Origin of the sequence: Desulfurobacterium thermolithotrophum DSM 11699 (genome assembly GCF_000191045.1) — a bacterium.
In the GTDB taxonomy this organism is placed as follows: Bacteria; Aquificota; Aquificia; order Desulfurobacteriales; family Desulfurobacteriaceae; genus Desulfurobacterium; species Desulfurobacterium thermolithotrophum.
Genome location: NC_015185.1, coordinates 1,482,672 through 1,538,848, shown reverse-complemented (window position 1 = coordinate 1,538,848; position 56,177 = coordinate 1,482,672). Strand labels below are relative to the sequence as shown.

The window sequence follows — 56,177 nt, the reverse complement described above, 5'->3', positions numbered from 1 at the left end:
AGCGAAAAGACTAAATTTCCACAAAGTACTCAACCTATCAAAAACATACATGAACCGGAGAGGACAGGCTGTACTGGTATATTTATATCCTTTTAAAACCAAAAGAGGAAGACCCAAGAAATACCCTGACGAGATAATTCTTACCCTTCTTTTCCTCCAAGTAGCCTGGAACCTATCATTCAGAGACCTTGAATATTTGGCAGTTCAGATATTTGGAAGAGAGAATATTCCTGATTTTTCAACCTATTATTACCGACTCAAGCAACTACCTTCCATTCTCCTTGTAGATTTTCTGAACTTTGTCTCTCGAAGACTCTTAGGGAAGTATCATAAAGAACTAAGATTTCTGATAATAGATGGAACTGGCTTCAAATACAATGAGATTTATCCATTGAAAATTCTAAGAGGCAAAGAGATAAAGGAGGTAAAAAGCCACGTTAAAGTTGTTGTATTAAGCGTTCATCTAAAAGATGGAAAAAGGTTCATTCTTACTGCATTACCTGGAGAGAGTTACGCTTCGGAAGTGAAACTTGGAGAGAAAATAGTTAGGTGGTTAAACGAAAGGGGATTTATATGGAGAGCTTTGAAAGGAAAGCCATTTTTAGGAGACAAAGCTTATGACAGCATTAAGTTTATTGAGCTTGTTCTGTTAGTAGGCTTAAAGCCTTACATAAAGGTGAGAGAAACATTAAGGAAGGGAATTAAATCTGAGATTAGGCTTAAATGCAAAGAGCTTTTAGAATCTGATGAAATTTACAGGTTTAGAGGACTGATAGAGAGTATTTTTGGAGAAGTTAAGCAGGATGTTGGAAGTTACGAGAAAACAAAGAGCTTTCATATAGCTCAACTGTTTGTTTTAGCTAAGTTTATCCTCTTTAACATGGGAGTTTTGTTCTTTGTCTGGATGATTTTTCAAACACTCTCAGGTTTTAAAAATTTTTTTTTGAAAAACTATTGACATTAGTCCTGATACTTCCTATATTACCTATCGTCAACTGGGCGGATAGCTCAGCTGGGAGAGCGCCAGCCTTACAAGCTGGAGGTCACAGGTTCGATCCCTGTTCCGCCCACCATTTTAGGGGACGTAGTTCAGCTCTGGTTAGAACGCCGGCCTGTCACGCCGGAGGTCGCGGGTTCGAGTCCCGTCGTCCCCGCCATTTAATCAAATCTTAATCCTTGAAAATTTCTTTCAATCTCCATACTAACTTCATTTCTCATTCTAAAAAACCTCTTTAGTTCCTTCGGAAGTTTCTGCTTTAAACGTTTGTTTCAAAGATTCTTTTTTGTTTTCTTTAAAAAAAAAGAATCTCTACTTTAGGGATTTATTACAATTTCCTTTAACTAAAGATTAAAACCCGGGAGTAGATATGAAACTAACAGGGAAAACTTTTGTTTATGGAATCATTGGATATCCTGTAAAACATTCTCTTTCTCCTCTTATGCAAACTGCTGCTTTTAAGGCTCTTGGAATAGATGCAGTTTACGTTCCTTTTGAGGTAGAGCCAGAAAATTTAGGAGAAGCTGTAAGGGGTCTAAGAGCTCTTAACGTTAAAGGATTTAATGTTACTGTTCCTTTCAAAGAAAATGTTATTGAGTACCTTGATTTTGTGGATGAAGATGCAGAGTTTCTTGGGGCTGTTAATACTGTAAAAATCGAAGACGGTAAGCTTACCGGTTACAACACAGATGCTGATGGTTTTCTTAAATCTCTTATAGAAGAAGGTGTTGAGCTTAAAGGAAAAAAGATAACTATGTTTGGAGCTGGTGGAGCTGCAAGAGCTGTTGGTTATGCAGTTTTAAAAGGTGGAGCTAAGTTTTTGAATATAGTGAATAGAAATTTTTCAAAAGGAAAAATAGTAGGAGAGCTCCTTGGAAAACGAGGAAACGTTTTAGTTTTTCCTCTAAGAGAAGATTCAGTTGCAACTCTTTTAAAGGACACAGACATAATTATCAATACTACTTCTGTTGGAATGAAACCAGACGATCCTTTGCTTTTTGACTATTCTCTAATTCCTGAAGGAATAACTGTTGTTGACATAATTTACAATCCGGCAGAAACGCTCTTATTAAAAGCTGCAAAGGAAAAAGGCTGTAAAATTGTTAATGGATTGGGAATGCTTATTTATCAAGGAGCAATAGCTTTTGAAATCTGGACAGAAAAAAAAGCTCCTGTAGAGGTTATGAGAAGAGTTTTAGAAGAGGAAATTTATGGTTGATTTCTTAAAGGAGCTTATAAATTCTGAAGTCTGGAAGCTTTATGAGCCTTACTTCGTTTCTGCAATTCTTGGTGGACTCGTAGGAATAGAGAGGGAGTTTAAAAAGCAAAAAGAAGGGACTCTTACGTTTGGAGGAATTAGAACTTTTATTTTGATAGCTCTTCTTGGAACTCTTTCATCTCATATTGCTACCTACTTTGGAAGTCCTCTTCTTTACGTAGTTTTTTTTGCTTTTTCAGCACTTTTGGTCATTGCACAGGTATTTGAAAAATTACCAGGTCTTACATCTGAAATTTCTGCTCTTTTGACATTTTTAATAGGAATTCTCTGCTATAAGGAAGAACTCCAATTAGCCTCTGCAATTGCTGTAACCGTTCTTTTTATTCTTACCTTTAAGGAGCAAATGCACGATTTTGTAAAGAATCTTACAGTGGAAGATCTTTTTGCCTTTTTAAAATTTGCAGCTGTTACTGTTATTTTGTATCCGCTTCTTCCTGATAAAAACTTTTATGGTGTTAATCCTCGCGAAGTTTGGACAATGGTTGTAGTAATATCAACTCTTGATTTTTTAGGTTATTTCCTAACAAAAGTTTTTGGAGAGAGAGGGATTCTTTTTGCTGGTTTACTTGGGGGACTTGTTTCAAGCACTGCTGTTGCTGCAACCTTTTCTTCCCTTTCTAAAACGAATAAGCTCTTATTACACGAATATGCTGCTGGTATTATCAGTGCTTCTGCAATTATGTTTCCGAGAATAATTTTTATCGCGGGAATTGTTAATCTAAAGTTTACTGAGTATTTAGTGATACCTTTTTTGACAGCCTTTCTTATAGGCATCTTTTTTGCATACAGAATATCCAGTCTTGAAAGAGAGGAAGTTACAAAAGTCGAGATAAAAAACCCTTATGAACTTTCTAATGCTATAAAGTTTGGTGCTTTTTATGCATTTATACTTTTTATATCTAGGACTACTCTTAAGTATCTTGGAGATTACGGCCTTTATTTAATTGCTGCAATTTCTGGACTTTCTGATGTAGATGCGATAACTCTTTCTGTTTTAAAGCTTTTTAAGGGAGATGAAATTACTCTTTTAACAGGTGTTATTTCTATTATCTTAGCAGCAACCATTAATACTTTGCTTAAATGGCTTTTGACAATTTTTATGGGAAGTAAGGAACTTTTTAAGTTAGTAACTCCGGGGTTTATTGCTTTAATTAGTGGAGAAATATTAGGAATAGGAATTTTACTCTTAATTCTATAAAAATAGACTAAACCCCGCTAAAAAGCGGGGAAATAAATTACTGAAGAGGATATACGCTTACAAACTTCTTGTTTCTTCTTGTTTCGAACTTAACAACTCCATCTTTTAGAGCAAAAAGTGTGTAGTCCTTTCCAACTCCAACGTTGAGTCCTGGATGAATGGAAGTTCCTCTCTGTCTTACGAGAATGTGTCCAGCTTTTACAATTTGACCGTCGTGTCTTTTAACTCCTAACCTTTTACCAATTGAATCTCTTCCGTTTTTTGTAGAACCCATACCTTTTTTATGTGCCATGACAAACCTCCAATTAGCTTACGATTTCATTAATCTGGAGCTCTGTAAAGTGCTGACGATGACCGTACTTTCTTTGGTAGTGTTTCTTGGCCTTGTACTTGAATACAATTATCTTCTTACCTTTACCGTGTCTTACAACTGTGGCCTTAACTTTTACACCTTTTGCTTCTTCACCAACTTTTACTCCGTTGTCATCCCTTACCATGAGTGCTTCGAACTCAACACTAGAGCCCTCAGGTAGGTTGAGTTTTTCAACCTTTAAAACCTGACCAGGCTCAACTACATACTGCTTCCCGCCTGTTTTTATAACAGCATACATTTTACTACCTCCGCACAATGTTAGAGAGTGAGAGGTAAATTTATACCAATAGAACCCAAAAGGTCAAGTTTCTTAAACTTTTTCTATTCTTGCTCCTTCTTTATCAACATCCAAAACAATATATTTAGATTCAATTCCCAAAGCGTCAAATACGTTACACATAGCCTTTCCTATTTCATCAAAGTTTTTATCTGCTAAAGCTCCTATGCAACTTCCAGCTCCAGAAAGGTAAACTGCGTAAGCACCAGCCTTATATCCTTCTGATAGTATTTCCCAAAAAGACGGTATAAGGTCGCAACGATACGGCTGATGAATTCTATCCTTTACGGCCTCTTTAAGAAGTCCAAAATCTTTTTTCTGAAGAGCTCCTAAGAAAAGAGCAACTCTTTGGATGTTAAAGATTACATCTTCTTTAGTATAGCTATTTGGAAGAACTGATCTTGATTCTTCAGTTGATAGGAATAACTCAGGAACGACAATGATAACTTTTAATTCTTCTGGGAAGTCAAGTTTTACATAGGAAAGATCTCCATTCGTTGCTGCTACAACAAATCCTCCAGTATAAGCTGGTAGAACGTTATCTGGGTGGGGTTCAAACTTAAAGGCAACGTCAATAACTTCTGGAAGTGAGAGCTCTTTTCCAGATATTTTTTCAGCTGCAAGAATTCCACCAACTATTGCTGTTGCAGAACTTCCAAGTCCTCTCCCTAAAGGAATTCTATTTATAAGCTTTACCTTTATTGGCTGGTTTAGTCCTAAATATTCCATTGTACTTCTATAAGCTCTTAGAAAGAGGTTTTTCTCATCTTTTGGAAGTTCGTTAGCACCTTCTCCTTCTATTTCCACAGAATAAAAGTCTGAAGGTTCAATGATAAATTCATTGTAAAGAGTTAGTGCTAGTCCAAGAGCATCAAATCCGGGACCAAGGTTACTGGTTGAAGCTGGAACAGAAACTTTGAATTTCATGACTTACTCCTTTCTTTCATCGTATTCAATTTTAACGTCTGGTTCAGGAGCTGGAAGAGTTTCAGCTGGTTTAGATAACTCAAACTCTCCATTCTTTATCCATTCTTTTAGTATGTTTGCTATTTCTCTTGCTTTATAGTAAGAAGAAAGTGGTGAAGAAGGAACTTTCTTTCCGTCTATTTCAATAAAGCCTTTTCGGAGTTCTCCGTAGCTTACATACTTAATCGGTTTTGCATTTCCTGAAGGATAATCAACAGAATAATCTATAACAGGAGCAAATATTTCGTCATCTTTAACAGATGTATAGTAAGCGATTCTCTCATTGAGTATCGGAATAGGAATACCTATTCCAACAAACATTGAAACACCATATCCTAAGATAGAAGCTGCCTTTATAAAATCTGTGGACATTTGCTTCATATCTCCAACAACCATTAAAGTTCCTGAACCGCCAGTTGGTTGTCCTTTTTTATTTCTTTTTACTCCAAAGGGTGCATGTTGTGTCCCGTGAAATGCAACATATCCTACACCACCACCAAGGAATATTCTTGTTCCAATTCCTATTGTTTCAAAAAAAGGATCATTTAAAAGAGGACTTAGCTGACCTGCGCTTGAATAAGTAGCGTTTCCAAAGTTTGGTTTAAGAGTTCCCATATATGTATAGATAGTTCTTGAAGATTTGTTAACTGCAACATTATAGTTTTGGTAGGCATTTCTTGGACTGCAGAGAATTGCTTCATTTATTGTTTTTATGTTTATGAGTTTCTTAATTTCTCTTCTTGGATAACAGTCTGTTCCATAGGCATAAGCTTCAAGCTCGATGTCTTCTCCGGCTATAAGTTCCTCTATTACGTGAGCTCCACCATATTCAAATTTTCCTGGATAAACTTCGTTTCTTGGATCATTTTCAGGAAGTGCTGTAGCTCCAATGTAAAGGTCAACAGCTGCTATTCCTCCGTAAGCAGGAACTCCATTAAGGTAAATTTCTTCCATTTTCATACGAGGCTTTGTGTGTCCAACGTTTAAAAATGCTCCAGAAGAACACATTGCGCCAAAAGTACCTGTTGTAACTACGTCAACTTCTTCTGCTGCTTTTACCACACCGAGCTCTTCAACTATCTCTATCATTTCTTCAGCAGTAACAACTACTGCCTCACCTTTCCTAATTTTTTCGTTTATCTCTTCATAAGTTTTATTTACCTTAAACTGTTGCTTCATTTTTCTTCTCCTCAGTCTATTCCTTTAAATTTGAATTAACTATTGACTATCAAATATTTATTGGTTCCCCAATTAGGTCAACACTACTTGCTAAGGCTGTAATTTCTGCTTTAACAATTTCTCCAGGTTTGAAATTACCTTTTAGGTAAACTATTCCATCTATCTCGTAAGCATTTTTGTAGCTTCTTGCTTCAACAAATCCGGGCATTTCTTCTGAAGGTGAATCAACAATTAAATCAAATTCTTTTCCTAGTAACTGCATTTGCTTCTTTTCATAAATTGAATACTGAACTTCTTCGATTAAGTTAAGTCTTGATTCTTTTACCTCATCAGGAATGTCTCCCAGTTTATAGGCTGCTGTATCTTCTTCTCTTGAATACTTAAAAAAACCTGCCCAGTCAAACTCAATATCCTTAATGAAGGATAAGAGCTCTTCAAATTCCCTTTCTCCTTCGGTGGGAAATCCAATAATAAAGGTGGTTCTTAGCGTAATGTCAGGTATTCTGTTTCTTAACTTATCAATTAAGACTTCTGCATCTTTTCTTGTGTATTTCCTTCCCATAGAAGCCAAAACTTTGTTGTTAATGTGCTGAAAAGGAACGTCAAAGTACTTTAGTACTTTTTCTGAATTTGCCACAAAATCAATGAGAGAATCAGAAATGTGAGAAGGATAAGTGTACATTAATCTTATCCAATCTATTCCTTCAATTTTTTCAAGCTTTTCAAGTAATTTAACAAGTCCTTCTTTTTCTCCCTTATCGTATAGGTAAGCAGTTGTATCCTGAGCTATGACGTAGAGCTCCTTTACTCCCTTATCTGCAAGCCTTTTAGCCTCTTCAACGGCTTCTTCTATCGGTCTGCTTTTAAGTTTTCCTCTAATGAGTGGAATTGCACAGTAGGTGCAAGCATTGGAGCAACCTTCTGAGATTTTCAGATAAGCAATGTGAGGAGGAGTAAGGATTTCCCTTAATAGATAAGGTTTTTGGACCGCAATCTTCTGGTTTAGAATCTTTTCAACGCTTTTCTCTATTTCGTCAACTCCGATGAAGACATCAACTTCAGGGAGCTCCCTTTTTAGTTCCTCTTTGTATCTTTGATATAAACAGCCTGCGACTACAACTTTTTTCTCAGGACTTTCCTTTTTTTCCTCAATTGCATTAAGAATTTCGTCTATTGATTCTTCCTTCGCTGGTTGAATAAAACCACAAGTATTTACGATTATTATGTCAGCGTCTTTTAAATTATCAACAAAAACAACGTTACCAGTTGCCTTAAGAAGTCCAACAATATTTTCCGTATCAACCAAATTTTTAGGACATCCAAGACTAATTACAGCAATCTTTTTCACAGAGCAACCTCTTAAAAAACTTTTATTTTTTCTTCATCAATAATCTTACCAGCTTTTTGGATCCATTTAACTCCTTTTTCTTTAAGTTTATCTATGAGTTCATCTGCCTTTTCTTCTGGAACTGCTATTAAAAGTCCTCCGGAAGTTTGAGGATCGTAAAGGAGCATCTTCTCATCATCATCAACAGATTCAGAAAATTCGACAAAATCACCTACATAGTCAATATTCTCATAAGTAGCTGCTGGAAGAAGTCCCATAGAGGTATACTCTTTTGCACCTTTTAGAAAGAGTAAGTTTTCTGTGTAAATCTCAGCGCCAACTTTACTATACTTTATCATTTCGTATAAGTGTCCCAAGAATCCAAAACCTGTTATATCTGTACAAGCACTTACTCCAACTTCTACCATAGCTTCTGAGGCATACTTGTTAAGAGTTGTCATTACATTTGATACTTCTTCTACCTCTTCTTCTTTTGCTATGTCTGCCTTTATTGCAGTTGTAAGAACACCAATTCCAAGAGGTTTTGTGTAGATAAGGACATCATTAGGTTTTGCAGTTGAATTTTTGATGATTTTTTCTGGATGGACGATTCCTGTAACTGCTAAACCGTACTTTGTCTCAAGATCATCGACTGTATGTCCACCAATTAGGGAAACTTCAGCTTCCTTGAGTTTATCTGCTCCACCTTCAAGGATTTTTGATAAATATCCCATGGGTACCTTACAACTTGCGAACATAACAAGATTTATTGCAGTTACTGGTTTTCCTCCCATTGCGTAAACATCTGAAAGTGCATTGGCAACGGCTATCTGACCGTAAACAAAGGGGTCATCTACCACCGGCGTAATGAAATCTGCAGTTTGAACAAGAGCAATATCTTCTGTTAACTTATAAACACCGGCATCTTCTGCTGTTTCTATTCCAATTAAAACATTTTTATCCCTTGGTACATTGAGATTTTTTAAAACTTTCTCAAGCCCGACCGGGCTCAATTTTGCCCCTCAGCCAGAAGCTCTAACAGTTGTTGTTAGTTTAAACTTTTCCATGTCTAACCTCTGTAAAGTTTTAAGATACCTAGAATTTAAAGGAATTTACCTATATTTTAATCCTTAAAAAATTTAAAGGAGTAGAATTTGGAAAGGACTAAATTTCAAAAGTCTCTTGAAATAACAGCTTCTATAACCGGTATTGTTGCTCTTTTGATTACTGCTGTTGGTTTCCCACAAGTTGGTTTTCCTGTTGCTCTGATAGCTTCTGTTCTTTATGCAACTTACGGATATTTAACAAAGCAGTATGGAATTATGGTGAGTTCTATAATCTATGGAATTGTTGAAATTGTAGGTATAATCAGATGGGTCTTTTTGGGGGAAACTGGATAATGGATAAGAGATTGAAAATTCTTCTTTCAAACGATGATGGTATAAGGTCAGAAGGGTTAAGAATTTTATACGAAAAGCTTTCTGAATTTGCAGATGTTATTGTTGTAGCTCCAGACAGAGAAAAAAGTGCTGTTGGAAGGGCTTTGACTCTACATAGACCTTTAAGATGTGAGAAAGTGGATGAAAACTGGTATGCTGTTGATGGAACTCCTACAAGCTGTGTTTATATAGGTGTTCATGCAATAATGAAAGGTCAAAAGCCTGATATGATTATCGGTGGAATTAATAAAGGACCTAATCTTGGAGAGGATATCACATATTCAGGAACTGTTTCAGTAGCAATGGAAGGAGTTTTGCTTGGAATTCCGTCTATAGCATTTTCGCTTGCTGCTTTTAAAAACTTTCACTGGGATTCTGCTGGAGAGTGGGCAAAGAAAATTGTTTTAAAGGCTTACGAACAAGGAATTCCTGAAAATTGCTGCCTTAACGTTAATATTCCAAATCTTCCATACAAGGAAATAAAGGGAATAAAAATTACAAGACAGGGTAGAAAGGCTTATACCGAAAAACTTGAAGCAAGAAAGGATCCTTGGGGAAGAGTTTATTACTGGATTGGCGGTGAAGAACCTAACTGGAAGACAGAACCTGGTACAGATTACTGGGCTATAAAAAATGGCTACATTTCTATAACACCAATTCATCTTGATCTTACAGATTATAGAGCTCTTTCTTTGCTTCAAAACTATAGTTGGTAGGTGAAATGGAAATTCTTTCTTTACAGTATTGGCAAGATTTTGCTTTAAAGTACGGGATTTATGGACTTGCGTTTAATGCTTTTATTGAAGCTATTTTCTTTCCTATACCTCCTGACGTTCTTTTAATTACGCTCTGCGTAGCAGATCCGCAGAATGCTTTTCTCTACGCTTTCATAGCTACTCTTTTTTCTTCTTTTGGAGGTGTTGGGGGCTATTATCTTGGGTATTTTGGTGGAAAACCTTTAGCTTTTAAGCTGTTTGGTGAGGATAAGGTTAAAAAAGTTCATAGACTCTATGAGTCATACGAAGGTTTAATTGTTCTTCTTGCTGGTTTTACTCCTATTCCTTATAAAGTTTTTACTGTGACTTCTGGAATTCTTTTTGCAAGCTTAAAGAAGTTAATAGTTTTTTCGATTATTGGAAGAGGTTTGAGATTTTTCTCAGAAGCAGCTCTTTTTTACTTTTATGGAGCTCAAGTAAAGCATTTTGTTCTTCACAATCTAAACATTCTTTTTACTGTAGTAGGTGTGTTCTTAATTATTGGATTTCTTGTTTATAGAAGATATAAAAAGGGTAGATTGCCATGAGCAGAAGAAGATTTTTTAAACTACTTGCTGATTCTGTTGCAAGGGCTGCTGCCGAATTTACATATGAGGTATCTAAGCCTAACAAAGAATTTATAAGACCGCCTGGAAGTCTTGATGAGGATACTTTTGTTTCACTCTGTGATAAGTGTGGAAAATGTGTTGAAGCCTGTCAAACAGGAGTTCTTGATAAAGTGAAAGGGATGAATCCAATAGTTCTTGATACTCCTTTTATGAATTTTGAAAATAACTTTTGCGAAATGTGTTATTCCTGTATTAATGTCTGTCCTTCAGGAGCATTGAAGAAAGAAAATCTCCAAAAGTTTAAATATGTAGCACGACTAGATAAGAGTAAGTGTGTTGCATTTCAAAGTGTATTTTGTCAAACTTGTTATTGGTCGTGTCCTCAAATGGATAAAGCTATAACTCTAATAGACTTTACACATCCAGAGTTTCATGAAAAACATTGTCTTGGTTGTGGTAGATGTATTCATGCATGTCCGACAACTCCAAAATCTATAAAACTGGTTAAAGTAAAGGTAGATGAAGGTAGTTAAAGTACAAGATGTTTTAAAACAGTTAAAGACAGGGAAACTTCCTTTTAAAAAAGTTTTAATTCATGGAGAGGAAGCTTACCTTACTGAGCAGTTTTTAAAGAAAGTTTCTGAAGTAATAGATATCGAAAAGTTTTACGTTGATGAAAATATCGATAGTTTTTTCAACTTTACAGGGACTTCTCTTTTTGGAAAATCGCCGGTTCCAGTGGTTTTGAACGTAGAAAGACTAAACGAAGTTTTAAGAAAGAAAGTAGACAAGGAAAGGTTTTTAAATACTATTAAAACTTTTGATGAGTTTATTCTTGTTTCTATGGAAGAACTTGACTATAAGAAGCTTAAAAGTGAGTTATTTTCGGCAATCCAAAAATTTATTGATGCTACTGTTGTTTCTGAAAGGTATTCAGAAAAAGCAATCTATTCACTGCTTAAGAAGAAGTTTGATTCTGCTGGGAAAAAAATAACTCCAGAAGTTTTAAAACTTATAGTTGAGACTGTTGGGACAGATTTAAGGGAACTTCGAAACGAAACAGATAAACTAATTTTGTATCCGGACGAACTTACTCCCGAATCTGTAAAGCTTCTCCTCTTTTCAAGTGGTAAAGTAAATGTCTTTGAACTGATTTTTCCTCTGCTTGAGGGAAATAGGAGAAAATTCTTAGAACAAGTAGAGATTCTTCTTAATTGTGGTGGAGAGCCTTTATCCATTATAGGACTTTTACAAACTCAGCTAAGACAAATCATAAGTTTAGCAAATGGAATTCAGGTAAAACTTCCAAGAGAAGTTTTACAAAAATATAAAGCTATTTTGCAAAAGAAAAAACTTTTAGAGCTCCTTTTCCTTTTAAAAACACTTCACGAAAAAGAATTTGCTGTAAAAAGAGGAGAAGTTTCTGGAGAGGATGCTCTTAAGTCAATTGTATTTTCCTATTAATATGAGTAGATTATAACATTGCATTAACGCTAACAAATTAGAGAAAGGAGGTTATATGCAAACACTTCTTTACTTCATTATAGCTTTGGGAGTTCTTATTTTTGTTCATGAGCTCGGTCATTTTCTTGCAGCAAGATTTTTCAAAGTTAAAGTAGAAACTTTTTCTATTGGTTTTGGACCTAAACTTTTTAAGTTTAACTGCTTGGATACAGAGTTCACAATTAGTCTTATTCCTCTTGGCGGATACGTAAAAATGTCAGGAGAAAATCCAGACGAACCTGCAAAAAATCCTTATGACTTTTATGCTAAACCTCCATGGCAGAGAATAATTATTGCACTTGCTGGACCTATAATGAATCTTGTTCTTGCAATTGCTTTTTTTGCTTTTACGTTTTCTATAGGCCGTTACGTTCCTACATATCAACTTGAAATGGCAAAGGTTGGGACAGTTCTTTCAGAAAAAATTCCTCTAAAACCTGGGGATGTAATAATCTCTGCTGGCGGAGAACCTGTAAAAAACTGGAAAGACTTTACACAGATTGTAGCTCTTAATCCAAATAAAGATTTACTTCTTAAAGTAAAAAGAAATGGAGAAGTTTTGGATTTAAAAGTTCATACAGGAGTTGAGGAGAAAAATGGGATTGGTACTCTTGATGTTGTTCCTGCTATAAAGCCAATAATTGGAAAGGTTGTTTCCGGTTCACCTGCTGAAAAAGCAGGACTTAAGCCGGGAGATATAATTCTTTCAATTAACGGAAAAGACATAGTGAGCTGGGAACAAGTTGTAAAAATAATTGGTAAAAGTGATGGAAAACCTTTGAAAATTTTGGTTCTTAGAAAAGATAAAAGGGTTGTAGTTTCTGTTACTCCTCAGTTTAACGACAAATTTAAACGTTATACCATTGGTATTGTTCCAAAAATGGACATGACATTTGTTAAATATCCTTTTATAGAGGCAATAAAGAAAGGAGTTGAAGAATTTAAAGCAGAAACTTCCCTTTTCTTTGCATTTCTCTATAAGCTAATAACAGGACAGGCTTCTATGAAGAGTCTTGGTGGTCCTATAATGATTGCTGAAGTTGCAGGAAAGGCAGCAGAAGCTGGTATGTCAAATTTCCTCTATTTTATGGGTTTTATAAGTCTTCAGCTTGGTTATTTTAACCTTCTTCCTCTTCCAGTTCTTGATGGTGGACTTATCTTGATGTTTCTTATAGAAATGATAAGGAGAAGACCTCTTTCAATGGAATTTAGGGAAAGATTTCAACAGGTTGGATTTGCAATCCTTGCGTTTCTTATGATTATTGTTTTCTACAACGATATAATGAGATTGTTAAATTAAGAAATTTCAAGAAGGGGAATATGAGCAAGAAGGAACGTTTAGATAAACTTCTTGTAGAAAAGGGACTGGTAAAGAGTAGAGAAAGGGCAAAAGCTCTCATAATGGCTGGAAAGGTTTTGGTAAACGGGCAAGTAGTTGATAAGGCTGGGGCGTCGGTTCTTCCCGACGCTGTTATAGAAATTAAAGGGGATGATATTCCTTACGTTTCAAGAGGTGGTTTAAAACTTGAAACTGCTATAAAAGAGTTTGAACTCAAAGTAGAAGGTTTTACTTGTCTTGACATTGGAGCATCCACCGGTGGATTTACCGATTGTCTCTTGCAGCACGGAGCTAAAAAAGTTTACGCTGTGGATGTTGGAAAAGGCCAGCTTGACTGGAAACTGAGGAACGATCCAAGGGTAATTTCAATTGAACAGTTTAATGCAAGGTATTTAACAGAAAAAGAAATACCTGAAAAGGTTGATCTGATAGTTATTGATGTTTCTTTTATTTCACTTACAAAGATTTTGCCTGTAGTAAAGCAGTTTTTAAAGTCAGAAGGGAAAATTGTTGCTTTAATAAAACCACAGTTTGAGTTAACTAAAAAAGAGGTTGATAGAGGAAAAGGGGTAATAAGAAATTCGGAGCTTCATAAAAAAGCAATAGAAAAAATTTTGAACTTTTCACGGGAAATTGGACTTTATCCTGAGAATCTGACTCTTTCAAAACCAAGAGGTCCGAAAGGTAATAAAGAGTTTTTGGTTCTGCTTTCACAAATCATGGAAGATGATAAAGTGAAAGAAGAGGACATTCTTGGTGTTGTGAGCAAAGAAGATTAATAAACAACCTTTGTAGGTTGTTTTTCTAAGAGAGCTCTAAATTTCCTGTAGAACATTAAAGTATTATGAAAACCTCTTCGTTTGTTTCTATTACTTCCTCTAAATATAACAACATCTATACCCAACTTAGAGCATATTTCACAGCTACACTCCTTCCAGACTCTACTTTCAAGGAGCTCTTTGTAAAGTTTTGAGTATTTTTCCTCTTTAAAGTCATCTCTAAAAAAAAGTTTATCGTAATTCATAATTTCTTCTAAGAGGCAATCAACTTCCTTTAAAGTACCTTTATCGTAATCTCTCAAACCTTTAAGAATTTTCTGTTCCATTTTTTCGATAGCAGGAAAGCTTAATCCAGAGCTCAGTATCTTTTTTCGAAGTCTTATGTTATGGCAGTCAGGGACTCTTATAGAAGCGTACCATTTGCCATCTACTCCTAAGTAATTTTGAGCAGCTCTAAGCCAAGCCTTTCTGTAGTAAGAAGCACTATCAAAACTGTAGATGTTGTACTTTATCATTTTTGTTAAGAGCTCTTCTCTCAAAACTCCAAGCAGATGAATCTTTATTTTCTCTGTATCAAATTCTTTATAGAGTCTATCAAGGAGCTCTGATATAAACTCTGTTTTTCTTGGAACAAGTCCGCCAATTGCTAAGTACTCATATCCATAGTCTATGAGTTTTTTAGCGCTGTCTAAGTAAGTTTCTATTGTATAGCCTTGAACGGCTCCAACGGGAATAAAGTTTTTTCCCTTTGATAACTTCAGGAAATTCCAGGCGTTTTCTATGCTCGTTTGTCTTCTAAGTTCTAATTCTTTTTCAGAAAGAAAAAGTTTTATCTTATCCTTAGATTCCTTAGCTTCTTTGAAAGAAAAGAGTTTTACTTTTTCTTTTTCTACAACAATAGTTTCAGAACAGATGTGATCAACAGAAATTCCGTAGTCAAACTTTAAACTTTCGTAATGATAAATAGCTTCTTCTACAGAAATTTTAGGTTCTTTTTCATTAACGTAAGTAAAAGCTCCACAGTCTCCAATTACTGGAAAGTTTTCCGGAACTCTCAGATACTTTTTGATATTTTGATATCCCCTAATTGAAGGTTTACCATTTCTCTTTATTAGCTTAAGCTTTAATTTAAACATCCCAAGACTAACGAGAATACCGTCGTAAGGAGTAGTCTCTAAAAGTTCATGAGCAAATATAGAGTTTTTAAATCCACCTTTTGAATAGGTATCACTTATAGGGTCAAAATCGGCGTGAACCCAATCTTCCCAGTATGGTAAAAAGTATTTCATTTTATCGACTCGCTTTTGAAAGCTCTAGAAAAATTAGAAGACGATTATATCACTTGCTCTTCTTTAAGTGATAGAAATTTTGGACAGTCCCATCTAAAATCGCACTGTTTACAGGTATTTTTATCTATGTTTTTCGGAAGTCTCCAGTTATTTGTCTTCTGGGATTCTTCTATTTCTTCCACTATTTTTTTGAATTCTTCTATAAAGTTTTCAACTTCATTCTGAATTTCTTCTTTCCGGAAGTCAATAATGAAATGGGCTTTTTCTAAATTTCCTTTAAGGAGCTCGTTCATAAAGTAAAGGACTGCTTTATCTGGAAATGTTCCAGTTTTTTCCTTAGAAAGAAAACCGTAAACGTACATCTGTTTTTTGTACCTATTTAGTTTTTCTCTTCCATAAGGGGTTGTTTCATCGGGTTTTTCCATTCCTTTGTAGTCCCATATCTCTATTTTTTCTCCTTCTGTTCTAAGGACGTCAATTATTCCGTAAAGGATAAAGTTGTCAAGTTCCTTTATGAGACGGAGCTCTGCTTCAATTATAGACTTAAAAAACTCTTCTCCTTCAATGCTACAGAACTTTTGAAGAACTTTTATAGCACTTTCTTTGACCTTTTTGTTTGTAGCTTTTACCCCTTCTGCCTCCATTGATTTTTCTATTAGGTAGAAAATCCTCTCTATCTCTTCATCGTTTACGACCCTTCCTGTTTTTAGAAAGAACAGATGAGCTCTTTTTAAGAATCTATGAATGATACTTCCATACCATTCCTGCGTGGGATTTGAGGGAGCATAGCCGAGAAATTTGTAAAAGCCATACTGTCTTGGGCAGATAGAGTAAGAAATTATATCTCCTGTAATTGTGTATCTATTTTTTATTCTTTTTTCCTTCTGAGTAAGGGGAACTTCCCTTTCTCTTACAAATTCCGAAAGTCCATCAAGAAGTCTTTTTATTTTTGGGTCTTTCGTCATCTTTTATTTTCCTCTGAAATTTTTTAGAGAATGTTTTGTGCCAATTAAGATTAAATCCCGGAAATGCAGCTGTTTTCCATGGTCTTCTATCACTATAAGGTTCAACTTCTTTCTTTTTGAGAATTATGAGGCAGTATTGAGCCCTTGAGTAAGCTACATAAAACTTCCTTACAGCATCTAAGGTGTTTCTTTCCCAGCTAAATCCTTTTGTGTAATTTTTAAGGAACCTTTCAAAGAGTTCTTCCATTTTTCCAAGTTTCCAGTCTCCAGAGATGTTGTCAAGATCTCCAACGATAACGATTGGGAACTCAAGTCCCTTTGACTGATGGATTGTCATTATCGGAAACATATCTTGAGGAACTTCTTTTACTTCCTGAAGGTCTGCACTTTTAGTTGACAGAATAAAAAGAAAAGTTCTGAAGAACTCTGAGATTAAAGAATTTCTTTCTTCCACCATCTGTGAAAATGATGAAATGAGCTGACTCAACCTTGCAAGATTTGCAGAGGTTAAGATGTTCTCTTTAAAACTTTTGAGTGGTTCATAGGATAGAAGCTGGTAAAAGAGTTCCAAAATATTGAGATTTTCCGGGTTGATGGTAGAAGAGAGTTCTTTTACTTTCTTTTTTAACTCTTCTGAGCTTTCTCTTTCAAATGTTTCTTTCCAGAAGGAGATGGTCTCTTTCAAGCTGTTTGGAATATTAGATTCTTCTGGAAGGATATTAAGGAGAGCTCCAAGCATTACGCCAATTTCTTTTTGGTAAATAAGGGATTTTGCTCTTGGGTTGTAAACGGGAATTCCTTTTTTCTCGAAAGTTTGTCTAATTTCTCCTGCAAATTTGTCTTCTCGTGTGCTCGGGAGTAAAAGAACAACATCAGAGTATTTAGAAATAATACCTCTACTTTTTAGTTCCTTTACGAGATAGTAGCACTTTTCTGCCAGTTCTTCTTCATCTCCCTCTATCTCTATTACGGAGTTTTCTGTTGTTTTATAGACCTCAATTCCTGAAGAAAAGAGGATTTTTTTCTCAATAGAGAGTTTCTTCCATGCAGATTTATAATCGCTGTACTCTTTGTGTTTCTTCAGGAAATAGTTTATAAAGGCTACTATCTGTTTGTCCGATCTATAGTTTTTAAGGAGTTCTACTCTAACTGCTTTTTCACCTAAAATATCTTTACATGACTTTTCAAAGTTTATAAAGCAGTCAACGACGGCTCCTCTAAAACGGTAGAGAGACTGATTGTCATCTCCAACAACCGTAAGGTTTTTACTTCTCTTGGCTAAGGTAAAGTAGATTTTTTCGTCTAAGGGATTTGTGTCTTGATATTCATCAACTAAAATATATCTAATTCCTGGAAAGTATTCTGTGCCATCACCTTCAATGAAAAGTTTACTTTCTTCTGAATTTGAATTTAAAAACTGAAGAAAAAGCCATTCTATATGTGTATAGTCTATGTAATTTTCTTTTGCAAGTAAATCAGTATATTTCCTGTAAAGTTTACCAGCGATCAAGCGAACTCTACTATTATTATCATAGCCTTTTTCTTTTACTAACTTTTTTGAGAGAATAAGATTTTGTGGAATAAAGTCAAACAGGAAAGAGAGAAGGGAAAGCCTATCATGTAGAAGTTCCTCCTCACTTTTCTCTTTGGTTTTCTCTTCATCCTCAAAAAAACTAAAAAATGATAAAAGCTTGGGAGATTTTATGATTCTGCAAAAGTTCTTGAATATGAAGATTTCTCTTTCAAAATCTCCAAGGAGTCTGTATTTTTCAAATTTACTGTACTGGAATTCGTCCATTATTCTTATGGCTAAGGAATGGAGAGTTCCGGAGTAGATATCGTAGGGTTCAAAAGAGAGTTCCGGATGTTTTTCTTTTAGAGCTCCTGCATAGTTTACAAATCTTGAAAGGAATTCTTCGGATGCTTTTCTTGTAAAAGTAACTAAAAATATGGATTTTGGATTTACTCCTTTTACAGTTATCAGATACAGAGCTTTAAGGACTAAAACCTCCGTTTTACCAGAACCTGGACCGGCAATAATTTTGAGAGGACCTTTTGTATAAATTATCGCTTCTTTCTGTTTATCATTTAATTTTTTTTCAGAAAATTTCTCAACTGACAAAAAGAACTCTTCCGATGACAACATATTTAAAAATTCCCCCACGGTCTTATCTTTCCCCGTATTCTTCCAAAATATCTGCTAACTTTCCTATATCTCCCATATTTCCGTAACCAAAAACTATTAACTCTTTTCCGAGCTCTTTAGCAACTTCAGAAATACAGTCTAAGTAGGTTTTCCGAGCTCCACCCCTATAGTATATGATAACGTCAAAGTCTTTCAGTTTAGACAGTATCTTTTCTTTCAGTTCTTCGCACTTTTCATCTGTCATAACTGCGTTGTAAGGTTCTATAACCTCATCAGCACTTATAAGACCATACTTTGCACTGATAATAAAAAATGGAAGATTTAGTTCTTTTGAACGTCTATAAAGGTGTCTTACTCTTGCAGACTTATATAGCTTCCACGCTTTTTGTGGAGTTTCTTCTTTTTTATTTCCGCAAGCTGTTACAAGAGCTATTCTTTTTCTTAACAAGCTCTGTAATCCTCCTGAGCTTAAATTTAAGTTTCTCTGGAAGTTCTTTCAAGGAACTTTCTTCCAGTCCCATCGGTATCCACAAAACTGCATCAAGTCTTATTTGAGGTATTCTAGATTTTTCGGAAAGCTTTTTCCAAAAGTTTTTATCAGAACTTATTTTTGAAAGTCTTGAATCTATTGGAATTGCTATTTCTTCCAGTTTCTCTGGATTTTTACCAAATGCTATACGGTAGCCGTACATAAACATCTTTGCAGCAAAGACAACTGTTTTGCTGTCTATTTTCTGATTGAGGCACTTTGAAAGTTCTTTCACTAGAATTGTTAAATCTTTACCCAGATCCGTTAGAGAGTAGTTTGAAAAGAGTTTTTTAACACATTTTATAACCTTATGTAATCTTTTAAGTTTTGCATTTAAGAACCGCTTGTTGTTAGTCTTAATAAACTCTTCAAATCTTTCGATTTCAGGACTTTCTGAGAAAAATTCTGAAAAGGTTTCCCAATACTTTTCTCCCTTCATTTGAAGCTGATAGGACATAAGCGCGTTGATTACGACAAGTTTAAGGAAATCTTGCGGATTCTTTATTTCTTTATGAAGTTTCTCAAGTGCTTTGTACTGTCTATCAAATGATTCAAGCTTTTCTATATCTTCTTTTGAGAATTCTTTTAAGACTTTTAGCAAGTTTTCCATAATTGCTCCTTTTGAAATTCTGGAATATATAATAGTTTAACCTTTAGGAGATTGGAAAATGAAACTACATCCTGTTTTGGTTCTTGACAGAACCTATACTCCTGTTTCCATTTTTTCCCACAAGAAAGCTTTTATTCTTGACCTTCTTAATAAATGTGAAGTCCTGCAGTATTATAAAAGTATAAAACTTTCTTCTCCAACTATGGACTATCCAGCTCCTCTTGTTATCAGAATTCCCGTCCTTTTAAGACACTGGCAGTCGCCTACTCCAACAAGAAGAGCTGTTTTTATAAGAGATAATTTTACTTGTGCTTATTGTGGGAAAATTGTAAAGGATAACAATGCTACTATTGACCATGTTCTTCCAAAAAGTCGTGGTGGAACATGGAGCTGGACAAATCTTGTGACTTGTTGTAATGAATGCAATCAGAAAAAAGGAAATAGACTTCCAGAGGAAGCAGGGATGCCATTACTTTACAAACCTAAGAGACCTTCAAGTTTTCAGATAGCTTTGAACAGGTGGAGAAACAAAATAAACAGAGAATTTTTAGAGGCACTCTCTCTTTATGGAATAATTGTTGATAAAAAAAAGCTCCCCGAAGGGAGCCGTTAATTATCTTTCTATCCAGTAGTTTGGAGCTTCTTTGGTAATTATGACATCGTGAACGTGGGATTCTTTTAGACCTGCTGAAGTAATCTTTACAAACCTTGCTTTCTTTCTCATTTCCTCAATGTTAGCTGCTCCGCAGTAACCCATTCCAGCTCTAAGTCCACCTACAAGTTGGTGAATAGTATCGGCAAGAGGACCTCTATATGGAACCATTCCCTCAATACCTTCTGGAACAAGCTTTTTCTCTTCAACTTCAGATTGGAAATACCTATCCTTACTACCTCTCTTCATTGCTCCAAGTGATCCCATACCTCTGTAAACTTTATAGCTTCTTCCTTGATAAAGTACGAGCTCTCCTGGACTTTCCTTTGTTCCAGCAAAAAGACTTCCAATCATTACAGCTCTTGCGCCAGCTCCAATTGCTTTTGCAATATCACCTGAGAATTTGATTCCACCGTCTGCAATGATTGAGATATCATACTTATCGGCAACTTCAGCGCACTGAGCAACTGCTGTAAGTTGTGGAACTCCTACACCAGCCACAACTCTTGTTGTACAAATAGAACCGGGGCCAATTCCTACTTTTACTGCGTCAGCTCCTGCCTTTATAAGAGCTTCTGTACCTTCAGGAGTAGCAACGTTTCCGGCAATTACGTCAACATCAGAATAAAGACCTTTTATTTTTTCTACCATTTCTATGACGCCTTTTGAATGTCCGTGTGCAGTGTCAATAACAATTACATCAACACCTGCTTCAATAAGAGCTTCTGCTCTTTTAAACCCTTCAGGACCAACACCAATGGCAGCACCTACCATTAAGCGGCCAAGGTCGTCTTTACATGCATTAGGATACTTTTCTTTTTTCTCAATGTCTTTAATTGTTATAAGTCCTTTAAGATAACCGTTTTCATCAACTACAGGCAATTTTTCTATTTTGTACTTATGAAGGATTTCTTTTGCTTCTTCAAGGGTTGTTCCTACAGGTACAGTCTTAAGGTTTTCTTTTGTCATTACTTCTTTGATTTTTTTGGTGTAGTCTTTTACAAATCTGATATCTCTATTTGTAATAATTCCAAGAAGTTTTCCGTTTTCGTCTGTTACAGGTAGACCAGAAATTTTGTACTTTCTCATTAAACCTTCTGCATCAGCTATTGTTTGATCAGGAGAAACTGTAACTGGCTTGACGATCATTCCACTTTCGGATCTTTTAACTCTGTCAACTTCTTCTGCTTGTTCTTCAATAGACAGGTTCTTGTGAATGATTCCTATTCCACCTTCTCTTGCGATAGCAATAGCAAGTTCAGCTTCTGTAACAGTGTCCATTGCAGCGCTCATTATTGGTATGTTTAGTGTGATTTTCTTGGTGAGCTTTGTCCTTACATCAACTTGAGTTGGAAGAACCTCAGAGTAGTTTGGAACTAATAAAACATCATCAAAAGTGAGGGCTTCCTTTATACCTTTTTCGAGCATATTTTCCTCCATGAAAGCTTTTTGAAATTATAGGTTTCAGATAAACTAAAGGCAACTTGTTTGATAGAATTGCGCAAATTAAAGGAGGCAATTGTGGCAGAAGGGAAAAAGCTTTGGGGTGGAAGGTTTAAAGAGTCTACAGATGAGTTAGTTGAGAAATTCACAGAGTCTGTTTCTTACGATAAAAGACTTGCACCTTTTGACATAGCTGGAAGTATTGCTCATGTCAAAATGCTTGAAAAACAAGGAATTTTAAAAAAAGAGGAAGCAGAAAAAATTATTGAGGGTTTAAATGAGATTCTTGAGGAAATTGAAAGGGGAAGTTTTGAGTGGAAGACAGAGCTTGAAGATGTCCACATGAATGTAGAGAAAAGGCTAACGGAGAAAATAGGTTCTGTTGGAGGAAAACTTCATACAGGAAGATCAAGGAATGACCAAGTTGCAACAGATGTAAGGCTTTACGTAAGACATGAAATAGAAGAAATTTTAAAGCTTCTTGAAAAATTAAGGAAAGCCTTTGTAAAACAGGCTGAAGAAAACTTAGACGTTGTTATGCCTGGGTATACTCATCTTCAAATTGCACAGCCAGTTCTTTATGCTCACCACATGCTTGCTTACTACCATATGTTTAAAAGGGATGCTGAAAGGTTCAAAGATACTCTAAAAAGAGTTAACATTTCGCCTTTAGGTTCTGCTGCACTTGCGGGTACAAGTTATCCGTTGGATAGAGAGTTTACTGCTAAACTGCTTGGTTTTACTGATGTAACAAGAAACAGTATGGATGCTGTTAGTGACAGAGACTTTATTGCTGAAACGATTTTTAACTGTGCGATGGTTATGATGCATCTTTCAAGGCTTTCTGAAGAACTTGTTTTGTGGTCAACAGAAGAATTTGGATTTATAGAGCTCCCGGATGCTTTTTGTACAGGTAGTTCAATTATGCCTCAAAAGAAGAATCCTGATGTTTCAGAGCTCACTCGTGGTAAAACAGGAAGAGTATATGGAGATTTGATGGCAATTTTGACAATTCTTAAAGGACTTCCTTTAACCTACAATAGAGATTTGCAAGAAGATAAAGAACCTCTATTTGATGCAATAGATACAGTAAAGCTTGCTCTTAAAGTTAACGCAAAAATTGTAGGAGGAATGAAACCAAGAAAAGAAAGGATGAAAGAGCAAGCTAAAAAAGGTTTTTCTCTTGCAACTGATGTAGCTGACTATCTTGCTAAAAAAGGAGTTCCATTTAGAGAGGCTCATAGAATAGTTGGAGAGCTTGTGGCTTATTGCCTTAACAAAGGAAAGAGTCTTGAAAACTTAACGCTTGAAGAGTTCAAACAGTTTTCGGATAAATTTAATGAAGATGTTCTTTCGCTTATGAGTGTGGAAGGTTCTGTTAACAGCAGGAATATAATAGGTGGGACTGCCAAGGAACAGGTTTTATCCGAGATAAGGAAGATTAAAGAGGAAGAAGGATTTTAAAGGATTTTAGGAGGTCTAAAAATGATTAGATTTGAACCAACGTTTTTCTTAGAAAGAAATAGAGATATTGACGAAGTTACGCTAAGAGCAATTGCTAGAGAAGTTAGAAAGGACATTTTAAAAATGACTTCTGCCGTGAATTCAGGTCATCCTGGTGGTGCAATGTCTGCCACAGATGTAATTGTTACCCTCTACTACTACAAAATGAGACACAATCCCGAAAATCCAAAGTGGGAAAAGAGAGACAGGTTTGTTCTTTCAAAAGGTCATGTTTGTCCTGCACTTTATTCAGTTCTTGCAAGAACTGGATATTTTCCTCTTGAAAAACTAAATGAGTTCAGAAAACTTGACGGAGATCTTCAGGGACATCCGGATATGAATAAGACTCCTGGAGTTGAGATAAACACAGGATCTCTTGGACATGGAATTGGTGCTGCTGTTGGAATGGCGCTTGGATTAAAGCTTAGCAAGCTTGATAGTAAAGTGTACTGCATGATTGGTGATGGAGAAGCACAAGAGGGAAGTGTTTGGGAAGCAACAATGGCAGCATCTCACTATAACCTTGATAATCTCTGTGTAATTCTTGATAACAACAATCTTCAAATTGATGGTCCAGTTGATGAAGTTATGTCAATATATCCTGCAATGGAAAAGTGGAAGGCTTTTGGTTGGCATGTCATAGAAATAAACGGTCACGATTTTGAAGAAATAAAGAGAGCTCTTGACGAAGCAGATACGGTAAAGTACAAACCAACAATGATTGTTGCTAAAACTGTTAAAGGCAAGGGTGTTTCCTTTATGGAAAACAGAGCTGAGTGGCATGGAAAAGCTCTACCACCAGACTTACTCAAGGAAGCTTTAAAAGAACTTGGAGGGATTGTATAACCTTGGAGGAAGGAGTAGTGTTTCTTGTCTATACAGATGAAAGTGGAAAGGAGCTTAAGAAAAATGAAGAAGGTTTTTACCGTGATGGTCCTTGTTTTCTTTATGGAGGACTTGCTGTAGAAGTAGAAAAACACCATTTAATTGAGAATGCTTTTAAATCTATGTGTAAAGAAATTTTGGGGATTAATAATATATATGAGACTGAAATTCATACTGGAGATATTTTTTATGGAAGAAAACAGTTTAAAGATTTAGATTTTGAAAAGAAAAAAGAATTTTTTAAAGAAGTTTTGCAGCTTCTAGCAAAATTTAATGTTCCTTTAATTTTAGGATTGGTCTACAAGGATACTAATCTGTTTAAGTCTGATTTGGAAAAGATAGCTTCTGCTATTTACGCATTTTTTTATGCTCTTGATAGTTTTCTATTGCAGCGAGGTAAATATGGACTTGTAATAGCTGATGAGCTAGAAAAGGATATTAAGAGTATAAAGGAACTTTTAAATAGAAATAACCTTACTGGAAGGAAGGGAGGGATTAAGCTTTCCTTTTTAATAAGAAGGGTTTACTTTGAAAAGCTTAATAGGTTTGGTGAGTATAGTTTTGAACCTATAATATCTCTTAAATATAAGTTTGAAAGTCAAATTTATGCAGTAATTGACAATATTCATTATGTTAATTCAAGCTTTTCTGTATTTAACCAACTTTCTGATATTGTTCTATTTTTGTTTAATATTGCTTTAGAGTTTCAGGAAACTAAAGGTTTTTTTGTTGACAAAGGAAAGTTGTTTAAAGCAATTGCAGAAGATTTTTTGTTCTTCCTTTCCAAGACAAAAAGTATTGTAACTTTTCTGTGTTATAGAGAAAAAGCTTTTGATGTTATGTTTGGAGATTTTTACTTATCTGGCTTTAGAGCTATGATGGAAACATTGAAGAAAGAGCAGGCAAATGGCACATAGGACCTGGGGCGCATGGGGCCCCTTGCCTGCTATTAAATAACTTATAATAGATTACTTTTAATGTCAAGGAGGTAAAATGGAAAAAGTTAGTCTTAGAGATGCATACGGTGATACTTTAGTGGAGCTTGGGAAAAAAGATGAAAGAATAGTTGTTTTGGATGCTGATCTTTCTGGTTCTACGAAAACTTCCAAGTTTGCAAAAGTTTTTCCAGATAGATTTTTCAATATGGGAGTTGCTGAAATCAACATGGTAAACGTTGCTGCAGGACTTGCAACTACTGGAAAGATAGCTTTTGTAAGTACTTTTGCTATGTTTGCAACTGGTAGAGCTTGGGAGGCAATAAGACAGACAGTTTGTTATCCCGAATTAAATGTAAAAGTTGTATGTACTCACGGTGGAATTACAGTTGGTGAAGATGGAGCAAGTCATCAAGCTTTAGAAGATGTTGCAAACATGAGAAACATTCCAAACATGAGAGTAATTGTTCCAGCAGATGATATAGAGACTGAACAGGTAGTAAGAACAATAGCTTACACAGATGGTCCTTTCTATGTTAGACTTAGTAGAGAAAAGTTTCCAAGAATTTTTGATAAGAACTATAATTTTGAATTAGGAAAAGGGGTTGTTTTAAGAGAAGGAGAGGACGTGACTATTGTTTCAAATGGAGTTATGACTTACTTTGCTCTTCTTGCTGCAGAACTATTGGAAAAAGAAGGAATTTCCTCTGAAGTTATTCATATGCCTACAGTTAAACCTATAGATTCCGAGCTTTTAGTTAAATCCGCATCAAAGACAAAGGCAGTTGTTACTGCTGAAGAGCATTCGATAATTGGAGGACTTGGTTCTGCTGTTGCGGAAACTCTTGTTGAAAACTATCCAGTTCCAATGGAAAGAGTTGGTACTCCTGATATTTTTGGACAGTCCGGAAAAGGATGGGAGCTTTTACACTACTATAAGCTTGATGAAAAGGGAATAATTGAAAAGGTTAAAAAAGTTCTTGAGAGGAAAAGATGAAGAAAGCATTTAAGTCAGTACTTTTCTTTTCACTACTTATTACTTTTATTTTTTCCTTAGGGAAAGTTTCTCTTTCTGCGGTTTCAGAGGGAAAAGCGACTGAAGAAAAGGAAGTAAAATACATTCGTCTCTTTACAGAAGTTTACCAGCTTGTTAAAGATAGGTACGTTGAGCCTGTAACTCCTAAGAAACTTTTTGAAGGTGCTATTCAAGGAATGCTTGGAAAGCTCGATCCTCACTCTACTCTTTTTACTCCTGATAAGCTTAAAGAGTTTGAAGTAGAAACTCAAGGAGAGTTTGGAGGATTAGGAATTCAGATAACAAAGACAAAAGATGGAAAGCTCATGATTATTGCTCCTATAGAGGATACTCCGGCTTACAAAGCTGGAATTAAGGCCGGAGATGTTATAGTGAAGATAGAGAAAAAAGAAGTTACTCCTGATATGACTTTAATGGAAGCTGTAAAACTTATGAGAGGGAAACCAGGGACAAAAATAACTATCTGGATATGGAGAAAAGGTTGGTCAGAACCAAAACCTTTTACAATCACAAGAGCAATAATAAAGATTCAAAGTGTTAAGTATAGAATGCTCAAAGGAGACATAGGTTATATAAGATTTACAATGTTCCAGAAAAACTCAGTGGAAGAGTTTAAGAAAGCTCTTCAAGAACTTGTAAAAGATAAAAAGTTAAAAGGTGTTATTGTTGACGTTAGAAATAATCCTGGAGGACTTTTAGATTCTGCTGTTTCAATAAGCGATTATTTCCTTCCGAAAGGAGCTCTTATCGTCTATACGAAGGGAAGAATTCCTGATAGCATTAAGAGGTTCTATTCTACTAATGATCCTATTCTTCCTCTTGGTATTCCTGTTGTTATGCTTGTTAATGGCGGTACTGCAAGTGCTGCTGAAATTCTTACAGGAGCTCTTAGATATAACGATAGAGCTATCGTCGTAGGCGAAAAGACTTTTGGAAAAGGTTCTGTTCAAACTCTTTATCCACTTGAAATGGGATACGCTGTAAAGATAACAACTGCAAAATACTACATGCCAAACAACGAATGTATAGATGGAAAAGGAATAGAACCTGATATTGAGGTTAAACTTTCTAAAGAAGACATAGAACAGCTAAAGGAAGATGCAAAAGAAATAGAAGAACATCCAGAAAAAACAGAGGAAATAAGGAAGGAAAGAGAAAAGAGAATAGATAACCAGCTAAGAAGAGCTATCGAGGTTATTAAAGAGTTTTATTTATTCCAACAGATGAAACAAAGAAAACCAGATCAGAAGAAAGCGGCATAGTGATATGGATAAAGTTTTCACTCTTCACGGATGGAGCTTTGATAGCTCCATCTGGTCTATTTCTTCTTTTGAGAGAGCAGTTCATTTAGTTCTACCTGGACATGGAATTTCTCCGTTTAAATCTACAGACATCTTAAACCTTTCAAAAGAAGTAGGAGAATTCATACCTTTTGACTCTACTCTTATTGGTTGGTCATTAGGAGCTTCTGTTGCTGCTTTAACTGCTGTTTTTTATCCCCAAAAAGTTAAAGAGTTAGTACTTTATGCACCTACTATTTCTTTTTCTGTAGTTTCTCAACCTGAAACAGTTGTTAAGAAATTTCTTAGAAAGCTAAAAAAAGACTTTCTTGGAACTGTTTATTACTTTAGAAATCTCTGTTCAAAAGAAAGGTGGAATATTCCAGAGTTTTCCCGTGAAAAAACAATAGAGCTTTTAGAGAGTTTTACTTGGTTTGACCTTACTCCATACATAAAAAGAATAACTCTTCCGGTAACTGTTATTGTTGGAGAAAAGGATTTTGTTACTGGATTAAAAGGAGCATTTGAGTTTTGGAAAATTACAAAAAAGTGCACATTAAAAGTAGTTCCCGAAGCCGATCATTTGACCGTTTTAAAGTATAGTTAACTTTCAAGAGTAATAACTTTTTGTATTCCTTTAAACTTTCTTATAAAAGACGGAATAAAAGAACATAAGACTGTTATCTCTGAATTCTTAATACACATATCGTCATTACCATTACAACGTGTTATTTTTGAAGAAAGATACTCTTTAAAGACTTTAACAGTTGTATTTTCTATTCTTTTGTCTTTATCGCTTACAAGTATTTCTTTGACAAAAGGATCTATAGCTTTTGCTATTCCCCAAGCGATAAAACGTCCTCCTAACAAACCTACTTTTTTAAACTTATTTTTTCTTATAAATTCAGTTAAAAGTTCAAGAGACCATTTAATATTTATACCTTGAGCTAATGGAGAGTTAAGAAGTAAAAACCAATGAGCGTCTCCTATGTAAATATCTCCTAATTTTCCATTTGGGTAAATGGTTTCTTTTCCGAGAAACTTTGCAGATTTTGCTATTACAATTGCACTTTCTCTGTCTGCAGGGATAGGAAAGGGAGAATCTTTTAATTCTTGAGCCATTAGCTCTATGATTTTTGGTAAACCAAATCTATCTATAGTAGCTTTTTCTGGTTTGTAACCTGACATGTAAGCGTGATGATTGCCTGGAAATCCACTTATTACACTGTTTAAACCACATTTGAGTCCAAATCGGAGCTCATCTTCATATTGGCCATTTGTTGCTACTATTTTTCCAGGAGCAATGATTCTTGCCATAACAACTGTTTCACCAAAAGCTCGTACTCTGTTAGGTGCTGTGTTGTAAGGTCCACCTTCAATAACTATTTCGTCAATACTATGTTTAATACAGGCTTTTAAACCTCTTAGTAATTCATCTTTTCCGTTTCCTACACAGATTATTGCACCAACACCCTTTTTCTTTGATTTTGCAAAATCGATTACTTTTAAAGTTTCTTCTGGAGATGCAGCGTGAACAGTGTTCTTTTGAAAAGCCATTAGGCTAACACTTATTGATTGAACAAGTTCTGACCAGCCTTCTTTTTCTTTAGCAAAGCACCTTTCCTTTTCTATTAGTCTTTTGTGTATTCTTCCCCGTGGACAGCCGTTAAATGGTTTTCCGGAACGATAACAGTATGCCGGACATTTGGCTATTTCTTCAGGGTATCTCATGGGTCCAAACTGTCCAAAATGGTCAATATCAATAGGCATAGATGTTAGAGCTCTCAATTCTTTCATTAACTCTAAGGGAGTTTTTCCTTCTCTTTCTGCAAGTTCGGCAACAACGTAAGAGCAGACATGTATGGGAAAACCTAATCTATCAACAAGACGAAATCCTCCTCGGATTTCATCTATTTCCTGTTTTAAGCTTACAACATCAACCATAATTTCGTTTAGGTCACATCCAAATGGAAATTCTTTAAACCGTTGTCCGAGTGCAATTAATTCTCCGTCACTTAGCTTTTTGATATTTTCAAAAAGTTTTTGAATTTCTTCTTTTGCTTTTTTATAAAGAATGTATTGAGAGTTAATATCTCCTTGAATGGTTCTATATATTAGTTCTTTCATTTTTTCTCTCCATATAGTACTTTTTTAGTGATTCTAATACTATTTCATCAGCGATTCTATCAAGGTTCATAGGTGTTATAGGTAATCCGTCTTTTATTAATTTTCCTGTCCCAACAAAGGTAACAAGAGGAGAATTTGATGGAAAATTTTCATTTTTTAAAAAAAGAGCAGGTCCTTCTGTTACATTATTTAAAGAATGAAAAACTTTTATTTTTTCATTTCCAAAACCAAACACTCCATTTGTTGTTATAAACGGAATATTTTTTGATACACAGTAATTGGCAATCTGTGAGATAAGAGGAAGAGTATTTCCGCCGGCAATAGTTGAAATAACAATGTCTGCAGTTTCTATTTCTTTTTTTTGAGGTATAGAAAAGGAAAAGTCTTCAGGAATTGCAACAATTTTTTTGTAAGAATTGTCTTGTATTGAAAAAATTCTTTTTAAAAATGAAGCTTTATTTTCTCCTAAAAAAGCTCCCTTCATAATATGATAAAAATCATTCTCTTCTACTCTTCCACCATCGAAGACAGTTAAGTTATAAAATCCCCCTCTGTGAACCATTATAAGGCGTTCAAAAACTCTTATTCCTAACCTACCAGCTCCTAAGAGAATAACCTTACCAGAAGGTACAAGTTTTCTTTCAAGTATCGCTACTTTATCCATCTATTTCCTCTACAAAAGTAGGTAATGGATTGTTGAATATAAGGCTTTCAATAAGACGTATAGTTCTTTTTTTTGCCGAGTATTTTCTTCTTTTTATATCTTTTTCTGTTGCTTTTTCAAAAGAAGGAATGGAAAAGAGTGAACGAACTAAGAAACATTTGTTTTTAAATCTTACAACAACAGCTCCTCTTCCTTCTCCAGCACTTGAAGCAATGGTTATATCTACGTTAAGCAAAGCTTTAATGTGCTTAGAGAGAACAAGAGAAACTTCTGTATCTCCTTCTTCGTTGTAAATTTTAATTCCGTTTATTTCTTTATTCGGTGAAGGAAGATTTACATTAAAAAGTTTTTTAGCGATATTTATTGAAGGTAAAAATGAAGAAAAGACAACTGCTATGTTCCATCTATTTTTTACATAAGGTGCAGAGCGTTTGTGGATGGTCATACCAATTTCGCAGTGAGTAAAGCATTCAACAGAAGCAAACGTTAAAATACGCTTCTCCGACATCTACAAACTCCGCATTTACAATTTGATTAATCCTTTTTGTCAGTTCTTTCACTCCTGGAACTTCGCTTTTGTAGTGTGAAATGTCTATAAATCCAATGTTTAAGCTTTTAAGCCGACAGGCAACATGGTGAGTTAGATCTCCTGAAATGACAAGGTTAACTTTTTCTTTTTCTATTTTTTCTATGAAAGGTAAAAAGTTAAGTCCACAACCACTAAAGATAGCTATGGTTTCGATTTCTTCTTTTGGAAAGAAATATCTTAAATATTTTGCATTAAGCTTTTTAGAAACTTCCTCTAAGAGTTTAAACGTATTTACTTTGCGTATTCCTTTCATTCCTAACCGTTTCTTATCTATGAAGGATAAATTTTTGATGTTTAATCCCTTTCCCAATTGAAAGTTACACCCCCAATCTATCCTATCTAAAGGAGTATGGACTACAAAAACAGGAACTTTAGGAATAAAGGAAGGAAAATGATGAGAAATAACAACGTCAAATTTTTCAAGTGGAATTCTGTTTGGTATAAAGTCTACTACAACAGCTACTTGTTCAATGGTTTTAGGACGGTTTTTATTAACCCATCCATAAAAGTCTTCAGGTAGAGCTAAAGTTTTAGGTACTAAATCGTTTAAAAACGATTCAAACTCTTTCCAATTCAAACTCAAAGTTTTCTATCACCTCCGTTATTTTTTTGTCTATATCTTCTGTTCTTAGAGAAGTTTCTGTCTTACAAGAAACGGTAAGAGCTGGTATTTCCATTAGCTCATAAAAACTTTCTGCACTTTTTACATTAAATAGTAGTGATTCGGCAAAGAAAAGTTGAGGAACAGCGTATAAAACACCTTCAATTTCTTCTATTTTCGCGGCACTTTCTCGAACAGTTTTTACTGTTAATGTCATTGTTCCCGATGTATTTGCCTTTCCTTTCTTTAATTTTAAAAGAAAGTGAGGTTTACCGTTTTTAGGAAATTCCTGCACTCCTGAAGCTACTTCAGAAATTATCATTTTTCCTTTGAAGTTAGAAACTTTTCCATCTCTACAAATGGCGCCGCCAAAACCTGTAAGATCCAAAATTACATCATATACAAACTCTTTCTCGGGAAGAAAGGACTTTAAACCTAAAAGCTCGGCAAGCTTTAAAACTGAGTTTTCAATATCAAAGATATGAATTTTTTCAAATTGATCTTTCAAGATAGAAGCAAAGAATATACCGTCAAGGTAGCCACCAACTATTAAAAGTTTTTTTCCTCTAATATTCTTTAAAGGTATAGACTTCTTTTCTGAAATTTTTTCAGCAATTTTTAAAGGTGTTAAAGAAGAATAAACTGTTTTTGTTCTTTTGGTTATACCGTTATGAGAAGGCGTAAAGCCCAATCTTTTTAAAAGTCTAAAAATATCAAGAAAGACAGAAGTTTCTAAACTAAACTTGTGAAGATGATGTGGAGGAGAAGTTACTGCAGAAATTACATGACCAAATTCATCTATCATTATAGTTAAAGCCCCAGAACCTGGAGCTCCAAGTCTTCCTCGTGCTACATAAAAGTTACAGTTTTTGAAAAATCTTCCTGCTAAAGCTTTTGAAAGCGTAGGAATTTCTGTTAAATCAAAAATTTCAGTTGGAATTTCAATCTGCGAAATATTTTTTATTCCAAAAAGAGAGATAGTTTTTTTAGCAATGGTAAACTTTTTCTTATTATTTGTAACTATACCTATCTTTCCTTTTAATATTCTTTCTCTTAAAAGAGCTGTTTCTTCTGGTTTATCTCCTTTTCTGTTTCCTACCAAAGATTCCAAAAAAGCATTTTTAAAAAGTTCTAACTTCTCTTCTAACATTTGTTTCTATTCCGTGTCTTTTAAGGATTTCAAGAATCTCTTCAAGTATACCAACTTTGGGAGAGCCAACTCCCTTAATTAAAAGGGGATATTTTTGGGGAACGACAGTAGCAATATTTGTAGCACCGGCATTTATAACGGAAATTAAGTCTTCCTTTGAAATTGTAGGAAATGGAACAGTTAATCGTTTAAGGCTTTTAATTTCTTTTTTTACCTTTTTTATTACATATATTAGAAGCTTCAAAGAAGCTGGTGGAACACTTTCCATAGGAGTTTCCTTATACGGCATAAAACGCATTACGGGAATTTCTTCCGGTTCAAGTTTTTTTAAGATTTCAATGTGTTGTTCTCTATCTTTCTCAGTTTCTCCTATACCTACTAAAATTCCACTTGAAAGTTCAATTCCCTCTTCCTTTACCAGATAACAAACGTGTAAACGATGTTTGAAAGAATCACTTGGCTTTAATTTCTTAAAAAGGTTTTTATTGGTAGTTTCAAGATTACAACAAATTGTATCAACTCCAGCTTTTTTTAACATACGAATTCGCTCTCTATTCAAATCTCCACCTATATTTATTAAAACTTTTAGTGAAGTGCTTTTCTTTACTAACTCTAAAGCTTTTAAAACTTTATAAAAATTACCATATCCTGCAGAAATGCTAACTCTTCTTATTCCACTTTCTTCAATAATTTTTGCTGCTGTTATAATTTCCTTTTCCTTTTTTTCTGTAAGAAAAAAATATCCTTCCGTAGATGTGCCTACTGCAAAACCACAGTAGGCACATTTTCTCTCAAAAGAGCAGTAATTACTTACATGTATAGTTGATGTGATTTCAATCATGAAAATTTACATTCCCAAAACGGCTGTAATTCTTTCAATTGCATCTTCTACCTCTATGTTCAAAAGACCAATATTTGCTCCTGATTTAATTACACAAACCAATATTGCTCTCCTACCAGCTTTTTTGGATAGAATATTTTGGTTTGAACATCTAACTAAAGCGTCTTGGAAATCTCCTGCTTCAACAATTTTTGAAAGTCTTTCAGATGTACCAACAACGGCTGCCGACATAGCAGCTAGCTTTTCAGCACTCAAGTTACTTTTTAACATTGTTGAAGCAACTACTTGCCCGTCAGGTGTTGCTATTAATGCGCCAAGCATATCAGAGCCAAGAGAATCGGCAAGATCTGAAAGTATTTCCTCTAACTTTTCTCTTTTGCTAGCCATAATATCCCTCCATTAGATGGTTAAAAAACTTATTCTTTATTTCTTTCTGAAACATTTTCATAAAACTTTTTCCATGACTCTCTTAAAATACCTTTTAGAACATCATCACCTACAAGGTCTTCCATATGTTCAACAAGCATAGGGGAAGGAGCTGATGTATAGGTAGGTTCAGAAGGAGAAAAGTTTTCTGCTTCTTTTATTAGTTCTGGAATTGTTTCTTCTATCTTTTCAAGGAGTTTACTTGCTGTAACTGTAAGAGGTTGTTCATTTTTGTCTAAAATCATCGATTGGAGAGAAGCTTTCATTGCGTCTACATTAAGAAGTTTTATGAGTCCTTCTAATCCGTATTTTGTAACTAAACTTGAAATAACTTGAAGTGATTGAGCAATCTGAAATTCAGTCATAGAACGTTTTGTTTTAAGAATATCTCTTGAAACTTTGTAGTATTCAATTGCTCCTGCGAAGGCAATGGCTGTTGTTACTATACCCATATCGCCTACAGGAGATACAAGTTCTGCTGGAAGAAGGTATGCTTCCTTTCCTGTATCAGTAGCAAGTTTTTTAAGTTTTTCTATCTGTTCTTCTGTTACTATTGGTTTTCTTAAAAGTTCATTGGTTGCAATTAAATAGTGTTTATGTTGAGGAGTTCCAGGAATTGCAGCTGGATGCATGGTTGAAAAACCTATATCTTCTCTTCCTTCTAGGAAAATAGCGTTCTGAAGATAAGAATTAAGAACGAGTATAGACATGGTACACGTAGTACAGATTACTGCATTTTCAACAAGATAAGGAAGAATAGTTTCTGCTATTTTAAAAGTTACTCCTCCTCTAAAAGGAGTAAATAAGATTGCTACTTCTGCTTCTTTTGCAGCTTCTATATCATCAGTTGTAAGTTTAACTCCAGCATCTTCGACTTTTTTTCTTATTTCATCTGGTACTTTATCTATATTAGGATCAGAAAGAGTGACATCGTGCCCTGCTTTTGCAAATTCTACTGCCATTGCAGAGCCACCATAAGGAGGTTCACCCCCTAACTTTTCAGGAACGTTTAATTTATTTGAGTAATAATTAAGACTTCCAAAACCATAGACGGTAACCCTCATTTTTTTCTCCTTTATAGAGTTTTTAACATTATACAATAATCCAACGTTTAGTGAATGTAATCATCTTTTTCCAGAAATTGATTTAAATTTTCTAATATTTCTGGTTCATCAAGACCAAAATTGGAAAGTTCACTGTTATCGATTAGAATTAATAGAAATTTTTCCTTTTTTATAAGGAAAATTCCAAAAGAGTTAGAAAAATGAAAAATAATATTTTCATACTGAAGAGAATTTCTGAATATTTCAAGATATGCTTGAACTATATTTTTGATCTCTTTGGATTCTTCTAAATTTGAAAAAATGCTTCCCTGAGAAGAATAGATAAGTTGAATATTTTCTTTGTGAAAATATTTTTCTAAAAGTTTCAGTATGGGAATTTCTTTTTCTAGTTCATTTATTGTTTCTTCCTGATTAATTTTTAATTTTCTATTTTCCGAAGACTTTTCAGTACTTCCAGAAATTAAGGAAAAAAACTCCATTTGATCTATATTAATTTCTTTTTCTATAAGTTTATCAAAAGGTAAAAGATTAACATCTTTTATTTCATTTTCTCGAGAAATAAGAAATTTGATAGCTTCGATTCCTGATAAATTTTCTTCTCCTTCTATTTTTGCTTTTATAATTTTGCCTCCATGAATATGTATAATCCCTTGTCTATCTCCAATTTCTACAACAATAGACCATTTACTTTTTGTTCCTAGTAGGTTTAGCAAGAGCTCTTTGAAACTCATTTCCTTTCCCTTATAGTTATTAAATCATCAATTGTCTGACTTACATCAAATAGCCACTGTTTAAGTTTCTTTATGCTTTTGTCTATTGAAAAGAATACAGATAGTCCTGGATCAGCAATATAAATAAGAAAGAAATCAAGTTTACGAGAATATCCTTTCATTATAAGGATAATTTCTTTTGTATCTAGCTGACAAACAAGAGCTCTTGGAGGTTCAAATCCTCCTATTTTTAGACCAGGTTCTGCTTTTTGATGAAATTTGGAAGCTGTTTGAAAGAGTTTGATAGCATAAGGGTAGATTTTATCTACATTGTAGTTTTTATTTTTATGCTTGGAAAAGATTTTCAATCCATCAGATGAAAATATTGCTGTTGCAATCCATCCACTTGCCTCAATTTCAGTACACTTTTTTTCCAAGTACTCGCGGAGATTTTTTATTTTTTCTTTATCTTTCTTTTTAAAGATTTTTAACATACAAATCTCCGTTAAAAATTTTTGTTATGAAATTAATAATTTCAGATACTTCTTCTTTCTTTCTTGGATCTATTGTCTTTACAGGAAATCCAAATTGCTTAAAAGTTTTAAAATTATTGATTTTTGCCTCATCGCAATGAGTAATAAGTATCATTTTAAAAGCTTTTGAAAAGGAATTTGTTTTAGAAAAGAAATCGACGTAAAACTTTAATTTTCTGACATCTTCATACGCAGGATGAAGAAAGAGAATTCCGTCAAAATTTTCACCTATTATTTCCCAGATAAAGTCAAATTTTTCTTGTCCTGGTAATCCAAAAAACAAAAATTGGTGAGTTTCCTTTTTCGAAAAGTTCATTTCTATTCCAACAGTAGTTGTTGTTTCTTTTTCTATTAGATTTTCTACATCGAATTCTCTTTCTTCAGTTCCTATGAATTCTTGAGGATTTATATTCTTTATGAAGGTAGTTTTTCCTGCATTGTAGGGGCCACAGACGATGACTTTTTTCTTCATGAAATCCTCCTTCTAACATTTTTCTCTCTGTGTTCAACGTAAATTTCATACTCTGGAAATTTTTCATGAGTTTGAAATGCAAGGAGTTCTGCAAGTGCTATAGATCTATGCTGTCCCCCAGTACAGCCAATAGCGAAAGTAATGTAGGCCTTACCTTCTTTTTCGTACATTGGTATTAAAAATTCTACAAGTTTTAAAATTAAATCTAAGATTTTTTTACTTTCATCAAACTGCATTATGTAGTCAACTACTTCTTTGTCCATTCCTGTTTTTGGTCTTAATTTGGGAATGAAATGAGGATTGGGAAGGAATCTAACATCAAAAATATTATCTGCTGAAGTTGGAATTCCATATTTAAAACCAAAGGATAAAAAAGTTATTTTTAATCGAGGTTTTTCTCCGGATATTAAACCTTTTATAAATCTTTTTAGCTCATGAATTGTCATTTTGGATGTATCTATTATTATGTCTGCGTATTGTTTCATAGGTTTTAATATTTCTTTTTCTTCCTCTATGAGTTCTTCGAGTCCTTTTTCAGGTTCATACTTTTCAAACGGATGAGGTCTTCGCGTTTCACTAAATCTTTTAATAAGAATATCTTTATCGGCTGTGAAATACCAAACCTGTACTGCAAATTGTTTTTTTAATTTTTCAAGTATTGAAGGAAAGGCATTTCTAAATCCCGGATTTCTTATGTCTATAACAAGAGCGGCCTTCTCAATTTCAGGATTATCCTCGATGAGCCTAATGAGACTTGGAATAAGGTCGGGAGGAATGTTATCTATACAATAAAAACCTAAATCTTCAAGATGCTTCATTGCGCTGGATTTACCTGCTCCAGATTCTCCAGTTATTATGAGTATTTCTTTTTCTTTCATCTTTTCAACTCAAATACTTTAACATTATTTAAAAAAGGTTCAGGAATGAACAGTTTATCCTTACAATAGCCAATATCTGCTGGAGCTGAACTTAAAGTTAGCCTTTCAATTCTACCATTTTTTAGTTTGTAGATTGCTCCGGCAGAGAAATCTGAAATCAGTATAGTGTTATCGTCAAGAACAATAACTCCGTTAGGATTAACTAAACCAGTAGTTAAGGTTTTAAATTTGTTGTGTTCTATTTGGATTATTTTTCCACCACCCCAACTTGCTACTATCATCTTTCCACTACGAGTAAAAGCAATTCCTTTTGGTCCTTGAAGTTCAGAGCTTTTTATGAACAAAGATACTTTGTAAGTTTTTGTATCTATTCTGTATATAGTATTTGTTTGTGTATCGCTAACATATACATGGCCTTTCCCGTCATAAGCTGTGTCGTAGAGAAATCGTGCTTGAGGAATTTTGATTTTCTTCAAAATTTTGCCATTTTGTGGATTAGCAACTACTACAGTGTCTATATCTGCTACAAAGAGCTTTCCATCTGCAAACGAAATTCCTTTTGGAGCATTAAGTCCGGAAATTAATTCTCTCTTAAGGATATTTCCTTTAAGATCTGCCAAAGTAATGTAACCGTTTCCATCTTTTTTATCTGGTAAAGGATTACCTATATTTGAAATATAAAGTTTTCCTTTATAACACTGGCTACTTTCAGGATACTTCAATCCTTGATTAAGGTTAAAAAGAAGAATGAGTGTGAAAGCGGCAACAATTCCTGCTGTTATCCCCATTTTAGTTTCTCCCTTAAGGTTTGGTAGTAGGATTTTTTTGGATCTCTCAGTATAAGGAGGTCATAAGGAGAACGGGTTATTTCTATAACATCTCCTTTTCGAAGTTCTATTCCCTCTTGACCGTCAAAAATTACCATTACTGTTTCGCTTTCTGTCTTAAGTTTTGCAGATAGACATATTCTTCCTTCAAGAACGAGAGGTCTTAAAGTTAAAGTGTGGGGACATATAGGAGTTAATAGCATTGCACTTAAAGTTGGCATTAAAATTGGACCTCCTGCAGAAAGAGAGTAAGCAGTTGAGCCTGTAGGAGTGGCTACTATTACTCCATCGCCTCTAAAGGTTGTTACGTATTCTCCATCAGCTTCAACTTCAATTTCTATTATTCTTGCAAGAGTATCTCTTTTTATGGCAACTTCATTAACGCACCTATAGATAGATATGTGCCCATTTTTCCTTAAAATTTTTACTCTTATTACGGGTCTGTTTTCTACTATAAACTCTCCTTTTAAAAGTTTTTCAAGACTTTCTTCTATTCCGTCAATTGGAATTTCCGTTAAGAAGCCAAGTGTTCCAAAGTTAATTCCAAGAAGAGGAACAGGTTTTTTATCTACTAGTTTGGCAACTGTCAAAAAAGTTCCATCTCCTCCAAGAACAAGAATTACATCAACTTTATCTGGTAGTGTCAATCTATCTACTATCTTTACGTAAGGTTTGCATTCTTTTCCCGTTAATTTGCAAGTTTCTTCATCTGTATAAAGTCTTACAGGATAACTTTTCAGTTTTTCTATAATTCTTTCTATTCCCTCTCCGCTTTTAGGCTTAATAGGATTTGCAATTAAGCCGATGTTCTTATATGCAACTTTCTTTCCTTCTGTCATCGCCTTCCACCTTTATGATTTTGCACATTTCGTAAATTCTTGATTCTGTTCTTTCGTCAAACTTTGAAGAAAAACTTTCTTCCGTGGGTAAATCAAATCGTAGATTGGTTGTTATTATTGTTGGCAAACTATTAACGTATCTGTAGTTAATAATTGTTGAAAGTATGTCCTTTGCCCAATCGGTATTTCGTTCTGCTCCAACATCATCAAGAAGAAGAAGAGGAGCTCTCATTACTGTTTCGAGGATTTCAGTACTCGATTCGCTGGTTTCAAATGTGCTTTTAATGTCTATTAGTAAGTTTCTAAAGTCACAAAAAATACCTCTTACTCCTTTGTAAGTTATGATATTTTTAAGAGTTGCTGTTGCAAGATGAGTTTTTCCTGTGCCTGGTGTTCCGTATAAAAGAAGTCCCTTTTCGATGAAAGGAAAAGTATAGAAGAAATCTTCGCACTCTTTTAGAGCTCTCAATTGAGTTGCAGTTTTAGGTTTAAAATTTGAAAACTTACAGTTTTTATATCTAACAGGGATTTTTGAGGATTTCAAGAAAATGGATATAGAATTTTTAAATTGACATCTACACCTTACCGCTTTGCGTTGACCATTTAGATTTTCTATAATCCAACCACTGCCACCACATAATGGACAGTTCAAAGTTTACCTCTATAATTTTATTTAGCTTATCTGTTAATTATAGTCTTTGGAGAAGGAGATGGATATCATAGAAAAAGTTATAACTGGAAGAAGAATCACTGAAGAAGAAGCATTGATGCTGCTTGGAAAGTTTGATCTTTTAACTCTTGGAAAACTTGCAAATTACATTAGAAATAAAAAGCATAGTGCAAAAGAAGTTACTTTTGTTATAGATAGAAACATCAACTACACTAATGTTTGTATCTGTAAGTGTCGTTTTTGTGCTTTTTATAGGGATAAGGAATCTCCTGATGCTTACGTTATAGATAAAGATACTTTGAGAAAAAAAATACAGGAAACAATCAATCTTGGAGGGACAGCTATTCTTCTTCAAGGGGGACTTCATCCAGATCTTGATATAGAGTTTTATGAAGATTTAATAAGATTTATAAAATCCGAGTTTCCTCAAATTCACATCCATGGATTTTCAGCTCCAGAAATTACTCATATTTCGAAAGTTTCAAATCTTTCAGTTGAAGAAGTATTGATTAGGCTAAAGGAAGTTGGTCTTGGTTCTATTCCTGGAGGTGGAGCGGAAATATTGAGTGATAGAGTAAGAGAGAGGATAGCTCCAAATAAAACAAAAACGAAAGAGTGGCTAGATGTTCATAAAACAGCACATAGATTAGGCCTTAGGACAACAGCGACAATGATGTTTGGAAGTATCGATACAGATGAAGATATTGTAGAGCATTTAAGAGTTATAAGAAGATTGCAAGATGAAACAGGAGGATTTACGGCTTTTATTCCTTGGAGCTATCAGCCTAATAATACAGAACTAGGAAAGGAAGTAACGGAGAAAGCAAGTGGAGAAAAGTACTTAAGAGTTTTGGCAGTTTCAAGAATATACCTGGATAATATTGATAACATCCAAGCTTCGTGGGTCACTCAAGGCGGAAAGATGGCACAGGTAGCCTTAAAATTTGGTGCAAATGATTTTGGTTCATTAATGATTGAAGAAAACGTTGTTGCTGCTGCTGGAGTAAGCTATAAACTTCCTCTTTCAGAAATTGTAAGGCTTATAAAAGATGCTGGATATAAACCTTGTCAGAGAGATACTCTTTATAGAAAAATTAGGTATTTTTAAAAAGGAGCTCTTTGATAAATTCCACATAGTGCTTAAAAATAAAATTTATAATACTAAAGCTGGAATATTCTATTTTGCATCCAAGAGATATAAAAGTTCTCTTTCCTTGAATTCTTACAACTTCTACTCTAAGTATTTGGGTTTTCTGTACAATTGTCAGCTTTGTTCCTGTTTCTAAATTTTTAAACTCTGGAGTAGATGTAATAAGGTTTATCCCCTTCAAGCTTATGTCTTGGATATAGACATCCCCTAAGTAGTTACTATCTTTAAAAGCCTTAAACTTACCTGCATATTCGGGGCAAAAAGTATATCTATTGAAAAATCTTTTTTCTTCTTTGGGTTTTCCCACTAGTTCTATGATTAAGGAATCATCTTCTAGTGATTTTGTTGCTAAAGCTTTTATTAACACTAAATTACCATTTTCTGTTTCCTCTTTAATTAATAAAAACTCCTTTTTTTCAATAAGATTATTTATTCCCGGAGGTGTAAATTTTTTTGCAATAAATTGCTTATTTTCTAAATCCACTACTTTAAAACTAAAGAACATAGGAACCTTAAAAGCTTTTAATCCAAGTTTACAATTTACTTCTTGGAAGTATATACCGTCGTATCGTTTATTTTTAACCATTTTCTACCTTTTTGAGAAGTTCTTCAAATAAACTTGCAACTTCCATTACTTTGTTTTCTAATTCATGGAATTTTTTATCTACAGAAGATTCCTTGTTATCAATGGAAGATATAATTTCTTTTGATATCTTAAAACAACTTTCAATTACTGTTTCTAGTTGGTTTGCTAATTCTGTTATACCTTCTGCCTGAAGATTTTTCAATTCTTTTTGAAGCCAAATTTTTATTTCTGAATCATCAAACTGAAGTATTTGCTGACCAAGTTCTTTTGCCATTGGCAATTTGGCTACCCAGTCAGAGAAAAGTTCCATACCTTTAATAATAGTTATTAACTTTCCGATGTCGAATCTTGAAATATTTTCGTGTACAGACTTTACAGATGCTTTCGTTCTATAAATTCTATCTTCTAATCTTTCAAAGACTTTATTGAACTTTTGCATTTCGTCATTAATAGAAGATACGTTTTCCCTTACAGTGTCTAATGCTCCTAGTTGCTGTTTAAGAGAAAAGAGAATGTTATCTGTAACTTCAGAAAGAGATTCAACTTTAGAACGTATTTTAACTAGGACTTCTTCTGTTTTAGCCATTTCCCCTTTTACTTTCATTGCTTCGTTTGCTCTTTCTTCAAGGTCTTGAGAAAATTCTTCTATCATGTAGATAATATCATTAACAATGTTTCCAATTTCCTCTGCAGAACTAACAGTTCTTGTAGCCAGTTTCCGTACTTCTTCAGCTACAACAGCAAATCCTCTACCTGCTTCTCCAGCTCTTGCTGCTTCGATTGCTGCATTTAAAGCAAGAAGATTGGTTTGATCTGCAATATTTTTAATAGTTTCAACAACATTCTGAATTTTGTTAGAACCTTGTTGAAGTTCTTCGATTTTAGATCTCAGTTTTATGACTTTATCGGCAAGTTCTTGAACGTCATTTACAGATTTAGAGACTATTTGCGCTCCTCTTGAGGTTTCGCAATCAACATCTTCTACTTCTTTGCTTGCTGTGTTTATTAACCTATTTACATCAGAAATTGAATTTGCTAAGACTTCTGAAGAAACTGAAAGTTCTATGAACTTTTCTCTAATATCATTATTCTTAAGGTCTGTATTAAAGAGCTCCATTATAAGAATACTTGCATCTGTAGATACTTTTGCAGATAATTTTTCAAGTTCTTCAAAAGTACTCTTTATCCACGATATGAACTTATCAAATTCAGCAGCTAAGAGTCCAAGTTCGTCATCTTTATTTAAAGAAAGTTTCTTTGTAAGCTTTCCTTGTTCAATTTCTCTCATTGTTCTTGTCATTGCTTGTATTGGCATAACAATAGCTCTATAAGAACTTAGGGCACCTATTCCGATAATTATGAGACTAAATAAAGGAAGAATTCTTACAAAAAAACTTAAAAAATCTAGGATGTTATCGGTTTCTTTTTCTACTTTAAATCTGAGCTTTTCTAAAGCTTTTTCTTTTTGGGTAAGCTCACTTATTAAAATTTTTGGATCAATATTTGTTTTTTTAATTTCAGATATTGTAGAAAGCAAGATAGAATAAGCTTCTGATGCTTTTGGATTGTTAAATTCAGATAATTTTGCTAAATCTTCTTCAATAATTTTTCCAATTTGAGAAGAGATTTCTTTTTGACTATTTTCATTTTTCAACAAGAGAAGATTTTTAGTTTCAACAACATCTTTTTCTATCTTAGATATAGTTCTAGCTAAGTTATTAGAAGACCTGAATTCTTCCAATTTAAAGTGAATAAATTCTGTTAAGAAAAATATTATTAAAACCTCAACTACTAATGAAACTACTAGTTTTGTTTTTATCTTCATTACCTTCCTCCATTTTTGTTTTTATCTTCATTACCTTCCTCCATGTTATTCAAACTTATTTTTATAATACCAAATTTCTAAGAATGGTTAGATATAATTGTAGCAAATTTTGGTTTTGTAAGGAGGAAATCTTTGAAACAGAAGGAGAAGCTGTTTAAGATTAAGATAGAAAAACTTGTATATGGTGGTAAAGGTCTTGGGAGATATAACGGTAGAACAATTTTTGTTCCTCAAACAGTTCCTGGAGATGTTGTTTTAGTAGAAGAAGTTTCAAGAAAAAGTGGGTATAGTGAAGCAATAGTTAAAAAACTTCTTGAGTCTGGAGAGTCAAGAATAAAGCCAAAGTGTCCTTATTTTGGTAAATGTGGAGGATGCGATTGGCAGCATATTGAATACGAAGCTCAAGTAAAGTTTAAGAGAAATATATTGGAAGAAAATCTTCAGAAGATCGGAAGAATAAAAAAACCTAATATTGATGAAGTTATTCCTTCTGAATCTGGCTGGAATTATAGAAATAGAGCTCAGCTGAAGGTAAAAAACGGAAAAGTTGGTTTCTTTGCAAAAGGAAGTCATCAGGTAGTTGATATAGAGAGGTGTTTTCTCCTAAAAGAAGATATTCAGGATATAATGCCTAAATTAAAAAGACTTTTAGAAGAACTTCCTACGGAGCCTTCAGAGTTTCATATTTACTCTTCATCAAAAAATGAAGTCTTATTGAAAATTGTTTATTCAGGCAAGTTTAAAAAAGTTAATTTAACTACCGAGGATGTTCGAAAAATTCTTGAGGTAAATCTTGTAGGATTTGGAATATACAAGGTTTGTTCAGATGGTTATCCGGAAAGAATAAAATTTTTTGGAAGAGATTTTACGTATGAGACAGTAGGTAAATTTAAGTTTCGAGTAAGTGCAGATTCTTTCTTTCAAGTAAATAGATTTCAAGTTTTTAATCTTATAGATAAAGTTTCTAAAGCAGCAATGGAACATCAATATAATTTAGCAGGGGATCTTTACTGTGGAGTTGGAACGCTAACAATTCCAGTAGGAAGGTATGTTCATAGAGCTTTTGGAGTTGAAGCAAATTTTTCTGCAATTAGTGATGCTCTTTACAATAAGGATATAAATGGCTTAAGAAGTGTAAATTTTTACTGTAGGGAAACAGAGGAAGGATTAGATATTGTAAAAAATCACAATCCAGATTTTGTTGTGGTTGATCCTCCAAGAAGTGGTTTGAGCCAAAGAGTAGTAAGAGAGCTGGCAAATCTTCCACGACTTAAGAAGATAGTTTATGTTTCTTGTAATCCTTCTACTTTAGCAAGAGATATAGCTTTGTTCCATCAATATGGAATAAATATGGAAAGGGCTAAACTTATAGATATGTTTCCCCAAACTTACCATGTTGAAACAATAGCTTTCTTGAGGAAGGTGAAGTGATGTTAAAGGTAAAATTATTTGGAGTGGAATTTGAAAATCCTGTTTGGACAGCGTCTGGGACGTTTGGTTTTGGACTTGAGTATGCTTCTTTCGTTGATCTAAATAAAGTTGGAGCAGTTTGCGTGAAAGGACTCTCTATAAACCCGAGGGAGGGAAACGAACCTCCAAGAATTTGGGAAACTCCCTGTGGAATGCTTAATGCAATAGGTCTTCAAAATCCAGGAGTTAAGTATTTTATTGAGAAAATTGTTCCGGAGGTCCAAAAGTATAAAACAAAAGTGATTGCAAACATTTACGGCTCAACAATTGAAGAGTATATGGCTGTTGCAAAAGAGCTAAAAGGTGCTCCTGGAGTAGATGCTGTAGAGCTAAATATTTCATGTCCAAACGTTAAAAAGGGTGGACTTGCCTTTGGTGTTGACCCTGTTGAAGCTGCAAAGCTTACAGAAGCAGTAAAGAAGAGTACTGACAAGCCTGTAATAGTGAAACTTTCACCGAACGTTACAGATATAGTAGAAATTGCAAAGTCTGTAGAGAGTGCTGGAGCTGATGCCCTTTCAGCTATCAATACACTTCTTGGAATGGCAATAGACATTTACAAGAGAAAGCCAAGGATAAAGAATAAATTTGGAGGTCTTTCAGGTCCTGCAATCAAACCTGTAGCAGTTAGAATGGTCTATCAGGTATCAAAGGCCGTAAAGATTCCCGTTATTGGAATAGGAGGGATTTCCACTTGGGAAGATGCAGTTGAATTTTTCCTTGCTGGTGCTTCTGCTATTCAAGTAGGAACTGCCAACTTCTTTAATCCAAAAGCAGTTGAAGAAATAGTAAAAGGATTAGAAGACTATCTAAAAGAAATGGGTTACTCTCATATTTCTGAGCTTGTGGGAGATTTAAGAGAAAATTAATACTGATATAATTTTTTCTCTAGAAAAACTTTTCAATTCAAGGAGGAGAACATGATTCTTTCATTCGGAGAAATTCCACACGAGCACGAAATTGTAAACATTGCTTATGCTTTTGCTCAGCAGAAGATGAAGACTTGGTTTAATGGAGAGCTCCCAATTGATCCTGTAATGAGAGTTGTTTCAATGCTTGAACAGCAAGCTGAACAATTAGAAGCTAACGGTGTTAAAAATATTACTATACAGATTACACATGCTGCTGATGAAGACGGAGAAATGGTTGTTAATGTTTGGGGAATGGGAACAATAGTAAGAGTTAAAGGAGTTGAAGAGAAGAAGACAGAGGACGGGGGAAGAGAATGAAAATAGGAGTTATTGGAGGAAGTGGACTTTACAACATTGAAGGGCTTACAAATGTTGAAGAGATTTCTCTTGAAACACCATTTGGAAGACCTTCTGATAATTACATTCACGGTAAGCTTGCAGGAAAAGATGTCTACTTTCTTCCAAGACACGGTAGAGGACACGTTTACCTTCCGTCCGAAGTTCCTTATAGAGCAAACATTTACGGTTTTAAAATGCTTGGAGTTGACTGCATAATTTCTGTTAGTGCTGTTGGTTCTATGAAAGAGGAAATAAGACCTGGAGACTTTGTAATTGTTACTCAATATTTTGACAGGACAAAGAACAGACCTTCAACCTTCTTTGGAAACGGAATTGTTGCTCATGTTGCATTTGATAAACCTACCTGCGAGCTTTTAAACGAAATCATTTACAACGCCTGCAAAGAAGAAGGAATTCCTGTTCATAGAGAAGGAACTTACATATGCATAGAAGGGCCTCAGTTTTCTACAAAAGCTGAGTCCAAAATTTATAGAAGCTGGGGAGTTGATGTAATTGGAATGACAAACATTCCAGAAGCTAAGCTTGCAAGAGAAGCTGAAATTCCATACTCAGCAGTGGCTCTGGCAACAGATTATGATGTCTGGAAAGAGGGAGAAGAGGTTAGTGTTGAAAAAGTCCTTGCAACAATGGCTAAAAACATAGAAAATGCTAAAAAGATGCTAAAAAGAGTTATAGAAACTCTTAAACCTGAAGACCTTGAGAATTCTCCAGCAAGAACGGCACTTGTTGGCGCTATACAGACTAAACCTGAATACATTACAGATGAAATTAGAAAAAGACTTGAACTAATAATCAAAGATAGGGTTTAATCTTAGGGCTCCTATTGGAGCCCTTTTAAATTACTATTTTTTTCCTTAAATCATTTGGAATTAACCTTAAAGCTTCACTTTCCTGTATTTTCTTGCTATCAGTTTCACCATTGATATTTATGATTACAACTCTGCCGTAGCCTTTTCCGTAAGTATTTGCAAAATCGTAAATTCCACCAACTACAACCAACCTACCATCTTCTACGTAGTTTTTATAACGTTCAAGAGCTATCTGAACTTGCCAATTAACGTTTTTTTCAACTCCCTCAAGCCACGTTTTTAAAAAAGATTCTGACTTATTTACTTTTGATAGGGGAATATGTAAATGGTCTAGTTCATTTCTTATACTTTCTAATTCTTTTTCATAACCTTTTAAAAATGTACCAATAGCTCCACAATTAACATGGCCAAGAATAAAAAGAACAGGAGTCTTCAAGTAAAAAATGCCATAATCAACAGAACCTTTGGAATTCTCAATTTGATTTCCAATATTTCTAACTACAAAAACTTTATCAATCATATCCTCAAAAAAAAATCTTTGGTTGAACTCTTGCATCTGAACATGTTAAAAGAGTTACAACAGGATTTTGAGTTTCAATATGTTCTTCAAAAAACTCCTTTCCCTTTGAATTTACAAAATCATCATTACCTATGAGAATTTCTCTGATAACTTTTGCAGGAAGTAAATTCTTCATAATGGACACTCCTTAAGCTGAATTTCTAAAACTGTTCTGTTTTAAGTTTTTTACAAACATCTTCTGGCTTTACTCTCTTAAGACTTTCTCTATCTTTCTTGATAGTTTCCCAATCTTCACCAATTTCTTTTAAAAACCGAATAAAGGCTTTTATCTCAGGCTCAGTAGGTTCTAATAAAGAATACTTAATTTTAATGCCTTCTTTTTCATCCTTTACTATTCCAAGGTATTTAAGCCTTGAAAGATGGGATGATACTGTTCCCATAGAAAGGCCAAGAACTGCTGCTATTTCACAGACATAGGCAGGTCTTTCTTGAAGGAGTTTAAAGATTCTTAGACGGTTTTCTTCACCAAGTGTTTTAAGAACTTCCGCAAATTTTTTCATCTATCAGATTCCTTTAACTTTCTAATAAGTCCGGGTCTAATTTTATCTGCAAGGTCTGCAGCACTAGTAGCGAGAATTTTAACATTCTCAAAGCCTTCGCTTATAAGATAAGCATAGGCTAAAGTTGCTCTTATTTTTTCAGGACAAAAAGTTGCAACAAGTTTATCTTTTGGAATTTTGTCAAGGTTTTGAGGAAGTTGGTCAAGGGGAATATTAATTCCAAAGTTAAAGCTACAAAGATTAACTTCTTCTTTAAATCTGACATCAAGCATTATAGCTTTGCCACTTTTCCACAGTTCTATGAACTTATCGACTCCTATCTTGTGTCCTCCTGAAGCTAGAAATTCAATGTCCATCTTCATGATTTTTTCTTTCAGCATGACGACCTCCTTAAAATTAGTGTATTAAATAAGCTTCATTAAAAACTTTATTCCAAGGAGGAAAAATATCACTCCAAGTATTTTCTTTAGATGTTGAGGTTTAAGATATTTATGTCCAATAAAGGCTGCTAAGTAACCTGCAATACCGGCAGGAAATGCTGCTAATAAAGTTATACTCCAATCAACGCTTCCCATTTTCAAGTAAGTCAGAAAACCTGTAAATGATGAAAGAGAAACTGCAAAAGCAGTAACAGTTGCTATCTTCTTGGGGTTAAATCCTGCAACTATAAGAATAGGAGATATTAAACCACCACCTCCAACTCCTAAGAATCCAGAGGTAAATCCTGCAACTAAGCCTGTAAGAACTGGCAGAGTAATAGATGACTTTTCTTTAAAGAGCTCCTTTTTTGGTATGTAAATCATTGTTCCTGCAAAAAAGAGAAAGAGAGTAAAGGCTATTCCAACTACTTTCTCTGAAACAAAGTGAGAAAAATAAGCACCAAGTGGTGCAGCAAGTATGGCTGTAATAGCTATTGGAAGGGCAAGTTTAAAATCTACTACTCCTTTTTTAAGATTATGAAGTGTTGCAGAGAAAGTAGAAACAAAGTTTGTAAAAAGTCCAGTAGGTCTTGCGATAGAAAAAGGAATTCCTAGAAACACTAAAATCGGAATGAGAGCAACTGCTGAACCAAGTCCCCCAAGCCCAAAGATAAATGAAGTGATAAAAGAGACTAACCCTATTTCCAAATAACTTTCGCCAATCATTTCTACCTCCCTTTCTTTACTCTTTCTTTACGAAGAACAACGTTTTGATTATTGACAAAATAATATATATGTTTTAATTTTGCAAGTACATAGAATCCGAGCTAGAGGAGATGATATAAAAGATGTCACCCCCTGAAATTCGGGACTATAGTAAAGAGGCAACCTTTAAAGGCAGGAGGCTGGATTTTTCCCTGGGGAATAAGCCCCGTGCGTGGAGATTAGCCGATGCCTCCTGCCGGCTAATTATAGTGGCGGGAAGCGCCGTATTGGAGTATGGGAATAGTTCCGAAGCAGAGGTTGCAAAACACAAAACATATCAGGGGGTAGAGATGAAGGAGAAGGTAGAGAAAACACTGTATGTCGGAGTGGACTACCACAAAAACAGCTTTACAGCAGCTTATTTAGATTGTCTGACAGGGATACTTAATACCAAGAAGTACGAAGCAGAAGAGTTAGAGAAATTTAAAAATCACCTAACAACTTTTAGGAAAAAAGGATATTCAGTAAAAGTTGCGGTAGAAACCTTAACAGGAGTAACATTTTTTACGGAGGAGATAAGGAACTGCGTTGATGAAATAACTTACGTTAACACTAACAAATTTAAGAACATTCTAAAAGGTGTTAACAGTGCTAAAAACGACAGGATAGATGCAGAAACGATAGCCATTTACTATGAAATGGGCTTACTTCCGACAGTTTACGTCCCGACGAGAAAAGAAAAAGAGCTAAGGATAAAGATGAAAGAGAGAGATAGCTTTGTAGATATGAGAAAAGGGGTAATTAACAGACTTCATAGCCTATTGCTTGAATATGGGATAAAGACAAACAAGAGAGAACTCACCACGAAGAAAGGGATGGAAAGGATAAAGGAAGAAACGAAGAAGAAAGTGCCTCCGTCATTACGAGAAACGATATGGAGGCAAATAGAAACAATAGAATACTTAACAGATAAGATAAGAGAGACAGAAGAAGATATCAAGAGTTTTATAGGAGAAGATGAGGAGCTTAAGGGAAAAGTAGAACTTCTAAAAAGCATACCTGGAGTAGGAGATATAGTAGCTATAGCCTTTATATCTGCCGTATGTAACGAAGAGAGGTTTGAAAACGGAGACAAGGTAGCGGCTTATTTTGGACTTGTTCCTCGTGTTAATAGCAGTGGAGACGAAGTTAGAAATGGAAGGATAACAAAGAAAGGGGACAGCAGAACGAGGAACAAGATTATCCAGGCTACGAGAGCGTTATTGAACAGCAAGTTAGACAATTCAGTTAAAAGATTTTACGAAGGGTTAGTTAAGAAAGGTTTAGAGAAGAAGAAAGCGCTGATAGCTGCGGCGAGGAAATTGGTTAAAGTAATGTTCGCAGTTTTGAGAGAGAGAAGGCAATTTATGGATTTTGTTGAAAATAAATGCAACCTCTGTGTTGGGGGTTGACATCTTTCATAGGAGGAACTATGAAAGAAGTTAAGGTTATTAGCGCTGTTAACTGTGCAAACTGTGAAGCTCTCTTTCAGCTAGTTAAGGATGCAGTAAAAAACTTTGGTCTTAATGCTAAGGTGGAAAAAGTTGTTGATTTTAAAGAAGTAGCAAAATGTGGTGTTCTCACAACTCCAATTTTGGTTGTTGATGGAAAAGTAAAGCATGCTGGTAAACCTCTACCAACCTTAGATCAGCTTAAAGAACTTATTGAGGAATAATTCATGTTCAGGATTCACGAGTTATTGGCAAATTGGGTTGTTTACAATCTACTTAATTTAAAGGCTGGAGAGCGTCTTACTGAAGCTATACACTTTTTTATTTACGATACGTTGAAAATTTTTACTCTTTTAGTGGTGATAATATTTTTGATTTCTTTTGTAAGAAGTTATTTTCCCCTTGAAAAAACAAGAAGGATTCTCTCAAGGTACAAAACCTTTTCATATCCTCTTGCGGCTTTTCTTGGTGTTTTTACTCCTTTTTGTTCCTGTTCTGCAGTTCCAATGTTTATTGGGTTTGTGGAAGCAGGAATACCTATTGGATCAGCCTTTAGTTTTTTGGTAGCTTCACCAATGGTAAACGAGATAGCTATAGGATTGCTTTTAGCAATCTTTGGATGGAAAGCTACTCTTTTGTACATTACTTTAGGTTTAGTAGTTGCGGTTATTGCTGGAATATTTATTGATACTATAAATCCTCGTTCTCTAATTGCAGACTACGTTTTTGAGATAAAAATAGAACACCAAGAGAAAGAACGTTCCTTATCTATTGATGAAAGAGTAAAGTTTGCGTGGAGTACAGTTAAGGAAATACTAAGCAAAGTTTGGTTATACATTCTTGTTGCTATAGCAATAGGAGGATTTATTCACGGTTATGTACCGGAAAGTTTAATAGAAAATATAATGAAAAAAGGGAATATTTGGTCCGTACCTTTAGCAGTTTTGTTAGGAATTCCCCTTTATTCCAATTCAGCCGGTATTTTGCCAGTTATTCAGGCTCTTGTTAATAAAGGAGTTCCAATAGGGACAGCTCTTGCATTTATGATGGCTACAACGGCACTTTCGTTTCCAGAATTTCTAATACTTAAGCAGATTATGAAAACAAGGCTCATAGTAATTTTTGCATCTATAGTTGGTGTATCGATTATTTTTGTTGGATACTTTTTCAACTTTTTTCTTAATTAGTTGGAGGAAAAATGGGGGGCTTACTAATTTTTTTCATTTTTTTACCTCTTTCGGTCTATGCTATTACACTACAAGAAGCTGAAAATCTTGCTATCAAGAACTATCCAAAACTAAAAGCTATTGAACTTCAGGCAAAATCTTTGGAGAAGAAAAGTAAATCTTTAAAGCTTTTGAGATTAGGAGAAGTAGATGTTATTGCTGGTTTTACTCATTACAACAGAAACAACATATTAGTTCCTATGTCTCACATGCCAAGTCCTTTGAACTCTTTACCTTTTGATAGTCAAAAGTTTTCATATGGCATTTCTTATTCAGTGCCTCTTTATCTTGGAGGAAATATTTCAAGAAAAGTGGAAATTGCTAAGCTCCAGGCTGAAATACTTAAAAACTTAGAAACAGCAACACAGTGGCAGATAAAATATAACGTTGATGCACTTTATTTAAATTACCTCTCTCTTTCCGAAACAGAAAAAGCTCTGAAATCCTACAGAGAGAGCCTTCTTAAACTTCAAGAAAATGTCAAAGCTGGAATAAAGGTTGGAAAGTTTGCAAAAGTTGACCTTCTAAAGGTTGAATATTCAGTTGAAGATGTTCAGTCTAAGATAGATGAAATTAAAGCTAAAAAGAGTGCAATTATTACAGCTCTTGAAACTTTGGTTGGGAAGAAGATAAAGAAAATTGAACCTGTAATAATTAACTATCAGGAAAAAGAATATCTATTAAAAAATCTTTATCTTAGAGTTCTTGAGAGAAACCACCTAATTAAAGCTAAAGAAAAAGAAGTTAAAGTTTCCTTGAAGGAAGTTAATACAGAAAAAGGAAAGTATGGAATAAAAGTGAAGCTTGACGCCTTCTACACAAGAAATTACGGCTTTGACTCTAAAGAAAATGAAGGTTTTGGGACAATATCTTTAAATTTTCAGCTTCCAATTTTTGAGTTTGGAAGGAAAAAGAACGATATCTTGAGTGCTAAACTGAGAAAGATTTCAAAAGAAAAAGAATATGAAACATCAAAACTAGAGCTTAAGAAAGAGTTGGCAAATGTAATTGCTGATTTGAGTTCTATTCAGTCTAAGATAAGAACTCTAAAAAAGAAGTTAGAACTTGCAAAGGAAGTTGAGAGAATAGAAAAACTAAAGTATGAAAGTGGCAAAGGAGATGTAGACCATCTTCTTCTTGCAAAGTCAAAAAGATTTCTCACAGAGGCAGAACTAAGAGCTTCTTATTATAGATGGGAAAGTGATAGAAGGAGAATTAAGGCTTTAATGGAGGAAGAATAATGAAAACAAAAATACTATTCATTGCAATAATTGTTGGTTTAGTCCTCATTGGAGTTACTGCCATAAAGAAGAAAAAAGAGGAAATTTCAAAAATTCCTCCACCTAAGATTTATCCAATTTCTGTAAAGTGGACTACTATTAAAAGTGGAGAGCTCCAAGAAGAATTTAATTATATTGGAACTTTTCAACCATATAAACATGCCACAATTTCAACAAAAATTTATGGAACAGTTTTAAAAGTCTATAAAAGCGAAGGAGATTTTTTTAAGAAAGGAGAGCTCCTTGCAAAAATAGATGATTCTGAAATCAAAAGTAACATTTCTGCTCTTGAAGAAGAAAAAAGAGCAAAAGAAAACCTTATTCCTGGACTACGAGCAGAACTCAGAGCAGCAGAAATTGCATTAAAAAATGCCAAAGAGGAGTTTAATAGAGAAAAATTTCTTTATGAAAAAGGAGCTGTTCCAAAAGTAGCAGTTGAAAAAGTAGAAAATCAACTTGCTATTGCTGAATCAAAAGTAGAAAGCATAAAGGCAAAATGGAAAGAGCTTAAGTCGGCTATTTCTTCAATAGAGAAAAAAATAGAAGCTCTTAAATCTCAACTTAAGTATACGGAAATTAGAGCTCTTGACGATGGAGTTGTTTCAGAAGTTCTTGCATATGAAGGAAGTTTAGCAACTCCAGGAAAACCGATAATAAAAGTCTATTATCCTAAGTATGGTTTTAAAATTTTAATAAATATTCCCCCAGAAGATGCGAAAGAAATTCCAATTGATAGTCCTGTTTTTAAGGGTGAAAAGAAAATTGGAAAACTGGTCAAGTATTACCCTTCTGCAAACGAAAATTTTCTTTACATTGCTGAGATAAAAGTTAACAAATCAGAAAAGATAAAACCTTTTGAAAATGTATCTGTTAAGGTTCTTGGAAAACCTTATAAAGGTCAAATTGTTCCTATATATGCCATTCTTCATCTAAAAAATGGAGATTATGTTTTATCTGTTGAACAGAATAATAAGGTAAAACCCGTTAAGATAAAAGTACTTAAAACAGTAAAGGATAAAGCAATTATCTCCTCTAACCTTCAAGAAGGGACAAAAGTAATAGTCGGCAGAGAGAGCAAACTCCTTGAAGTTATGAGAAGGGGAAGTGTGGTTTTATCGGAGGCTTTTGATGGATAAGATAATTGAATGGTACGTAAGAAAACCTCATGCGATATTGGCAATACTTCTTTTCTTCTGCGTCATTGGATTAATCGGCTTTAAAGAAATTCCAAGAAAGTTTTTTCCAGATGCAAATAGACCTCAGATTGCAATAGTTACAGTTGAACCGGGAGCTTCAGCGGAAGACGTCGCCTCTCATATAACAAGACCAATTGAACAGAGAATGAAAACCCTTGATCTCGTCCGTACGGTTAGGTCTATTTCAAAGGATGAAGTTTCTGTAGTTACTGTTGAGTTTGAATACGAAAAAGGGATAGATGCAGCAGCAACTGATGTTTCAAATGAGCTCTCAAAGGTTTTACCCTTCCTTCCAAACGATATCCTTCCTCCACAGGTTTACAAAGTAACCGATGCAACAAATCCTGTAATGGTCATTGCAGTATCTCCTAAACAGAGGAGTGGTCTTTCACTTGCTCAGGTTAGAGAAATTGCAGAAAACGAGATAAAGGACAGACTTTTAAACCTTCCCAACGTCTCAGACGTGGAAATCTTTGGTGGATACAAACGTGAGATAAGAATTTATCCAGACTATTTAAAACTTGCAAAATATAACATTTCTTTTTATCAACTTGCCAAAGCCATAAGGGAGAACAACAAAAACGTTCCTATCGGGTTAACTATAAACAAAGAGGGTCTTGTAGTTTTAAAACTTGAAGATGAAGTAGATAGGATAGAGAAACTAAAAAATATATACATTGCTCCAAACATAAAGCTGAAAGATGTTGCAAAGGTGGATTGGGGTTATAAAGATAGACTTTCTGCATATCACGGAAATGGAAAGCCAGCAATTGGAATAAGTATTCTACGTTCTCCGAAGGGTTATGAGCTTCCAGCTATTGAATCTGTAATGAATTTTCTTCCTAAACTTAAAAAACTCTATCCGCAGCTAAACTTTGAAATTGCTGATACTCAGGAGTGGATGATCAAACTCTCCAATAAAAACATGTTTGAAGCCCTAAGAGATGCAATCTTAATGACCCTTTTTGTAATATTTCTCTTCCTTGCAAATATCAGGATGCTTATAGTCTCCTTCTTTTCTATTCCGGTAACGTGCCTTGTTACAATTGGTCTTATGTGGCTCTTTGGATTTAACCTCAACATTGTTACACTAACTGCTGTTATCCTTGCTCTTGGAATGCTAACAGATGATGCAGTTGTAATTGTTGAAAGTATTGAAAGACATTACTTTGAGCTAAAGAAGGATATATGGAGAGCAACTATTGATGGAACAAAAGAAGTAATGCTTGCTGACTTTAGCGGAACTTTTACTACTGTTGTGATGCTTCTTCCAATCGTTTTCATTGGAGGATATGTTGAAAAAATTTTAAAGCCTTTAGCTCTCGTTCTCATAATTGCTCTTATAGTTTCTTACATTGTTTCAATAACTTTGCTTCCAATGGTAACCCCATACATTCTTAAAAAAACGCCGGACAAAAACTTTCTTGAAAGGAAGGTTTACAGCTTTTTCGTTAAAGGACTTGTCTTTAAGACGGGTAACTTTTACGCTTCAGTTGTTAGTTCGGTTCTAAGTAGTTCTTTAAAAAAGGTATCATTTCTCTTTTTAGCAGTTATTCTCTTTGTGCTTACTATGAAAAACGTAATGCCTCTTGTTGGTAGAGACCTAATGCCTCCTATGGATACAGGACTTGTAATTGTTAGAGCAGAAACAGATCCTAATACTTCGCTTGAGAAAACAGAAGAAATACTTTCGAAAATGGAAAAAATCGTTTATTCAATGCCATACGTTTTAAGAGTTTCATCAACCATTGGTTCAGAACCAGGAGTTCTTTCCTTTGGAAGTGGAAAACTTCCACAGCAGATAGAGATAAAGATTCAGTTTATTGATAGATTCCATAGAAAAGAAACAATATGGCAGATAGAAGAAAAGTTGAGAGAATCTTTTAGTCAAATTCCAGGTTTAAGGTATGTTAATGTTATGGACTTTGGTGCAACGCCACTTTCTTCTATTAAAGCAACCATAGATGAAATGATTTACGGGAAAGATCCGAAAGTTCTCAATAAACTTGGAGATAAACTACTTTCT

62 protein-coding genes and 2 tRNA genes (2 of these 64 cut by a window edge) are annotated in these 56,177 nt (G+C 34.5%); 30 read left to right on the top strand and 34 right to left on the bottom strand.

Annotation, left to right across the window (positions count from 1 at the left end):
• From DESTER_RS07915 to DESTER_RS07895, 5 genes are all read left to right on the top strand, one after another.
• Positions 1–958, top strand: the 3' portion of a protein-coding gene (locus DESTER_RS07915) for an IS5-like element ISDeth1 family transposase (RefSeq protein ID WP_013639114.1). 41 nt of this gene lie to the left of the window's left edge; 958 of the gene's 999 nt are visible here — the last part of the coding sequence; its start codon lies off the left edge, out of view; its stop codon occupies positions 956–958.
• Positions 959–997: 39 nt separating this feature from the next.
• A tRNA-Val gene (locus DESTER_RS07910) sits at positions 998–1,073 on the top strand.
• 5 nt (positions 1,074–1,078) lie between these two features.
• Positions 1,079–1,157: transfer RNA gene (locus tag DESTER_RS07905), tRNA-Asp, on the top strand.
• Positions 1,158–1,367: 210 nt separating this feature from the next.
• Complete coding sequence (locus tag DESTER_RS07900; RefSeq protein ID WP_013639113.1) at positions 1,368–2,216, top strand: shikimate dehydrogenase; 849 nt, start codon at positions 1,368–1,370, stop codon at positions 2,214–2,216.
• Entirely contained in the window at positions 2,209–3,474 is a 1,266-nt protein-coding gene (locus DESTER_RS07895) for an MgtC/SapB family protein (protein ID WP_013639112.1), read from the top strand. The genes DESTER_RS07900 and DESTER_RS07895 overlap by 8 nt, the downstream gene beginning before the upstream one ends.
• Before the next feature lie 37 nt (positions 3,475–3,511).
• Here DESTER_RS07895 and rpmA read toward each other — a convergent pair whose 3' ends face one another.
• The 6 genes from rpmA to selD form a co-directional block, all read right to left on the bottom strand.
• Positions 3,512–3,766 carry a 50S ribosomal protein L27 gene (gene rpmA / locus DESTER_RS07890; RefSeq protein ID WP_013639111.1) on the bottom strand — a complete coding sequence of 85 codons (255 nt, stop codon included), beginning with the start codon at positions 3,764–3,766 and terminating at the stop codon, positions 3,512–3,514.
• Positions 3,767–3,779: 13 nt separating this feature from the next.
• Positions 3,780–4,085 carry a 50S ribosomal protein L21 gene (gene rplU / locus DESTER_RS07885; protein ID WP_013639110.1) on the bottom strand — a complete coding sequence of 102 codons (306 nt, stop codon included), beginning with the start codon at positions 4,083–4,085 and terminating at the stop codon, positions 3,780–3,782.
• A gap of 72 nt (positions 4,086–4,157) precedes the next feature.
• On the bottom strand, positions 4,158–5,051 hold the full coding sequence (thrB, locus tag DESTER_RS07880; RefSeq protein ID WP_013639109.1) for a homoserine kinase: 894 nt from the start codon (positions 5,049–5,051) through the stop codon (positions 4,158–4,160).
• A 3-nt stretch (positions 5,052–5,054) separates the two neighbouring features.
• Positions 5,055–6,269 (bottom strand): homocysteine biosynthesis protein, encoded by a 1,215-nt coding sequence (locus DESTER_RS07875; protein WP_013639108.1) that lies wholly within the window; start codon positions 6,267–6,269, stop codon positions 5,055–5,057.
• 49 nt (positions 6,270–6,318) lie between these two features.
• Positions 6,319–7,617: a 30S ribosomal protein S12 methylthiotransferase RimO gene (gene rimO, locus DESTER_RS07870; RefSeq protein WP_013639107.1), complete on the bottom strand. Its 1,299-nt coding sequence runs from the start codon at positions 7,615–7,617 to the stop codon at positions 6,319–6,321.
• Positions 7,618–7,628: 11 nt separating this feature from the next.
• Positions 7,629–8,663, bottom strand: coding sequence for a selenide, water dikinase SelD (gene selD, locus DESTER_RS07865; protein WP_013639106.1), 1,035 nt, complete (start codon positions 8,661–8,663; stop codon positions 7,629–7,631).
• An 87-nt stretch (positions 8,664–8,750) separates the two neighbouring features.
• Here selD and DESTER_RS07860 point away from each other — a divergent pair, with 87 nt between their 5' ends.
• The 7 genes from DESTER_RS07860 to DESTER_RS07830 are packed head-to-tail and all read left to right on the top strand — an operon-like array spanning position 8,751 to position 13,980.
• On the top strand, positions 8,751–8,996 hold the full coding sequence (locus DESTER_RS07860) for a nicotinamide mononucleotide transporter (RefSeq protein WP_013639105.1): 246 nt from the start codon (positions 8,751–8,753) through the stop codon (positions 8,994–8,996).
• Positions 8,996–9,751: a 5'/3'-nucleotidase SurE gene (gene surE, locus DESTER_RS07855; RefSeq protein WP_013639104.1), complete on the top strand. Its 756-nt coding sequence runs from the start codon at positions 8,996–8,998 to the stop codon at positions 9,749–9,751. The genes DESTER_RS07860 and surE overlap by 1 nt, the downstream gene beginning before the upstream one ends.
• 5 nt (positions 9,752–9,756) lie before the next feature.
• Positions 9,757–10,338: a YqaA family protein gene (locus tag DESTER_RS07850; RefSeq protein ID WP_013639103.1), complete on the top strand. Its 582-nt coding sequence runs from the start codon at positions 9,757–9,759 to the stop codon at positions 10,336–10,338.
• Complete coding sequence (locus tag DESTER_RS07845; protein ID WP_013639102.1) at positions 10,335–10,892, top strand: 4Fe-4S dicluster domain-containing protein; 558 nt, start codon at positions 10,335–10,337, stop codon at positions 10,890–10,892. The genes DESTER_RS07850 and DESTER_RS07845 overlap by 4 nt, the downstream gene beginning before the upstream one ends.
• Positions 10,879–11,823, top strand: coding sequence for a DNA polymerase III subunit delta (holA, locus tag DESTER_RS07840; protein WP_013639101.1), 945 nt, complete (start codon positions 10,879–10,881; stop codon positions 11,821–11,823). Before DESTER_RS07845 ends, holA begins: the two co-directional genes overlap by 14 nt.
• Before the next feature lie 55 nt (positions 11,824–11,878).
• Positions 11,879–13,162, top strand: coding sequence for an RIP metalloprotease RseP (rseP, locus tag DESTER_RS07835; protein ID WP_013639100.1), 1,284 nt, complete (start codon positions 11,879–11,881; stop codon positions 13,160–13,162).
• A gap of 20 nt (positions 13,163–13,182) precedes the next feature.
• Complete coding sequence (locus tag DESTER_RS07830; protein ID WP_013639099.1) at positions 13,183–13,980, top strand: TlyA family RNA methyltransferase; 798 nt, start codon at positions 13,183–13,185, stop codon at positions 13,978–13,980.
• On the opposite strand, the gene dpdA is transcribed toward DESTER_RS07830, so the two are convergent.
• From dpdA to DESTER_RS07805, 5 genes are read right to left on the bottom strand one after another with little or no spacing between them, the layout of a single operon-like run.
• A complete protein-coding gene (dpdA, locus tag DESTER_RS07825; protein WP_013639098.1) occupies positions 13,977–15,269 on the bottom strand; it encodes a tRNA-guanine transglycosylase DpdA in 1,293 nt (430 codons plus the stop codon). The genes DESTER_RS07830 and dpdA overlap by 4 nt on opposite strands.
• A gap of 44 nt (positions 15,270–15,313) precedes the next feature.
• A complete protein-coding gene (locus DESTER_RS07820; protein ID WP_013639097.1) occupies positions 15,314–16,234 on the bottom strand; it encodes a PD-(D/E)XK nuclease family protein in 921 nt (306 codons plus the stop codon).
• Positions 16,200–18,356, bottom strand: coding sequence for a UvrD-helicase domain-containing protein (locus DESTER_RS07815; protein ID WP_041737543.1), 2,157 nt, complete (start codon positions 18,354–18,356; stop codon positions 16,200–16,202). Before DESTER_RS07815 ends, DESTER_RS07820 begins: the two co-directional genes overlap by 35 nt.
• A 46-nt stretch (positions 18,357–18,402) precedes the next feature.
• Complete coding sequence (locus DESTER_RS07810) at positions 18,403–18,828, bottom strand: DUF6884 domain-containing protein (RefSeq protein ID WP_013639095.1); 426 nt, start codon at positions 18,826–18,828, stop codon at positions 18,403–18,405.
• Positions 18,785–19,519: an N-glycosylase/DNA lyase gene (locus DESTER_RS07805; protein ID WP_013639094.1), complete on the bottom strand. Its 735-nt coding sequence runs from the start codon at positions 19,517–19,519 to the stop codon at positions 18,785–18,787. The genes DESTER_RS07810 and DESTER_RS07805 overlap by 44 nt, the downstream gene beginning before the upstream one ends.
• Before the next feature lie 58 nt (positions 19,520–19,577).
• Here DESTER_RS07805 and DESTER_RS07800 point away from each other — a divergent pair, with 58 nt between their 5' ends.
• Positions 19,578–20,132: an HNH endonuclease gene (locus DESTER_RS07800; RefSeq protein ID WP_013639093.1), complete on the top strand. Its 555-nt coding sequence runs from the start codon at positions 19,578–19,580 to the stop codon at positions 20,130–20,132.
• Here the strand turns inward: DESTER_RS07800 and guaB are convergent, their stop codons facing one another.
• Positions 20,133–21,599, bottom strand: coding sequence for an IMP dehydrogenase (gene guaB / locus DESTER_RS07795; RefSeq protein ID WP_013639092.1), 1,467 nt, complete (start codon positions 21,597–21,599; stop codon positions 20,133–20,135).
• Between the two features lie 93 nt (positions 21,600–21,692).
• On the opposite strand from guaB, the gene argH reads away from it, so the two are divergent.
• The 6 genes from argH (at position 21,693) to DESTER_RS07765 (ending at position 27,860) form a co-directional block, all read left to right on the top strand.
• The gene (gene argH / locus DESTER_RS07790; protein ID WP_013639091.1) at positions 21,693–23,078 is read left to right on the top strand and encodes an argininosuccinate lyase; all 1,386 of its coding nucleotides are present in this window, start codon (positions 21,693–21,695) and stop codon (positions 23,076–23,078) included.
• Positions 23,079–23,099: 21 nt separating this feature from the next.
• Positions 23,100–23,963 (top strand): transketolase, encoded by an 864-nt coding sequence (locus tag DESTER_RS07785; protein WP_013639090.1) that lies wholly within the window; start codon positions 23,100–23,102, stop codon positions 23,961–23,963.
• A gap of 17 nt (positions 23,964–23,980) precedes the next feature.
• Positions 23,981–24,919 (top strand): DUF3800 domain-containing protein, encoded by a 939-nt coding sequence (locus DESTER_RS08115; RefSeq protein WP_013639089.1) that lies wholly within the window; start codon positions 23,981–23,983, stop codon positions 24,917–24,919.
• 76 nt (positions 24,920–24,995) lie between these two features.
• Entirely contained in the window at positions 24,996–25,934 is a 939-nt protein-coding gene (locus DESTER_RS07775) for a transketolase family protein (protein ID WP_013639088.1), read from the top strand.
• A complete protein-coding gene (locus tag DESTER_RS07770) occupies positions 25,931–27,235 on the top strand; it encodes a S41 family peptidase (RefSeq protein ID WP_013639087.1) in 1,305 nt (434 codons plus the stop codon). Before DESTER_RS07775 ends, DESTER_RS07770 begins: the two co-directional genes overlap by 4 nt.
• 4 nt (positions 27,236–27,239) lie before the next feature.
• Positions 27,240–27,860 (top strand): alpha/beta fold hydrolase, encoded by a 621-nt coding sequence (locus tag DESTER_RS07765; protein ID WP_013639086.1) that lies wholly within the window; start codon positions 27,240–27,242, stop codon positions 27,858–27,860.
• On the opposite strand, the gene hmdC is transcribed toward DESTER_RS07765, so the two are convergent.
• The 15 genes from hmdC to DESTER_RS07690 are packed head-to-tail and all read right to left on the bottom strand — an operon-like array spanning position 27,857 to position 39,626.
• A complete protein-coding gene (gene hmdC / locus DESTER_RS07760) occupies positions 27,857–29,380 on the bottom strand; it encodes a 5,10-methenyltetrahydromethanopterin hydrogenase cofactor biosynthesis protein HmdC (RefSeq protein WP_013639085.1) in 1,524 nt (507 codons plus the stop codon). The genes DESTER_RS07765 and hmdC overlap by 4 nt on opposite strands.
• Complete coding sequence (locus tag DESTER_RS07755; RefSeq protein WP_013639084.1) at positions 29,361–30,044, bottom strand: ThiF family adenylyltransferase; 684 nt, start codon at positions 30,042–30,044, stop codon at positions 29,361–29,363. Before DESTER_RS07755 ends, hmdC begins: the two co-directional genes overlap by 20 nt.
• Positions 30,037–30,552: a FeGP cofactor biosynthesis protein HcgF family protein gene (locus DESTER_RS07750; protein WP_013639083.1), complete on the bottom strand. Its 516-nt coding sequence runs from the start codon at positions 30,550–30,552 to the stop codon at positions 30,037–30,039. The genes DESTER_RS07755 and DESTER_RS07750 overlap by 8 nt, the downstream gene beginning before the upstream one ends.
• The gene (locus DESTER_RS07745; protein ID WP_013639082.1) at positions 30,515–31,216 is read right to left on the bottom strand and encodes a Nif3-like dinuclear metal center hexameric protein; all 702 of its coding nucleotides are present in this window, start codon (positions 31,214–31,216) and stop codon (positions 30,515–30,517) included. The genes DESTER_RS07750 and DESTER_RS07745 overlap by 38 nt, the downstream gene beginning before the upstream one ends.
• Entirely contained in the window at positions 31,191–32,384 is a 1,194-nt protein-coding gene (locus DESTER_RS08110) for a FeGP cofactor biosynthesis guanylyltransferase HcgB family protein (RefSeq protein WP_013639081.1), read from the bottom strand. The genes DESTER_RS07745 and DESTER_RS08110 overlap by 26 nt, the downstream gene beginning before the upstream one ends.
• Positions 32,356–33,225 carry a 5,10-methenyltetrahydromethanopterin hydrogenase cofactor biosynthesis protein HmdB gene (gene hmdB, locus DESTER_RS07735; protein ID WP_013639080.1) on the bottom strand — a complete coding sequence of 290 codons (870 nt, stop codon included), beginning with the start codon at positions 33,223–33,225 and terminating at the stop codon, positions 32,356–32,358. The genes DESTER_RS08110 and hmdB overlap by 29 nt, the downstream gene beginning before the upstream one ends.
• Positions 33,226–33,231: 6 nt before the next feature.
• Positions 33,232–33,612: a roadblock/LC7 domain-containing protein gene (locus tag DESTER_RS07730; protein ID WP_013639079.1), complete on the bottom strand. Its 381-nt coding sequence runs from the start codon at positions 33,610–33,612 to the stop codon at positions 33,232–33,234.
• Between the two features lie 29 nt (positions 33,613–33,641).
• Positions 33,642–34,715, bottom strand: coding sequence for a H(2)-dependent methylenetetrahydromethanopterin dehydrogenase-related protein (locus DESTER_RS07725; RefSeq protein WP_013639078.1), 1,074 nt, complete (start codon positions 34,713–34,715; stop codon positions 33,642–33,644).
• Positions 34,716–34,762: 47 nt separating this feature from the next.
• The gene (locus DESTER_RS07720; protein WP_013639077.1) at positions 34,763–35,446 is read right to left on the bottom strand and encodes a hypothetical protein; all 684 of its coding nucleotides are present in this window, start codon (positions 35,444–35,446) and stop codon (positions 34,763–34,765) included.
• Positions 35,443–35,919, bottom strand: a complete 477-nt coding sequence (locus DESTER_RS07715; RefSeq protein WP_013639076.1) for a hypothetical protein — start codon at positions 35,917–35,919, stop codon at positions 35,443–35,445. The genes DESTER_RS07720 and DESTER_RS07715 overlap by 4 nt, the downstream gene beginning before the upstream one ends.
• The gene (locus DESTER_RS08105; protein ID WP_013639075.1) at positions 35,903–36,430 is read right to left on the bottom strand and encodes a GTP-binding protein; all 528 of its coding nucleotides are present in this window, start codon (positions 36,428–36,430) and stop codon (positions 35,903–35,905) included. The genes DESTER_RS07715 and DESTER_RS08105 overlap by 17 nt, the downstream gene beginning before the upstream one ends.
• Positions 36,427–37,308 (bottom strand): RNase adapter RapZ, encoded by an 882-nt coding sequence (gene rapZ / locus DESTER_RS07705; protein ID WP_013639074.1) that lies wholly within the window; start codon positions 37,306–37,308, stop codon positions 36,427–36,429. The genes DESTER_RS08105 and rapZ overlap by 4 nt, the downstream gene beginning before the upstream one ends.
• Positions 37,305–38,096: a Vgb family protein gene (locus DESTER_RS07700; protein WP_013639073.1), complete on the bottom strand. Its 792-nt coding sequence runs from the start codon at positions 38,094–38,096 to the stop codon at positions 37,305–37,307. The genes rapZ and DESTER_RS07700 overlap by 4 nt, the downstream gene beginning before the upstream one ends.
• Complete coding sequence (locus DESTER_RS07695; RefSeq protein WP_013639072.1) at positions 38,087–38,974, bottom strand: NAD(+)/NADH kinase; 888 nt, start codon at positions 38,972–38,974, stop codon at positions 38,087–38,089. Before DESTER_RS07695 ends, DESTER_RS07700 begins: the two co-directional genes overlap by 10 nt.
• The gene (locus DESTER_RS07690; protein WP_013639071.1) at positions 38,946–39,626 is read right to left on the bottom strand and encodes an ATP-binding protein; all 681 of its coding nucleotides are present in this window, start codon (positions 39,624–39,626) and stop codon (positions 38,946–38,948) included. The genes DESTER_RS07695 and DESTER_RS07690 overlap by 29 nt, the downstream gene beginning before the upstream one ends.
• A gap of 58 nt (positions 39,627–39,684) precedes the next feature.
• On the opposite strand from DESTER_RS07690, the gene mqnC reads away from it, so the two are divergent.
• On the top strand, positions 39,685–40,752 hold the full coding sequence (gene mqnC, locus DESTER_RS07685) for a cyclic dehypoxanthinyl futalosine synthase (RefSeq protein ID WP_013639070.1): 1,068 nt from the start codon (positions 39,685–39,687) through the stop codon (positions 40,750–40,752).
• On the opposite strand, the gene DESTER_RS07680 is transcribed toward mqnC, so the two are convergent.
• Positions 40,739–41,380 (bottom strand): PilZ domain-containing protein, encoded by a 642-nt coding sequence (locus tag DESTER_RS07680; protein WP_013639069.1) that lies wholly within the window; start codon positions 41,378–41,380, stop codon positions 40,739–40,741. The genes mqnC and DESTER_RS07680 overlap by 14 nt on opposite strands.
• Positions 41,373–43,205, bottom strand: a complete 1,833-nt coding sequence (locus DESTER_RS07675; RefSeq protein ID WP_013639068.1) for a methyl-accepting chemotaxis protein — start codon at positions 43,203–43,205, stop codon at positions 41,373–41,375. The genes DESTER_RS07680 and DESTER_RS07675 overlap by 8 nt, the downstream gene beginning before the upstream one ends.
• Before the next feature lie 132 nt (positions 43,206–43,337).
• Between DESTER_RS07675 and DESTER_RS07670 the strand changes: the two genes are divergently transcribed.
• Genes DESTER_RS07670 through mtnP form a run of 4 tightly spaced genes read left to right on the top strand, consistent with a single transcriptional unit; the run spans position 43,338 to position 46,755 of the window.
• Positions 43,338–44,636 carry a class I SAM-dependent RNA methyltransferase gene (locus DESTER_RS07670; protein WP_013639067.1) on the top strand — a complete coding sequence of 433 codons (1,299 nt, stop codon included), beginning with the start codon at positions 43,338–43,340 and terminating at the stop codon, positions 44,634–44,636.
• Positions 44,636–45,544 carry a dihydroorotate dehydrogenase gene (locus DESTER_RS07665; RefSeq protein ID WP_041737539.1) on the top strand — a complete coding sequence of 303 codons (909 nt, stop codon included), beginning with the start codon at positions 44,636–44,638 and terminating at the stop codon, positions 45,542–45,544. Before DESTER_RS07670 ends, DESTER_RS07665 begins: the two co-directional genes overlap by 1 nt.
• Before the next feature lie 51 nt (positions 45,545–45,595).
• Positions 45,596–45,904 carry a hypothetical protein gene (locus DESTER_RS07660; RefSeq protein ID WP_013639065.1) on the top strand — a complete coding sequence of 103 codons (309 nt, stop codon included), beginning with the start codon at positions 45,596–45,598 and terminating at the stop codon, positions 45,902–45,904.
• Positions 45,901–46,755, top strand: a complete 855-nt coding sequence (gene mtnP, locus DESTER_RS07655) for an S-methyl-5'-thioadenosine phosphorylase (RefSeq protein WP_013639064.1) — start codon at positions 45,901–45,903, stop codon at positions 46,753–46,755. Before DESTER_RS07660 ends, mtnP begins: the two co-directional genes overlap by 4 nt.
• A 25-nt stretch (positions 46,756–46,780) precedes the next feature.
• On the opposite strand, the gene DESTER_RS07650 is transcribed toward mtnP, so the two are convergent.
• Genes DESTER_RS07650 through DESTER_RS07635 form a run of 5 tightly spaced genes read right to left on the bottom strand, consistent with a single transcriptional unit; the run spans position 46,781 to position 48,980 of the window.
• The gene (locus DESTER_RS07650; protein ID WP_041737536.1) at positions 46,781–47,275 is read right to left on the bottom strand and encodes a carbonic anhydrase; all 495 of its coding nucleotides are present in this window, start codon (positions 47,273–47,275) and stop codon (positions 46,781–46,783) included.
• Between the two features lie 4 nt (positions 47,276–47,279).
• Positions 47,280–47,450, bottom strand: coding sequence for a carbonic anhydrase (locus tag DESTER_RS08310; protein ID WP_169308668.1), 171 nt, complete (start codon positions 47,448–47,450; stop codon positions 47,280–47,282).
• Between the two features lie 25 nt (positions 47,451–47,475).
• Positions 47,476–47,835: an ArsR/SmtB family transcription factor gene (locus tag DESTER_RS07645; RefSeq protein WP_013639063.1), complete on the bottom strand. Its 360-nt coding sequence runs from the start codon at positions 47,833–47,835 to the stop codon at positions 47,476–47,478.
• On the bottom strand, positions 47,832–48,215 hold the full coding sequence (locus tag DESTER_RS07640; RefSeq protein ID WP_013639062.1) for a rhodanese-like domain-containing protein: 384 nt from the start codon (positions 48,213–48,215) through the stop codon (positions 47,832–47,834). Before DESTER_RS07640 ends, DESTER_RS07645 begins: the two co-directional genes overlap by 4 nt.
• Positions 48,216–48,239: 24 nt before the next feature.
• Positions 48,240–48,980, bottom strand: coding sequence for a sulfite exporter TauE/SafE family protein (locus DESTER_RS07635; RefSeq protein ID WP_013639061.1), 741 nt, complete (start codon positions 48,978–48,980; stop codon positions 48,240–48,242).
• A 122-nt stretch (positions 48,981–49,102) separates the two neighbouring features.
• Here DESTER_RS07635 and DESTER_RS07630 point away from each other — a divergent pair, with 122 nt between their 5' ends.
• The 6 genes in view from DESTER_RS07630 to DESTER_RS07605 are tightly spaced (at most 20 nt apart) and all read left to right on the top strand, a layout consistent with a single transcriptional unit that may run on beyond the window.
• On the top strand, positions 49,103–50,410 hold the full coding sequence (locus tag DESTER_RS07630) for an IS110 family RNA-guided transposase (RefSeq protein ID WP_013638118.1): 1,308 nt from the start codon (positions 49,103–49,105) through the stop codon (positions 50,408–50,410).
• A 20-nt stretch (positions 50,411–50,430) separates the two neighbouring features.
• Positions 50,431–50,673 carry a thioredoxin family protein gene (locus tag DESTER_RS07625; RefSeq protein ID WP_013639060.1) on the top strand — a complete coding sequence of 81 codons (243 nt, stop codon included), beginning with the start codon at positions 50,431–50,433 and terminating at the stop codon, positions 50,671–50,673.
• A 3-nt stretch (positions 50,674–50,676) separates the two neighbouring features.
• Positions 50,677–51,636 carry a permease gene (locus DESTER_RS07620; RefSeq protein ID WP_013639059.1) on the top strand — a complete coding sequence of 320 codons (960 nt, stop codon included), beginning with the start codon at positions 50,677–50,679 and terminating at the stop codon, positions 51,634–51,636.
• Between the two features lie 11 nt (positions 51,637–51,647).
• Complete coding sequence (locus tag DESTER_RS07615) at positions 51,648–52,916, top strand: TolC family protein (RefSeq protein WP_013639058.1); 1,269 nt, start codon at positions 51,648–51,650, stop codon at positions 52,914–52,916.
• The gene (locus tag DESTER_RS07610; protein ID WP_013639057.1) at positions 52,916–54,091 is read left to right on the top strand and encodes an efflux RND transporter periplasmic adaptor subunit; all 1,176 of its coding nucleotides are present in this window, start codon (positions 52,916–52,918) and stop codon (positions 54,089–54,091) included. Before DESTER_RS07615 ends, DESTER_RS07610 begins: the two co-directional genes overlap by 1 nt.
• A protein-coding gene (locus tag DESTER_RS07605) for an efflux RND transporter permease subunit (RefSeq protein WP_013639056.1) crosses the window boundary here: on the top strand, positions 54,084–56,177 show its 5' portion. Its footprint extends 1,020 nt past the window's final position; only the first 2,094 of its 3,114 coding nucleotides appear in the window; the start codon lies at positions 54,084–54,086; its stop codon lies beyond the right edge, outside the window. The genes DESTER_RS07610 and DESTER_RS07605 overlap by 8 nt, the downstream gene beginning before the upstream one ends.

Bases quoted from the DNA above. Each gene is read 5' to 3' on its own strand.
- DESTER_RS07900 (WP_013639113.1), top strand. From the start codon at position 1,368: ATGAAACTAACAGGGAAAACTTTTGTTTATGGAATCATTGGATATCCT.
- DESTER_RS07895 (WP_013639112.1), top strand. From the start codon at position 2,209: ATGGTTGATTTCTTAAAGGAGCTTATAAATTCTGAAGTCTGGAAGCTT.
- rpmA (WP_013639111.1), bottom strand. From the start codon at position 3,766: ATGGCACATAAAAAAGGTATGGGTTCTACAAAAAACGGAAGAGATTCA.
- rplU (WP_013639110.1), bottom strand. From the start codon at position 4,085: ATGTATGCTGTTATAAAAACAGGCGGGAAGCAGTATGTAGTTGAGCCT.
- thrB (WP_013639109.1), bottom strand. From the start codon at position 5,051: ATGAAATTCAAAGTTTCTGTTCCAGCTTCAACCAGTAACCTTGGTCCC.
- DESTER_RS07875 (WP_013639108.1), bottom strand. From the start codon at position 6,269: ATGAAGCAACAGTTTAAGGTAAATAAAACTTATGAAGAGATAAACGAA.
- surE (WP_013639104.1), top strand. From the start codon at position 8,996: ATGGATAAGAGATTGAAAATTCTTCTTTCAAACGATGATGGTATAAGG.
- DESTER_RS07850 (WP_013639103.1), top strand. From the start codon at position 9,757: ATGGAAATTCTTTCTTTACAGTATTGGCAAGATTTTGCTTTAAAGTAC.
- DESTER_RS07845 (WP_013639102.1), top strand. From the start codon at position 10,335: ATGAGCAGAAGAAGATTTTTTAAACTACTTGCTGATTCTGTTGCAAGG.
- holA (WP_013639101.1), top strand. From the start codon at position 10,879: ATGAAGGTAGTTAAAGTACAAGATGTTTTAAAACAGTTAAAGACAGGG.
- rseP (WP_013639100.1), top strand. From the start codon at position 11,879: ATGCAAACACTTCTTTACTTCATTATAGCTTTGGGAGTTCTTATTTTT.
- DESTER_RS07830 (WP_013639099.1), top strand. From the start codon at position 13,183: ATGAGCAAGAAGGAACGTTTAGATAAACTTCTTGTAGAAAAGGGACTG.
- dpdA (WP_013639098.1), bottom strand. From the start codon at position 15,269: ATGAAATACTTTTTACCATACTGGGAAGATTGGGTTCACGCCGATTTT.
- DESTER_RS07820 (WP_013639097.1), bottom strand. From the start codon at position 16,234: ATGACGAAAGACCCAAAAATAAAAAGACTTCTTGATGGACTTTCGGAA.
- DESTER_RS07805 (WP_013639094.1), bottom strand. From the start codon at position 19,519: ATGGAAAACTTGCTAAAAGTCTTAAAAGAATTCTCAAAAGAAGATATA.
- DESTER_RS07800 (WP_013639093.1), top strand. From the start codon at position 19,578: ATGAAACTACATCCTGTTTTGGTTCTTGACAGAACCTATACTCCTGTT.
- guaB (WP_013639092.1), bottom strand. From the start codon at position 21,599: ATGCTCGAAAAAGGTATAAAGGAAGCCCTCACTTTTGATGATGTTTTA.
- DESTER_RS07785 (WP_013639090.1), top strand. From the start codon at position 23,100: ATGATTAGATTTGAACCAACGTTTTTCTTAGAAAGAAATAGAGATATT.
- DESTER_RS07775 (WP_013639088.1), top strand. From the start codon at position 24,996: ATGGAAAAAGTTAGTCTTAGAGATGCATACGGTGATACTTTAGTGGAG.
- DESTER_RS07770 (WP_013639087.1), top strand. From the start codon at position 25,931: ATGAAGAAAGCATTTAAGTCAGTACTTTTCTTTTCACTACTTATTACT.
- DESTER_RS07765 (WP_013639086.1), top strand. From the start codon at position 27,240: ATGGATAAAGTTTTCACTCTTCACGGATGGAGCTTTGATAGCTCCATC.
- hmdC (WP_013639085.1), bottom strand. From the start codon at position 29,380: ATGAAAGAACTAATATATAGAACCATTCAAGGAGATATTAACTCTCAA.
- DESTER_RS07755 (WP_013639084.1), bottom strand. From the start codon at position 30,044: ATGGATAAAGTAGCGATACTTGAAAGAAAACTTGTACCTTCTGGTAAG.
- DESTER_RS07750 (WP_013639083.1), bottom strand. From the start codon at position 30,552: ATGTCGGAGAAGCGTATTTTAACGTTTGCTTCTGTTGAATGCTTTACT.
- DESTER_RS08110 (WP_013639081.1), bottom strand. From the start codon at position 32,384: ATGTTAGAAGAGAAGTTAGAACTTTTTAAAAATGCTTTTTTGGAATCT.
- hmdB (WP_013639080.1), bottom strand. From the start codon at position 33,225: ATGATTGAAATCACATCAACTATACATGTAAGTAATTACTGCTCTTTT.
- DESTER_RS07730 (WP_013639079.1), bottom strand. From the start codon at position 33,612: ATGGCTAGCAAAAGAGAAAAGTTAGAGGAAATACTTTCAGATCTTGCC.
- DESTER_RS07725 (WP_013639078.1), bottom strand. From the start codon at position 34,715: ATGAGGGTTACCGTCTATGGTTTTGGAAGTCTTAATTATTACTCAAAT.
- DESTER_RS07720 (WP_013639077.1), bottom strand. From the start codon at position 35,446: ATGAGTTTCAAAGAGCTCTTGCTAAACCTACTAGGAACAAAAAGTAAA.
- DESTER_RS07715 (WP_013639076.1), bottom strand. From the start codon at position 35,919: ATGTTAAAAATCTTTAAAAAGAAAGATAAAGAAAAAATAAAAAATCTC.
- DESTER_RS08105 (WP_013639075.1), bottom strand. From the start codon at position 36,430: ATGAAGAAAAAAGTCATCGTCTGTGGCCCCTACAATGCAGGAAAAACT.
- rapZ (WP_013639074.1), bottom strand. From the start codon at position 37,308: ATGAAAGAAAAAGAAATACTCATAATAACTGGAGAATCTGGAGCAGGT.
- DESTER_RS07700 (WP_013639073.1), bottom strand. From the start codon at position 38,096: ATGGGGATAACAGCAGGAATTGTTGCCGCTTTCACACTCATTCTTCTT.
- DESTER_RS07695 (WP_013639072.1), bottom strand. From the start codon at position 38,974: ATGACAGAAGGAAAGAAAGTTGCATATAAGAACATCGGCTTAATTGCA.
- mqnC (WP_013639070.1), top strand. From the start codon at position 39,685: ATGGATATCATAGAAAAAGTTATAACTGGAAGAAGAATCACTGAAGAA.
- DESTER_RS07680 (WP_013639069.1), bottom strand. From the start codon at position 41,380: ATGGTTAAAAATAAACGATACGACGGTATATACTTCCAAGAAGTAAAT.
- DESTER_RS07675 (WP_013639068.1), bottom strand. From the start codon at position 43,205: ATGAAGATAAAAACAAAACTAGTAGTTTCATTAGTAGTTGAGGTTTTA.
- DESTER_RS07665 (WP_041737539.1), top strand. From the start codon at position 44,636: ATGTTAAAGGTAAAATTATTTGGAGTGGAATTTGAAAATCCTGTTTGG.
- DESTER_RS07660 (WP_013639065.1), top strand. From the start codon at position 45,596: ATGATTCTTTCATTCGGAGAAATTCCACACGAGCACGAAATTGTAAAC.
- mtnP (WP_013639064.1), top strand. From the start codon at position 45,901: ATGAAAATAGGAGTTATTGGAGGAAGTGGACTTTACAACATTGAAGGG.
- DESTER_RS07650 (WP_041737536.1), bottom strand. From the start codon at position 47,275: ATGATTGATAAAGTTTTTGTAGTTAGAAATATTGGAAATCAAATTGAG.
- DESTER_RS08310 (WP_169308668.1), bottom strand. From the start codon at position 47,450: ATGAAGAATTTACTTCCTGCAAAAGTTATCAGAGAAATTCTCATAGGT.
- DESTER_RS07645 (WP_013639063.1), bottom strand. From the start codon at position 47,835: ATGAAAAAATTTGCGGAAGTTCTTAAAACACTTGGTGAAGAAAACCGT.
- DESTER_RS07640 (WP_013639062.1), bottom strand. From the start codon at position 48,215: ATGCTGAAAGAAAAAATCATGAAGATGGACATTGAATTTCTAGCTTCA.
- DESTER_RS07635 (WP_013639061.1), bottom strand. From the start codon at position 48,980: ATGATTGGCGAAAGTTATTTGGAAATAGGGTTAGTCTCTTTTATCACT.
- DESTER_RS07630 (WP_013638118.1), top strand. From the start codon at position 49,103: ATGTCACCCCCTGAAATTCGGGACTATAGTAAAGAGGCAACCTTTAAA.
- DESTER_RS07625 (WP_013639060.1), top strand. From the start codon at position 50,431: ATGAAAGAAGTTAAGGTTATTAGCGCTGTTAACTGTGCAAACTGTGAA.
- DESTER_RS07620 (WP_013639059.1), top strand. From the start codon at position 50,677: ATGTTCAGGATTCACGAGTTATTGGCAAATTGGGTTGTTTACAATCTA.
- DESTER_RS07615 (WP_013639058.1), top strand. From the start codon at position 51,648: ATGGGGGGCTTACTAATTTTTTTCATTTTTTTACCTCTTTCGGTCTAT.
- DESTER_RS07610 (WP_013639057.1), top strand. From the start codon at position 52,916: ATGAAAACAAAAATACTATTCATTGCAATAATTGTTGGTTTAGTCCTC.